The sequence below is a fragment of the Pseudomonas sp. SWRI77 genome (assembly GCF_014269105.1).
Lineage (GTDB): Bacteria > Pseudomonadota > Gammaproteobacteria > Pseudomonadales > Pseudomonadaceae > Aquipseudomonas > Aquipseudomonas capeferrum.
Genome location: NZ_JABWRV010000009.1, coordinates 1 through 56378 on the forward strand (window position 1 = coordinate 1; position 56378 = coordinate 56378).

The following is a 56378-nucleotide window of genomic DNA, read 5'->3' on the forward strand; positions in this document are numbered from 1 at the left end:
GGGCTGTCGCTTCGAGCCGTTTACTCAGCACCGCAATGCGCTCACCTAGATAGAGCCAGTCAGCCAACAGCTCATCGAGCAACTCGCGCAACAAATCAGGCAGGGGCAAGGCGGCATCCTCAAGGGCTCGCGGTACATGCGTATTGATCGCGGCATCGCCTTGGGGCATCGACACGCCATGCTCAAGCAGCAAGCCACGCATCTGATTGCCCAGTGCCGTATGCCGCTTGATGTTACCGCGCCGGACACGGTGCAGTGCTTGAATAGCCAGTGCTGTGGTGCTCTTGATCGGTATCGAGGCAATGCTGGTATCGCGACCGGCACGCAAAATGGCATAGGCGTCGTTTCGGTCGTTCTTCGCGCCGCTGCGGTGTTCAGCCACTCGCTGCGCAGGCAGGATACGAACTGGATTACCTTGGGTCTGCAGCAGCCTGGCCCAGGCTTGTGCACCTGGACCGCACTCCATCAAGACGGTCACTGTCGCTGGCAGTTTGAGCAGGAAATCATGGAAGGCCTGACGGGACTTGATGCGATCTTCGTAGATCACCCGACCGGTAGCATCCTCGCCTGCTAACTGGAAGACCTGTTTGGCCAGGTCTACGCAGATGGTTGTGCAAAGCTCCACATCAGTGGAAGACAGAGGATCGTGCTTCGAACTATGCTTTTTCATGGTCTCGCCCTCGCTGCCGTTGGCTTCTATGAACGCCACCGTGGCACTGTGATGCCTCGGCGGGGGCGAGTCCATCGATTACAAGGGCTCGCGGTTGGCGCGCGCCTGCAGCCAGTCCATCAGCTCGACCAGGCCGGCGGGCAGGTGCTTGGCCTGGCTGACCAGGTAATAGCCTTTGCCAGTCGTCACCTTCAAGCCAAAAGGCATGCACAGCCGTCCGCCGTGCAGGTCATCGCCGATCAGCGACCAATCGCCAATGGCCACCCCGGTGCCCTGCGATGCCATGGCCATTGCCATGTCCAAGGTCTCGAAGTGCTGTTTCGGCCCTTGAGCAGCAAACGTCGCGCCAGCTGCCTGCAGCCATAGCCGCCAGTCGTGCTCGTCACGCGAGGGGTGCAGGAGCATGTGGCGCATCAGGTCGTCGATCTGCGCCAGCGGCAAGGCGCCTTCCAGCAGTGAAGGCGCGCAGACAGGTGTCAGCTGCTCGTCGAACAATTTGCGAACCTGCAGGCCATGGTTCGGCAGGCTGCCGTACACCACCGCCGCATCGAAGCCTTCGCGGCGGAAGTCCACGCCATGCTGCACCGTGGTGGTCAGTTCTACCGGTACGTCGGGGCGCAGCGCCTGCCATTCCATCAGGCGTGGCAGCAGCCAACGCATGACGCAGGTCGGCGCTTTGAGCTGCAAGGTGGCGCGATGCCCACCCACTTCACGCACGCCTTGTTCGACTAGCGCAAACACCTGCTGCACCCGCGGCAACCAGTCCTGGCCTTCACGCGTCAGGCTCAGGCCGCGGGCCTGGCGCTGGAACAGGGCGTAACCGAGGTGCGCTTCCAGTGCGCCGATCTGCCGGCTGACGGCGCCTTGAGTGATGTGCAACTGCTGCCCCGCACGGGTGAAGTTGCAGTGCTGGGCTGTGACCAGGAAGGTGTACAGGGCGGGCAGGGGCGGTAGCCGTTTCATTGCATTAAGCCATGACTTGGAGACATGGCTAGTATGTGTTTTTTTGCATTGTGGCGATAGCGTTGGCTTGGGTCCAATACGGGCAGATTCCAACAAGACTCAAGGTAAAAATACATGGCAACCTGCGGCGAAGTACTGGTCAAACTCCTTGAAGGCTATGGTGTGGACCATGTCTTCGGCATTCCAGGCGTGCATACCGTCGAGCTCTATCGCGGCCTGGCGGCTTCTTCCATTCGTCATATCACCCCGCGCCACGAGCAAGGCGCCGGGTTCATGGCCGACGGATATGCCCGGACCCGGGGCAAACCAGGGGTGTGCTTCATCATCACCGGCCCTGGGATGACCAACATCACCACCGCCATGGGCCAGGCCTATGCCGACTCGATCCCGATGCTGGTGATTTCCAGCGTGCAATCGCGCGATCAACTGGGCGGCGGCCGCGGCAAGCTGCACGAGTTGCCGAACCAGGCTGCATTGGTGTCGGGCGTGGCAGCCTTCTCGCAGACCCTGATGAGCGCCAACGACCTGCCACAGGTACTGGCCCGCGCCTTTGCCGTGTTCGAGGGCGCCCGCCCGCGCCCTGTGCATATCGAGATCCCACTGGACGTGCTGGTCGAGCCAGCCGATCACTTGCTGCCAGGCCGCCCGGTGCGCAGCAGCCGCGCAGGTGCCGCCCCCCAGGCCGTCGCTTTGATGGCCGAGCGCCTGGCCAAGGCCAAGCGCCCGCTGATTCTGGCGGGTGGTGGTGCGTTGAGCGCTGGCGCCCCCTTGGCCCGCCTGGCAGAGCTGCTGCAGGCACCGGTAGCATTGACCATCAATGCCAAGGGGTTGCTGGCATCCGATCACCCGTTGCAAATCGGCTCCACCCAGTCGCTGCCGGCCACGCGGGCGCTGGTGGCCGAGGCGGACGTGGTGCTGGCCATCGGTACCGAACTTGCCGAAACCGACTATGACGTGACCTTCAAGGGCGGCTTCGAGATCCCGGGCAGTCTGCTGCGGATCGACATCGACCCGGACCAGACAGTGCGCAACTACCTGCCCGAGCTGGCGTTGGTCGCCGATGCCGAACTGGCCGCCGAGGCGCTGTGCGCGGCCTTGCAGGGGCAGCCGCTGCCAGCGCGTGACGGTGGCTGGGGGCAGCCGCGCGTGCAGCAGCTGCGCCAGGCCCTGGCGAGCGGCTGGGACCAGCCGACCCTGAGCCAGACCCGCCTGCTGAGCAGTATCCTAGAGCGCCTGCCCAACGCCATTCTGGTCGGCGATTCGACCCAGCCGGTGTACTCCGGCAACCTCACGCTGGACATGGACCAGCCGCGCCGTTGGTTCAATGCCTCGACCGGTTACGGCACACTGGGCTATGCATTGCCAGCGGCGATGGGCGCCTGGCTGGGGAGCGCCGCGCAAATCGCCGAGCGTGCGCCGTCGGTTTGCCTGATCGGCGATGGTGGCTTGCAGTTCACCCTGCCGGAGCTGGCCAGTGCGGTGGAGGCCCAGGTACCGCTGATCGTGCTGTTGTGGAACAACCAAGGGTACGAGGAAATCAAGAAGTACATGGTCAATCGCGACATCGAACCGGTCGGCGTGGATATCCATACCCCAGACTTCATCGGCGTAGCACGGGCCTTGGGCGCCGAAGCGGAGCATGTGGTTGATGTCGCGCAGTTGCAGGCGGCGTTGGGGCGTGCGGTGGAGCGCAAGGGGCCGACCTTGATTCAGGTTGACCAGAATCAGTGGCAGGCGGCGGTGGTCGCGTAAAAAGCTGCCGGCCTGTACCGACCCCTTTGCCGGTACAGGCCGTGCACAACTTACCCGGCCGGGGCCCGCAGCCGCGCCACATCGCGAATCGGCGGCGCGCCGTACAGCCTGCTGTATTCGCGGCTGAACTGCGACGGGCTTTCATACCCGACCCGATAGCCCGCCACTGCGGCTTCAAGCCCGTCATTGAGCATCAACCGCCGTGCCTCTTGCAGGCGCAATTGCTTCTGGTACTGCAGTGGGCTCATGGACGTCACGGCCTTGAACCGGTGGTGCAAGGTCGAGGTGCTGAGGTTGACCTCCCGGGCCAGGTCCTCGATGCGCAACGGCTGCTGGAAGTTCTGGTTGAGCCAGGTAATGGCCTGGCAGACTCGGTGGGTCTGGCTGTTGGCCAAGGCGATCTCATACAGCCGATAGCCCTGCGGGCCACGCAGCAGGCGGTAGAGAATTTCTCGGCGGAACAGCGGCGCCAGCATGGCAATGTCTCGGGGCGTATCCAGCAGGCGGATCAGCCGCAGCAGCGCGTCGAGCAACTGTGCGTCGGTCCTCTCCACATACAGCCCACGGCCGGACGGCAGGTTGGGCACCAACATCGGCCCACTTTCGGCGATCAGCTGGCTGATTTCGGCCGGGTCCAGGTCCAGTCGCAAGCCCAGGCTGGGGTTTTCGGGGCTGGCATCGAGTTTGGCTGCGCTGATCGGCAAGGTCACCGACACCACCATGTAGTGCAGCGGGTCATAGGCGTACTGCTCGTCACCGAGGAACAGGCTTTTGCTGCCCTGTGCCAGGATGCACAACGCCGGCAACGCCAAGGTAGGCATGGCGCGGATGTTTTCCGTGTAGCGCACCAGATACAGGTCGTCGATGGCCGACACCGTGCCTTGGGGCTCGCCGGCATGGCGGCGGATCAGCTCGGCCAGCTCCTGGCGTTGCACTTCCAGGGACGGCTCGATGGGCGTGGCGGTGGTCATGATGGCTTCCTCTACTGACTGACGCAGCATAGGTTTGGGCAATGGCGGGCGCTAGTCGAAAGCTGCACGGCGATTGCCTGATCCTGCCGTGCTGCAGGATCAGGCAATCGCCGTGCAGTAATAGCCTAACGCGTCGCGCGCGCCAGCCTCTAACCTTGGCAGCCTGGTTTTTCGTCCGCCTGCTTCAAGGAGATCGTGCAATGACCCAACGACAACCGGTCACCCACTTGGCTTTCATTCGTGCCAGCAGCGGACGTTCGGCAGAGCTGGGCGCGCGCCTGCGCGATCTGCTCGAGCCTTCTTTGCGTACACCGGGTTGCCTTAGCTTCACGGTCCAGCGCTCGCAGGCCGACGCCGACCTTTGGTTGCTCAGCGGCAGCTGGCGCGACCAGCAGGCGATGAGCGGCTACTTCGCGTCACCGACCCTGGAGGTGTTCGGTGAGCTGGTGCAGGCTCAGGTGGTCAGCAGCCTGGATTTGCATACCTTCGATTGATCGCAGGTGTGTGCAGGTTAGAATGCCGCCCTCGATCAATGGCGCGGAGCGCAGCATGGCACGTAGAGAATTCCCGCAGTTCGAAGCGGTTTCGGCGATGGTCCCGGTGGAAGGGGGTGGCTACAACGCGGCCATTGCGGTGAAAGCGCTGGGCCTGGGCGGCGCCCCGCGCTTTCACAAGGTACTGGACGGCCAGGTGTTCAAGGGCGCCATGGCGGCCGACGAGGCCGCCTGCGCCGAACTCGAACGCCTGCAGGGCGTCAGTGATGAGGGCGAGCTGATCTGGTGATCAGTTGCCCGCCTGCGGCCTGGCCATCTTGAACAGGTTGCCCAGTTCGAAGTAATCCGCCGGGCCGCCACCACGCAGGATCGGCTCGGCGGCAGCGGTATCGTAGATGCCGTCCTTGAGCAGGTGCTCGGCAATGTGCACCGCCACCACTTCACCCAGGATCAGCCAGCTGGGCACCAGCGCCTGGTCCGCCCGCTGCAGCTGGACGATCTGGCTGACCTTGCACTCGAACGCCACCGGCGTTTCGCTTACGCGGGGCACCTGCACCACACGCGACGGTGCTGGCGTCAGGCCGCTCAACGCGAACTCATCGATGTCTGCCGCTACCGCCGCACAGCTCTGGTTCATCGCCTCGGCCAAAGGCCGGGTCGCCAGGTTCCAGACAAACTCGCCGGTCTGCTCGATGTTGTTCAGGCTGTCTTTGCGCCCGACACTGCAGAAACCGATGATCGGCGGGATGTAGTTGAAGGCGTTGAAAAAACTGTAGGGCGCCAGGTTCAGGCGGCCTTCGCGGTCGTGGGACGAGATCCAGCCAATGGGGCGGGGGCCGACGATGGCGTTGAAGGGGTCGTGGGGCAGGCCGTGGCCTTTGGCAGGTTCGTAGTAATACATCGGTGCTGGGCTTGCTTGCCCTACCTCTTGAGGACGAAGGCCTCTAGTGTGCCAAGCCTGTGCCCGCCTGAAAATGATCAAGCCCGGCCGAAGCCGGGCTGGGTGCGCGCATCAGCGATCAGCTGATGCGGTGAGCGTTGGTGCGGTCGAAGCCGTCTTCGGCGAAGCGTTGGCCGCCGGTGCGGTCGAAACCATCTTCAGCGAAGCGTTGGGCGCCAGTGCGGTCGTAGCCGTCCTCGGCGAAGCGTTGGCCGCCGGTGCGGTCGAAGCCGTCTTCGGTGAAGCGTTGGCCGCCGGTGCGGTCAAAACCGTCTTCGGCGTAAGTGGCGGCTTGGGTTTGCACCGCTGCGAAGGTATGGGCATTGGTACGATCGAAGCCGTCTTCGGCGAAGGCGCCAGCAGCGAAAACCGAAAGGGCCAGGGTGAGGATCAGTTTGTTTTTCATGGTCGTTGCTCCAGGGTGGCGAGGGGTTGTTGTTTCTATGGGTTTAATCCTACGCTGATAAAATTGATTAAAAAGCGCAAAAAATAGCGTCTAAATATCGTTTTTATCGATTGGTTAGCCCGTGCTGACGGTGAATCAGGCAGTGGACCTGAGGTGTATTGTCAGGGCGCGGATCATCGCTTCGTCAGCCCTTGCAGAATGACGGCGTGAAATTAATGGGGCGTTAAGATCGAAAATCAGTCTTTATGGCCACCTATTACCAGCGGCGTGAACCCCGTCAGGCGCTTGGGATGTCCTGAGTATTGATGCGATAACGTGTGCTGCGCCCTCCACCTGGCAGGCGGGTCAGGCAAGCCTTGTCGAGCAGGTCGGTGAGGTGACGGGTTGCGGTGGCCTTGGAGACTTTCGCCACGGCCTGGTACTGCGCGGCATTGATACCGTCTTCGAAGCCGCGTGGGCCTCCGTCGAGCAGCCTGTTAAGTACCTTGACCTGTTCGGGCAACAGGCCGTCCGCGCGGTGTGTTTGCCAGAACCTGGCTTTGCTGAGTATCCGGTCGATATTCAGCAAAGCCTGTTCGAGACTGCGTAGCAGGGTTTCGAGAAACCAGGTCAGCCAGCGGGTGATATCAAGGTCGCCTTTCTGACTGCTCTCCAATATCTGGTAATAGCCATTCCGGTCTTCGAGGATGCTTGCAGACATGGCATAGAAACGAATCGCCTGCCGCTCTGCCTGAGCCAGCGCCAAGTCGGTGATGGCCCGGGTCAGGCGGCCATTGCCATCGTCGAAAGGGTGCAGCGTGACGAACCAGAAATGCGCGATGCCTGCACGTAACAGCGGGTCCAGGTTGGTTGCTTGGCGGCTGCTGGCAAACCAGTCGAGAAAAGCATCGACCTGTCCTTCCAGGCTGTCACAGGGCGGTGCCTGGAAATGTACCGTGGGCTTGTCGAGGCGTCCTGAAATCACCTGCATCGGTGCCTCGGCACGCAGCTGGCCCACCCGTATCGCTTTGCTCAGGCTTTCTTCCACCGCAGGGAACAACCAGTGATGCCAGGTGAACAGACGCTGCAAGGTCAGCGGCTGGTCGTACCCTTGCGTCGCATCCAGCATCAGTTGCGCGAGCCCTTCGCTGCGGACAGTGGTCGGGCCTTGTTCATGGATGCCCAAGCGTCGTGCGAGCGAGGAGCGCACGGAACCCACGTTCAACTGTTCACCCTCGATCGCCGACGAAGTGACAATGTTCTGCAGGAGGGTATCCAGGATGTTCTGGCACTCACTGAGCGCGTCGATGGAGCCGATCTTGCCCAGTAAGCGTCCTTGCCTGTCGACGCAACCGCGTAGCAAGGCCCCGATTGGCTCGCTTTGCCATTGGAAATGGGGCCAGTCGGGTTGCTGCCAGATCCACATTGGGCTGTTCATGATCGTTTCACTCCACCCCTGAGCCGAATGAGCTGTCTATTCGGCTCATTATGTGAGCCGAATAATAGCGCTATTCGGCTCACGTACGGTGACCCACCGCAAAAAAGGGGCGCCCCCATGAAGGAGCGCCCCTGTTCAAGACCCGCGGACCTGAATCAGTCAGTGGTGATCCGCGAATGCTGCTTGGTGTCTTTCATGGTGGCATACACCAGCAGCGAGCAGGCGATGCAGCCGGTGACGTACCAGTAGAAGCCGGTTTCCATGCCGTTGCTCTTGAACCACAGGGCCACGTATTCGGCGGTGCCACCGAAGATCGATACGGTCAGGGCGTACGGCAGGCCAACGCCCAGGGCGCGGATTTCGGTTGGGAACAACTCGGCTTTGACCACTGCGTTGATCGAGGTGTAGCCGCTGACGATGATCAGCGCAGCCATGATCAGGAAGAACGCGCCCCACCAGCTTTGCACGGTGTGCAGGGTGCTGAGGATCGGCACGGTGAACAGGGTGCCGAGCACACCGAAGGCGATCAGGATCGGGCGTCGGCCGATCTTGTCGGACAAGCCGCCGACCAGCGGTTGCAGGCACATGAACAGGAACAGCGTGGCGGCCGAGATGGTGGTCGAGTCGGTGATGCTCATGCCCACCGTGTTGACCAGGTACTTCTGCATGTAAGTGGTGTAGGTGTAGAAGGCCAGGGTGCCGCCCATGGTCAGGCCGACCACGGTCATCAGCTCTTTGGGATGACGCATCAGGGTGCGCATCAGGCTTTCCTTGGCCTTCTCCTTCTTGGTGAAGGAGGTGGTCTCTTCCATGCCGCGACGCAGGTACAGCGCAACCACCGCGCACAGCGCGCCGATCACGAAGGGCACACGCCAGCCCCAGGCATACAGCTGCTCGGTAGTCAGCGTCTGCTGCAGGATGATCAGCACCGCCAGGGCGATGAGCTGGCCAGAGATCAGGGTCACGTACTGGAAGCTGGAGAAGAAGCCACGGCGTTCCTTGCTGGCCATCTCGCTGAGGTAGGTGGCCGAGGTGCCGTACTCACCGCCCACCGACAGGCCCTGCAGCAAGCGCGCAAGCACCAGCAGGATCGGGGCGGCGACGCCGATGGTTTCATAGCCAGGGGTCAGGGCAATGACCAGGGAGCCTGCGCACATCAGCAGCACCGAGGCCATCAGTGCGGCCTTGCGGCCTTTGCGGTCGGCGTACAGGCCCATCAGCCAGCCACCGATCGGGCGCATGAGGAAGCCCACGGCGAAGATCGCGGCGGTGTTGAGCAGTTGTGCAGTGGTGTCGCCGGCAGGGAAGAACGCTTTGGCGAAGTACAGCGAGAATGCGGCGTAGACGTACCAGTCGTACCATTCGACCATGTTGCCGATGGACCCGCTGAAGATCGACTTCAGGCGGCTGGCGGTGGTTTTTTCTGCGGTCGGCGCAATGGCCGCCCCGGTGGGCAGGGAGGTGGCGTTATCCATCAGGGATACCTTCTCGTTGTTTTTGTGGAGCGCGCCGGAGCGCTGCTTGCCACGGTGATTGCAGAAGGTGTGCCAAACGGGTGCGAAGTGATTCATTTGCGGGCACGCATGGCACCCAGCCCGCCTACCAAGGCCTGGCAAGGCGCCCGTGCAGGAGCGGCCTTGCGTCGCTAAGGGCTGCAGCGCAGCCCCAAACGAGCCGCCATAAGCAAATATCCGCTTACCCCGCATATCAGATAAGCGGAAAACCGCCTACCGCTCGATATAATCCTCACGCACCAGCCCATGCCGCTGCATCTTCTCGTTCAACGTCCTCCGCGGCAGTTGCAAAGCCTCCATCACCCCCTTGATCTCGCCCTTGCTCTGGCGCAACGCCGCCCGCAAACACTGCGCTTCGAACGCTTCCATCTGCTCGCCCAGCGACTGCCCGGCCGGCACCACTTCACTGTTCGGCGAACCCAGCCCCAGCGCGTGCCGCTCTGCCGCGTTGGCCAACTCGCGCACATTGCCCGGCCAGTCATGGCACAGCAGCTGCGCCAGCTGGCTGGCGCTGAGCACCGGCGCCGTTCGGCCCAGCTTCTCAGCGGCAGCACGGGCAAAGTGCTCGAACAGCAACGGGATATCTTCACGCCGTTCACGCAACGGCGCCAGCCGCAGCTCGGCGACGTTCAGGCGGTAGGCGAGGTCTTCACGAAAGCGCCCGGCACGGGCTTCTTCCAGCAGGTCGGGTTTGGTCGCGGCGATGATGCGCAAGTCGACGCTGATGCTCTGGTTGGCGCCCAGGCGTTCGAGCTTTTGTTCCTGGATCACGCGCAACAGTTTTGCCTGCTGGGCCAGGGGCATGCTCTCGATCTCATCGAGGAACACCGTGCCACCATTGGCATATTCCAACTTGCCGATCCGTTTGCCCTGGGCGCCAGTGAAGGCACCGCTCTCATGGCCGAACAGCTCGGCCTCGAACAGCGATTCGGGGATTGCCGCGCAGTTGAGGGCAACGAAGGGCTTAGCCGCCCGCGGGCCGAAATCGTGCAGGCAGCGGGCCACGCGCTCCTTGCCACTGCCCGTTTCGCCGCGGATCAGCACATTGACCGGCAAGCCGGCCAGGTCCAGTACCTGCCGGCGCAGTTGCTGCAGGCCTTGGGACATGCCCAGCAGGGTGCCTTCGAGGCGCGACTTGAAGTCTGCCTGTTCGTGCAGCCGGCGGTTTTCCAGCACCAGCTGGCGCTTTTCCAGGGCTCGGCGCAGGCTGCCCAGCAGGTGTTGCGGGGTGAAGGGCTTTTCGAGGAAGTCGTAGGCACCGTTGCGCATGGCCTCCACCGCCATCGGTACGTCACCGTGGCCGGTCAGCAGGATCACCGGCAGGTCGGGGTCAGCCGTTTGCAGGCGTTCGAGCAACTGCAGGCCATCGATGCCCGGCATGCGCACATCGCTGATGATCACCCCGGCAAAGTGCTCTGGCAGTTGCGCCAGGCACGCTTCGGCGTGGGCGAACAGTTGCACGCTGAAGCCGGACAGGCTCAGCCATTGCTCGACGGCGGTACGGATACTGGCTTCATCGTCGACAACGATCACTGAATTCAACATACAGGCTCCAGGTCGCGGGGCAGGGTAAGGCTCAGGCGTGCGCCGCCAGGCAGGTTGTCGGCCTGCAACTGGCCGCCCGCCTCATGCACGATGCCATAGGAAATGGCCAGGCCCAGGCCTAGCCCTTCACCCACCGGCTTGGTGGTGAAAAACGGGTCGAAGACCTTGGCCAAGTGCTCATCACCAATACCGCCCCCAGAATCGAGCACGCTCAGGCGCCACTGGTCGTTATCCCGCTCGATGCGGACCTCCAGGCGCTTGTAGCGTTTGTCGGCCATGGCGTCGAGGGCATTGCGCAGCAGGTTGATCAGCACTTGCTCCAGGCGGATCGCATCACCGCGGACCCAGGCGGGGCGCGCCAGGTACAGCGCCACCTCGACGCCTTCGGTGCGGATGCGCGTGTCCAGCAGGTGCAGTGCCTGGTCGACTACAGAGGCCAGGTCCAGCCGCTCGCGCAGCCCGACCGGGCTGTTGCGGGCAAAGGTTTTCAGGTGGCTGGTGAGCGCGGCCATGCGCGTGAGCATCTGCTCCAGCGGCTCCAGGGCTTGGCGGGCCTCGTCGTAGCGGCCATGGTCGAGCAGCAGGCGCAGGGTCTCCAGTTGCATGCGTTGGGTGGTCAGGGGCTGATTGATCTCGTGGGCCATGGCGGCTGACATCTGCCCCAGTGCAGCCAGCTTGGCCGATTGCACCAGGCCTTCCTGTGCGGTGCGCAGCTCACGGGTGCGCTCCTCGACCTGGCGTTTGAGGGCTTCGCGGCTGCGCTGGCGCAAGCGTGCCAGGCGCAGCCGCTGGCTGACGAACAGCGCCGCGAAGACCAGGCTCAGCCACACGGCGGCGGCCCCCAGGGCGGCATTGCGGCCGTCGGCCGCGACCTGCGGTTTGCGCAGCAGGTGCAAGGTCCAGTCCTCACCGTGCAACGGCAGGCTTTCCCACAGGTATTCGGCGACCCCCTGCGGGCCATGCACGCGGCTCAGGTGGCTGTTGTCGGCAAACTGGGTCAGCACCTGGTGCTGCAAAGGCACCAGAGGCTGTTTGTCGTATTGCCGGGTCTCGGCCAGTTCGGCACGGTCAGCGCCGCTGAGCGGCTGCAGCTCGCGGTAGCGCCAACCATCCTGGTTGGCGATGAAGGTGATACCGCGGGCATCACTGACCAGCAGGATGTCGCTGCCTTGGCGCCATTCGCGTTCCAGCTCGGGGAATTCGAGCTTGACCACCATGGCACCGAGGAAGCGGCCATGCTCGTCGGTTACCGCGCTGGCGAGGAAATAGCCCGGCACGCCGCTGGTCACACCGACGGCGTAGAACTGCCCGCTGCCCTGGCTGCGGGTCTGCTTGAAGTAGGGGCGAAAGCCGTAGTTGGAGCCGACGTAGCTGCTCGGCAGTCGCCAGTTGCTGGCCGCGATGGCCAACCCGGTGTGGTCGAGCAGTTCGAGGGTGGACGAGTTGGCGGCACCGTTGATGCGTTCGAGCTTACGGTTCAGGGCGTCCTGTACCGGCTCGCTGACCGGGCCGCGCAAAGCTTCGATCAGCTCCGGGTCGAGCGCCAGCACCGCAGGCAGGGCGCGGTAGCGTTCGATCAGGGTGTGCAGTGCGTTGGCATAGAGGCCGAGCTGCTGGCTGGCGCGCTGGGCGTCGTCCTCCATGGCCTGGCGCTTGGCCTGGTGCATGGCCCAGCCCGCGCTGAGGGCGGTGCCGAGCAGGATGAACAGGATGATCAGCCCCAGACGCAGGGCGCGAAAGGAAAAAGCCATGGGGCAGATCCGCATGAAAGGGATAGCAGGGCCGGCCTGTTCGCGGGTAAACCCGCGAAGGGCCGGTACTGTTCACAGGCGTGTCACAGCAACTCGAAACGTTGCTGTTGCACCGACTCGGAATCCAACCCTACCTGAACGTTGAACTCGCCAGGTTCGGCAACCCGCTGCAGTTGGCTATTGTAGAACTTCAGGTCTTCTTCGCTGATGCGGAAGGTCAATGTCCGTGACTCGCCGGCCTTGAGCGGCAGTTTCTGGAAGTTCTTCAGCTCCTTGACCGGGCGGCTCATGGACGCCGAAACGTCCTGCAGATACAGCTGCACCACGGTTTCGCCGTCGCGTTGGCCGGTGTTCTTCACCGTGACCTTGGCCTCCAGCGTATCGCCACGCTTGAGGTCCTTGGCCGACAGGGTCAGGCCCGACAGTTCGAAGCTGCTGTAGCTCAAACCATAACCAAACGGATACAACGGGCCGTTGGGCTCTTCGAAGTACTGCGAGGTGTAGTTGCCAGGCTTGCCGGGGGTGAACGGCCGGCCAATGCGTGTGTGGTTGTAGTACATCGGAATCTGCCCGACCGAACGCGGGAAGGTGATGGCCAGTTTGCCGGACGGGTTGTAATCGCCGAACAGCACGTCGGCGATGGCATTGCCGCCCTCGGTGCCGCTGAACCAGGTTTCGAGCAGGGCGTCGGCCTGCTCACGCTCCCAGGCGATCGACAGCGGCCGGCCATTCATCAGCACCAGTACCAGCGGTTTGCCGGTGGCTTTCAGGGCCTTGATCAGCTCGCGCTGGCTGGCCGGGATCTCCAGGGTGGTGCGGCTCGACGACTCGTGGGACATGCCGCGCGACTCGCCGACCACTGCCACTACTACGTCGGCCTGCTGGGCGGCCTTGACCGCTTCATCGATCAGCACGGCGGCTGGGCGCAGGTCATCGACGATTTCCGGGGCATCGAAGTTGAGGAAGTTCAGGTAGTCGAAGATCGCCTTGTCGCCGGTGATGTTGGAGCCTTTGGCGTAGACCAGCTTGGCCTTGCCATCCACGGCGCGGCGCAGGCCTTCGCGCACGGTCACCGAATGCACCGGTTTGCCGTCGGCGGCCCAGCTGCCCATCATGTCGATCGGTGCATCGGCCAGCGGGCCGACCAGGGCGATGGTGCCGGCCTTCTTCAGGGGCAGGGTCTGGTTGCGGTTTTCCAGCAGGACCAGGCTGCGGCGGGCCACGTCACGCGCGGCGTCGCGGTGCAGGCGGTCGTTGCCGTAGTAGTCCTTGAGGTCGGTTTCGGCCTTGCCGATTCGCACGTACGGGTCTTTGAACAGGCCCATGTCGTACTTGGCGCCCAGCACTTCGCGCACCGCCTGGTCCAGCTCGCCCTGGGTCACTTCGCCGGCCTTCAGCAGCCCTGGCAGCTCTTCGCCGTACAGGGTGTCGTTCATGCTCATGTCGATGCCGGCCTTGATCGCAAGCTTCGCGGCTTCTCGGCCGTCGCGGGCGACGCCGTGGCGAATCAGCTCCTGGATGGCGCCGTGGTCGCTGATGGTCACGCCCTTGAAGCCCCACTCCTTGCGCAGCAGGTCGTTCATCAACCAGGTATTGGAGGTGGCTGGCACGCCATTGATCGAGTTGAGCGCCACCATCACTCCGCCAGCACCTGCGTCGAGCGCGGCGCGGTAGGGCGGCAGGTAGTCGTTGTACATCTTCGGCAGGCTCATATCCACCGTGTTGTAGTCGCGGCCGCCTTCCACCGCGCCGTACAGGGCGAAGTGCTTGACGATGGCCATGATGCTGTCGGGGTTGGCCGGGCTGCTGCCCTGGAACGAGCGGACCATCACCTGGCCGATTCTGGAGGTCAGGTAGGTGTCTTCACCGAAACCTTCACTGGTGCGGCCCCAGCGCGGGTCGCGGGCGATATCGACCATCGGGGCGAAGGTCATGTCCAGGGCGTCGGCCGCGGCTTCGATGGCTGCGGTGCGGCCGACCTTGGCAATGGCGTCCATGTCCCAGGTGGCGGCCATGCCCAGGCCGATCGGGAAAATGGTGCGTTCGCCGTGCACGGTGTCGTAGGCGAAGAACATCGGAATCTTCAGACGGCTGCGCATGGCCGCGTCCTGCATCGGCCGGTTCTCGGGCGCGGTGCGCGAGTTGAAGGTACCGCCGATACGCCCTGCGGCGATTTCTTCGCGGATCTTCTCGTGCGGCATCTCCGGGCCGATGCTGATCAGGCGCAACTGGCCGATCTTCTCGGACTCGGTCATCTGGCTGATCAGGTGATTGATGAACGCCTGCTTGTCTTGCAGGGGCGGGGCGGTTTGGGCGGCGAGGGCCGCCTGACTGGCAAGGCCCATGGCCAGGCCCAGCAAAGACAGTTTCATCATGGATTCCGTTGTGGGGCCTCTACCGTATCCACAGTGATACGCGCGCGGCCGAAGTTATCAGGCGACTATTGTTGTACAGTTCGGGGGCAATGCTGCCAGCGGCGGATTATGCCTGAATATATCGGCTGCCGATGGCGCCCTGCGTGCCTGGACAACAACAATAAGAACGATCGAGAGACCGCTGGCATGACCCCTTTCAATGAATACGATCAACGCCAGATCGCCGAAGCCATTGCCCGCGCCGAACGGCGCACCGATGCCGAACTGGTCACGGTGCTGGCCAGGCGTGCCGACGATTACGCCTACCTGCCGCTGTTCTGGGCTGCCGTGCTGGCCCTGGTCGTGCCTGGCCTGCTGCAGTTAGTGCTTGGCTGGCCCGGTATGCGTGGCCTGCTAGTGGCCAATGTGCTGGTGTTCATCGGTTTGTGCCTGCTGTTGCGCAACCCGCGCCTGGCGGGCTGGTTGATCCCCCGTGCCTTGCGCCGCTGGCGTGCGTCGAGCCTGGCCCGTCAGCAGTTTCGCGAGCAGAACCTGCAGCGCACCACGGCTGCCACGGGGGTGCTGATTTTCGTCAGCGAGGCGGAGCGGCATGTGGAGATCCTGGTCGACCAAGGGGTCGAGCGTTACCTCGATGCCAGCGCCCGCGCGGCCATCGTCGGCCGTTTTACCGAACAGGTCCGCCAGGGCCGGACTGTGCAGGGTTTTGTCGAATGCATCGAGGCCTGTGGCGAGGCACTCAGCCAGCATGTACCCCCCACCCATACGCGCAACGAGCTGCCTAATCGCCTGGTCATTCTGGACTGAACGCGGCTGGCGAGTGAGGGGGCGGCAAGCTCGCCGCCACACCTGTAGAATACGGGGCATTGCGCAACGCGCCCCCTGCTACCCGAGGCACCGTTTTTCATGTCCGCCAGTTCTTCTGCTTCAACCGCGCCCGATGCGCGTGCCCAGTTCCTCGCGCTGTTGAGCACCGCCCTGCACGGTAATACCTTGGTCAAACTGGTGCTGGCGCGCCACGTCGGTGCCGACTCGACCTTGCAGCGGATCATCGCCAAACCGTTGCAGGTCAAGGGCCAGCCCTGCCTGTCGCTGGTGTATCGCCACCAGACCCGGGACATCACCCGCAACCTGCCGCTGGAGCAGGCCGAAGTGCTGGTGGCTGAATTGCTGCCTGAGAGTTTTCGCAACGCCCACCTGTTCGATGCCGACGGCGAAGTGCAGTTGACGTTCAGCAAGAAGGGCAAGCCCATGCTCCAGCGCCACGGCGCCCAGGCCCCGCGTGAAGCGGCTGCGAGCAGTGCCCATGACCGCGAGAAGAAGCGCTACCTGGAATTGTCGCGGCCCTTCCTGCGTGACCTGGGTGTGACCGATGCACAAGGGGCGTTGATCCCGTCGATGTCGCGCAAGTGGAAGCAGATCAACAAGTTCATCGAGGTGTTCGAGCACGCCTTGGCCAGCGCGCCGGTGCCAGCCGAACAGGCCCTGCGGGTGGCCGACTTCGGCTCGGGCAAGGGCTACCTGACCTTTGCCATGCACGACTACCTGCGCAATACCCTGGGCCGCGAAGCCCAGGTGACGGGTGTCGAGCTGCGCCAGGAAATGGTCGACCTGTGCAACGCCGCCGCTGCACGGCTTGAGCACCCTGGCCTTGAGTTCCAGTGCGGTGATGTGCGCAGTGTGGTGCCCGAAGCGATCGAGGTGATGATCGCCTTGCACGCCTGCGACATCGCCACCGACTACGCCATCCACACCGGCATCCGTTGCAACGCCGCGATCATCATGTGTTCGCCGTGCTGTCACAAACAGATCCGCCCGCAGTTGCACAGCCCGGGGTTGCTGCAGCCGATGCTGCAGTACGGCCTGCACCTGGGGCAGCAGGCCGAGATGCTCACCGACAGCCTGCGCGCGCTGTACCTGGAAGCCTGTGGTTATGAGACCAAGGTGTTCGAGTTCATCTCGCTGGAGCACACCAACAAGAACAAGATGATTCTGGCGGTCAAGCGCAGGCAGGCGGTGGATAACGGGGCGCTGCTGGAGAAGATTGCGCAGCTCAAGGCGTTTTATGGGGTGCAGGAGCATTGCCTGGAGACACTGTTGCGCGGGGATGGGTTGATTGCGGGTTGAGGGGTGGGGTTTTGTGCGCATGCCTTGATTGATGCAGTGCCTGTGAGATCGAGCGCCGCCGGGCATGCCTTGGGAGGTTTAGCGCCTATGAGATCGAGCGCCGCCGGGCATGCCTTGGGAGGTTCAGCGCCTATAAGATCGAGCGCCGCCCGCGCGGCGCATCGCGACGCAAGGCCGCTCCTACATCTGTTTCGGGCCAATTATGCCTGAGGGATTGGCGCGCGGCCCCTTGGTGCCCGCCTCAATATCGCGTCGTACAAACAAGGCGGTCGCGCGCAAATGCCACTGGCCTCACTGGCCCGAAACAAATGTAGGAGCGGCCTTGCGTCGCGATGCGCCGCGCGGGCGGCGCTCGGTCTCAAAGGCGCTAAAAATGTGATGGCGAACAAACACCCGCCTCAACGGCGAGCAGTCGGCACCTCGATCGCCAGTTCCGCCAACCCCAACGGATGCGTGCTCGCATCGAAAAAGTGCAGCGCAGTCGCCGGCAGATCCCCGAACCGATCAATGTAGTGCTGCTGCTGATTGATCACCGAAGCCTCCCCCAACGGCCGGATGGCAATCGACAAATGGCGGGGGCGAGCTTGGCGAACAGCCTCGACCAAGTGCTGGTCACTGCTGTCCAGATGCTGCCCGAACAGGCACAGCCCCTGGCTTTCCTGCGCGAGTTGCCCCAGGCACCAGTTCAGGTAGTCCGAGTGACGAATAGCGCGAAGCTTCTCGTCGCTGCGGTCTTCGTTGACGAACAACGGCACTTCACCCGGAATGTTCACGGCAAAGCCATCGAGCAGTTCGGCGCTTTCGGCGCTGCGCTGGCGGGTAGTGCCATCCGGCAGCTTCAGCAGGTGCAGGCCGCCATGCAGGTGCAGTACGCGGGTGCCTTCGCTGCGGGTGCGGCGTACGTCGAAAAAACCCTGCTCATCGAACAGCTCGGCAAAACCTTGCGGGGCGTGCTGCACGGCCCATGGCAGGATCAGGTCGTAGTTGCTGGTGTAGATGTTGCGATAGCCGCGCAGGGCCTGGTTCAGCGTGGCCAGCGTGGTGGCCGGCATCAGCGGCCAGGGCAGGTGCAGCGTGCGCACAGCATGGATCAGCGCTTCCTTGATCGAGTAATAGCGGTTCAGCGGCGCGGTGGAGTTGATGGCCAGGGCGGCATTGGCCCGTACGGTGGTGTTCAGCGCGCTGAGCACCGGCTCGAACAGTTCTGTGGCAAGCGACTTGAACAGGGCCTGGTCACTGATCGCCAAACCCTTCTTACGGCCCGCACGTTGCGCTTCCTCGAACAGCGAGAAATAGCCAAACGGCTTCCACAGTGCGCGGCTGGCGCCGTTGCCCAGCAGCAGGGCGTCGCAAGGGTGGCGTTGGTCGAGTGCTGGCCAGGTGGCGAGGAGAGTGTCAGGTGCGGGCATGCGGGGTCCGTTGGGCGGCGCGGGAAACGGGGGCGACTTTAACATGCCAGGCAAGCCCCTGGTGATTGAGGCTGGCGATGGCCAGAAGGTTTGCATGATAATGATATTGATTCATATTAACGCCGCGGCGTTCAATGACCTCCTTCCTTTATTCAGCCGCTGGCGCACGGCTCCTGTTGCGCCATATCCGGTAAGCGCGGATCCCGGCCCGTACCGAGCCGAACAGCAGTTTGTCCTCCATCTCCCGGGCCATCCCTGAGCGCACCAGCATGCGCAGGAAGGTGCCACGGGCGCGGGCGATGGCGAAGAAGATGCCTTGGGCGGCCAGGGTGTCGCGCACCTCGCGCAGTGCGGCGATGCCGCTGACGTCGATGCTGGTCACCGCTTCGGCATCGAACAGCACGGCCTTGGGCTGGGCCTGGCTCTGCACGGCTTCCAGCAGGCGCATCTTGAAGTAGTCGGCGTTGAAGAACAGGATCGCGTCGTCGAAGCGGTACACCACCAGGCCCGGCACGGTGCGGGCGTCCTTGAACTTGCGGATGTCGACCTGGCCCTCGGTGCCTGGCAGCCAGCCCAGCACCGCGTCGGTGGGTTGGTAGATGCTGTACAGCAAGCGCAGGATCGCCAGGGTCACGGCAAATACGATACCCGGCAGCACGCCCAGGCCCAGTACGCCAACCGTGGTCAGCAGGCACAGCCAGAACTCGAAGCGGCTCAGGCGCCTTATGGTCTTCAGCGACTTGATGTCGATCAGCCCCCAGCCTGCCATCAACAGCACGGCGCCCAGCGCCGCCTGGGGGATCCAGGCCATGGGGGCGGTGAAAAACAGCAAAATCAGGGCGATCACCAGCGCGGCGATGATCCCCACCAGTTGGCTCTTGCCGCCGACCATGTCGTTGACTGCGGTGCGTGAATCGGCGCCACTGATGGCAAACCCTTGGGACATCCCTGCAGCCAGGTTGCTTACGCCCAGCGCCACGAACTCATGGTTGGCATTGATGGCATAGCCATGGCGTGCAGCAAAGCTGCGGGCGGTGAGCATCGCGCTGCAGAAACTGACGGTGGCGATACCCAAGGCATCGCGCAACAGGCTCTTCATTTCTGCCAGGTTGCTTTGCGGCCAGGCCAGTTGCGGCATGCCGGCCGGTACCGGGCCGAGGATGGCGACACCCAAGCGGTCCAGGCCGAACAGGCCGACCAGTACGGTGAACAGTGCCACGGCCACCAGCGCCGCAGGCAGCCGTGGGTAGCGCGTTGGCAACCAGATCAGCAGGGCCAGCGCGCACAGGCCGATGGCCAGGGTAGGCAGGTGAATCTCGCCCAGGCGCTGCAGGAAGTTGACCAGGCTGAGGATGAACCCATCGCCCTCGATCTTGAACCCCACCACCTTGGACAACTGCCCGGCGATCAGGCTCAGGCCGATGCCGTTGAGGTAGCCGATCAGGATCGGCCGCGAGAAGAAACTGGCGATGAAGCCCGCTCGGGCCAGCCCCGCCGCGATCAGCATCACGCCAACCAGCACGGTGACGATCACCGACAGTTCGGCGATGCGCTGTGGGTCGCCCAGTGCCAGGGGCGCCACGGCGCCGGCGATCATTGCGCAAGTGGCGGCGTCCGGGCCGACCATCAGCTGGCGCGAACTACCGATCAGGGCGTACACCATCATGGGCAGTACGCACGCATACAGGCCATATTGCGGTGGCAGGCCGACGATCTGGGCGTAGGCGATGGCGATGGGGATCTGGATGGCGGCAACCGACAACCCGGCCTGCAGGTCAGCGTGGAACCACGCGCGGCGGTAGTGCAGCAGGTTGGCGAGGCCAGGTAGCCAGCGGGACAGAAACATGCGGGGTCCTTTCTGAATGTTTCACGAATCCCTGAAGCATATGCGCTTCAAGCCGTTTCGCTTGCAAGCGGATTCGTCGGTCGCGCATTCAAGCGGATCGGCAACAAAGTGGCCATGGGCCAGGTCAAGGAAAGGGCTTGGAGATGGAAAGGCGGGGACCAGAAACGAAAAAAGGAGCCAAGGCTCCTTTAAACAGCGATGACGTTGCTGGAACGTCATGCGGGAATGCGTGGTGGAGCGGGTAGAGGGAATCGAACCCTCAACTAAAGCTTGGGAAGCTTTCGTTTTGCCACTAAACTATACCCGCGTCTGCGTTCGACTTTTTACCAGAACCCTTCACGAATTAGAAGCCCAAGTTATAAAAAAGCTTGTCGGCGGCCCATAGCCTGCGGGTAATCACTACAGGACGCCGATGCGCTCAGATGGCCAGTGCATGCTGCCCCTGTACGTGCTGGTAGCGTTGACGTGGCTCACGCTCGGTCGGCTTGAGGAAACCGAGCAGTACGCTGCGGGTGTCTTCGCAGGCTGCCTTGGTCTCCATGTCGAGGAAGTGCCCGGCATCGCGGATGACACTGAAGTGGCTCTTGCCTACATGGCGGCCAAACTCGCGGGCATCTTCGGCCGTGGTGTATTCGTCACGTTCGCCGTTGATGAACAGCACCGGGATGTCGATGTTGCGCGCCCCACTCAATGCCCGTTCCAGGTCGTGTTGCAGCACCTCGTTGATGTGAAAGTGCATCTGCGCGTACTCGTGGCTGTCCAGGCTGCTGACGTGGCGGTAGTTGAAGCGCTTGAACAGTGACGGCAGGTGCTTGCCGATGGTGTCGTTGACCAGGTTGCCGACCTGGTAGCGATCACAGGCGGCCAAGTACTGGCAGCCACGGTCCAGGTAGTCGCGCATCGGTTCATTGATCACCGGCGAGAACGAACTCACCACCGCCTTCTTCACCCGCCGCGGCTGGTGCGCCAGCGCCAGCAGCGTGCTTGCACCGCCCCACGAGAACGACATCACGTGGTCGGCCTGGAAGTGCTCGATCAGCTCAAGAAGGATATGCGCCTCGGCCTCCTTGGTAATCAGCCGCTCCTGGCGGTTGTGCGGCTTGGACTTGCCGGCGTACGGCTGGTCGAACAGCACGACGTTGAATTGCGGGTGCAGGTTACGCACCGTCTGGGCGAACGAGGCCGTAGTGGCCAGCGAGCCGTTGATCAAAATGATCGTCTTCTCGGCTGCATCCGCGCGATGGAACTCCGTGTAAACCCGATACTGACCTTGGATATCAAGTACAGCGATTTCTGGCCTCATGTCATCGACTCCTGGCGCAAAAAGGGTATTCGCGTCACCTAGGGTGCACGTTCTTTATGACAGGTAGGCATTTGCCTTGAAGAGTAACGGGGGGCCCAGTGTCGATCCTTGGCACACGTGTCGACGGTATTGTTTTTGGCGGGCAATTTGCCGTGCCCCAAGGCATCTAGGCCTTGGGTGGCCGGCAAAAAGTGTCTTCGGCTGCGGGCGTGACTCACGAGTCACATGCAGACTGACGATTTGGATTCAAGCAGTGGCCTGGGAATCCTGCAAGTGCCGTTCGGGTAAAAATGTGACCTGAACCGCTGGGCGGTCGTATTGGACCAGGCAGAGGCCTAGACGCCGGCAACTTCCTCGTCGGTCAACGCCCTGTAGGCGCCTGGCGCCAACCCTGGGTCCAGGCGAATCGCGCCCATGCTCTCACGGTGCAACCCCACCACCTTGTTGTCGAAATGGCCGAACATGCGTTTGACCTGATGGTACCGCCCCTCGACGATCGCCAGCCGGGCCCGGCGCGGGCCGAGGATGTCGAGCTGGGCGGGCAGGGTGGTGAGGTCTTCGAATGCAAAGTACAGGCCTTGCTGGAACGTGGCGGCATAGTGCGGGCCAATGTCGTCCTCGGTCTCGACCAGGTAATGCTTGGGCAGCTTGGTGGTTGGCTGGGTCAGGCGCCGTGACCATTGGCCGTCGTTGGTCAGGATCAGCAGGCCGGTGGTGTTGAAGTCCAGGCGCCCGGCAATGTGCAGGTCGTCGCGCATCTCGGCGGGCAGTAGCTCAAGCACCGTGCGGTGCTGCGGGTCGAGCGTGGCACTGACGTACCCGGCTGGCTTGTTGAGCATCAGGTAGCGCGCCGGCCGCCCGGCCTGCAGCAGTTGCTCATCCACTTCGACGCGGCTGAACTCACGCACCGGGGTCAACGGGTCGGCCGCGACGATGCCATCGACCCGCACACGGCGCTGCACCAGCAGCAGGCGAACTTGCTGGCGGTTGTAACAGGGCAGGTTGGCAAGGAAACGGTCAAGGCGCATGGCGAACAGGGCAGAAGAAGCGGGCGCGCAGTCTAGCGCTTTGTGCCGGGCGCTGCTGCCTGCAGTTGCGTTTCGACTGCTGCACAGCGTGGGCACAGGCAGGCCTTGTCCCGTAATTCGGCGGGCAGGGCCTGGAGCACGGCGGGGTCGATGGTCACGCTGTAGCACCAACAGGCCTGGGTGGCGCTGCGGGGGTCGGCGAGGCTGCACTGGTTGAGGGCGCCGCAGGCGGGGCAGTGCTGGCTGTCATTCATGGCTGGGTCCGGGGGCTTCACTGCAGACGCGGTTGCGGCCGGCCTGCTTGGCACGATAGAGCGCACGGTCGGCGCGGGTCAGCAGGGCATGCAAGGTATCACCCGGCTGCAGGCTGCTAAGGCCGATGCTGGTGGTCAGGCGCAAGGGTTGGTCGTCATAGCTGAAGGTCAGTTGCTCGGTGCGGCGACGGATTTTCTCCGCCACTTCGATGGCTTGCCGGCCTTGTGCTTCACGCAGCAGCACGATGAACTCCTCACCGCCCCACCGGCACAGTATATCCGACTGGCGCAGGCTGCCCTGCAGCACATTGGCGAACTGGCGCAGCACTTCGTCGCCTGCCAGGTGGCCGTGGGTGTCGTTGAGGGCCTTGAAGTGGTCAAGGTCGATCAACAGTGCCACCAGTGGGCCGCTGTCACGCTGGGCTTCATGCAAGGCCTGGGCGGCCAGCAGGTCGAAGCTGCGCCGGTTGGGCAGGCCGGTAAGGCTGTCGAGGGTGGCCAGCGCCTCGGTGCTGGCCTGGTGGCGCTTGACCATGGCATGCACCAGCGCCAGCACCACCAGGGTGATCATCGCGCAGATCGCCAGGTTCAGGTACAGCGAGTGGCGGATGCGGTCCAGAGCTCCGGTCTCGCGCTTGTCCACCAGCAGGTACCAGTCCAGCTCGGGAAGGTGGCGCACATTCAGGAAGTGGCTGTGGTTGTCGCTGTCGCGGTATTCGTGGCTGCCTTCACCGGGTATCGGTTGCTGGGCCAGCAGGTCGCTCAGTTCGGGGTTGTCGCTTAGCGGCTGGCCGACCCGCAGGCCATGCGGGCCACCGTCGGAGCCGGTCAGCAGGACCTTGCCCTTGGCGTCGGTGAACAGCACCGAGCGCTGGTAGCGCCGCTGGTACTGGTCGATCAGCTTGACCACCGACGACACGCTCAGGCCTACGCCGGCGGCGCCGATAAAGCGCTGTTGGTAATCCAGCACCTGGTAGTTGATGAATACCGTCAGGCTGTCCTGGTTGGCCATGTCCAGGTCGACGTTGATCTCGTAGGGTGCCTTGAGGTCGCGCAGGCGGAAGTACCAGGCATCGCGCCAGTTGCCTGGCTTGATCTGCTTGAGCACACCCTTGGCCTGGTAGTAGGTGAGGCTGCGCTCAGAAACGAAAAACGAGGTGAAGGTGTCCTGCTTGCCCATGATCTCGCCCAGGTAGCGGGTGATGCGCTGGGTGTCCTGCTCACCGGACAGCACCCAGTCCCGCAGGAAGGTGTCCTGGGCCATCATCGAGGCGATCAGCACGGGGCGGATCAGGTCTTTCTGGATTTCCGAATAGACCGTGTCGGCGGTCAGTGGCAGTTCGGTATTGACGATGCCATCGCGGATGGCGCTGCGCGAGGCGAAGTAGCTGAGCAGTGAGGTGGCAAGGAAGCCGCTGGCCAGCAACATCAGCAGGGTAATGATCAGCGAGCGCTGCGAAAACAGAGCGGAACGTACAGGCATGATCTTCCCGTGATGTGTGCCAAGGCGCTCATTCTAGTGAGATGGCCGGCAAATGACTGCAAGTTTTTCAGGGTTATCCGAGCTGTTTCAATTTATTGCAAAAATGGCACTGCACCCGGGTGTGGCGGTCTTATTCAGTATCGATGAACGCCTTACGCATCGATGCTCGTCAGCGCCGCTGTGCGGGCACTCCAGCGGTCCAGGAGGCCGCCATGTCCTATCGAATTCTGTTGATCGCCCTGCTGGGTCTGATGACGTCCGCCTGCGCCCCTTACTACGGTGGCGGGGGCTACTACCGTTCCGATTACTACACCAGCGACCGCTACGTGTCGCCGGGGTATTACCGCCACGACCGCTACTATGTAGCGCCGCAACCGCGCTACTACTACCAGCCAGCACCGCGCTACTACCGCCCGGCGCCGGTGCCGCAATACAGGCCACACCCCCAGCCAGGGATGAGCCAGTGGCACGGTAAGCCGCGGTATGACTATGGCAATCGCCAGCGCTATGACTATGGGCGCGACCGCGATCGTCACGACTATCGCGATGGCAGCCAGCGTTACCAGAACGATCGCTGGCACTCCAATGGGCGTGGGGATCGTGACCGCAGGCCGGAGGGCGGCCGGGGGCAGGGCCGCAACTGGCAACGGTGATGCAATGGGGGCGCTTTGCGCCCCTTTCCATGACCCGGTCATACCTGATCAGCGAGATCCGCCAACGGGTGGCGCCCTTCCCAGACCTTGGCAAAGTGCGCCTCGACCACCGCCGCCGGTACCTGGGCTACATCCGGCCAGTGCCAGCGCGGCTGATTGTCTTTGTCCAGCAGGCGTGCGCGCACCCCTTCGCTGAAGTCCGGGTGTCGGCAGCAGTTCAGGCTCATGCTGTATTCCATCTGGAAGACCTGCGCCAGCGACAGGTGCCGCGCCCTGCGTATCTGTTCCCAGACCAGGTGCGCCGTCAGCGGGCAGCCTTCGTGCAGCCGTTTGCCGGCTTCGGCCAGCAGCGGGTCATCATGGTATTTCAGGCCCTCCAGTGCTCGCCACGCGGCGGCAGGGTCGGCAACGTCGAGCAACCGATCGATCTCGTCGCGGCGGGGCAGCCACTGCGCTTCGGGCAGCTCGGCGCAGGCGCGGTGCTGTTCGGCCTTGAGCAGGCTGTTCAATTGCAGGGCGGTCTGTTCCTGCCAGTTCAGTTGCAGCAACTCTTCGATCAACGCCTCTTGCTGGTACTCACCCAGGAACCGGTCGGCCAGGCCCAGGTCGAGGGCATCATGGGCGTTGATCGGGGCGCCGGTGAGCCCCAGGAACAACCCGAGCTTGCCTGGCAGGCGGGCCAGGAACCAACTGGCGCCGACGTCGGGGTACAAACCAATGCTGATCTCTGGCATGGCCAGGCGGCTACTGGGGGTGACGATGCGCACGCTGGCGCCTTGCAACAAGCCCATGCCCCCGCCCAGCACATGCCCATGCCCCCAGCACAGCAAGGGTTTGGGGTACGTGTGCAGGGCGAAATCGAGGCGGTATTCTGCGGCGAAGAAGGCGGCGGCCAACGGCGGCACGCTGCCCGGGTGTGCCCGGCAGGCCTGGGCCAGCGCACGCACATCGCCCCCCGCGCAGAACGCCTTGGTGCCGTTGCCGCGCAACAGCACGCAGACGATTTCGGGGTCGCGGGCCCAGGCGTGCAGTTGTTCGCCGAGCACTTCGATCATCCGCAGGTTCAGCGCATTCAGCGCTTTGGGTGCATCCAGGGTGGCGATGCCGATGCCGGCGCCGTCGGCACCGGTGAGTACCTCGCAATGAATGGACATGGACTACCTCTCGCAGGTCATGGCTCAAGTATGGCCTGCCTGGGCGATCATGCCGGTCGTCGGTCGGATCGTTTGACAAGCGGGAGTGGCTTACCTAGTGTCGCGCCATTGTTTACGGATGGCCCCATGACTGACGACGATCGCATCAAACTCGAACCCAGCTGGAAAGCCGCATTGCGCGACGAATTCGACCAGCCCTACATGCATCAGCTGCGTGACTTCCTGCGTCAGGAGCACGCGGCCGGCAAGGAAATCTACCCACCGGGCCCGCTGATCTTCAATGCGCTCAATTCGACGCCGCTGCCGCAGGTCAAGGTGGTGATCCTCGGCCAGGACCCTTATCACGGCCCCGGGCAGGCCCATGGCCTGTGCTTCTCGGTGCAGCCCGGCATTGCCACGCCGCCGTCGCTGGTCAATATCTACAAGGAGCTGCAGCGCGACCTGAGCATCCCGATCGCCAGCCACGGCTATTTGCAGAGCTGGGCCGAGCAGGGCGTGCTGCTGCTCAACACGACCATGACCGTGGAGCGTGCCAATGCGGCTTCGCATGCCAAGAAAGGCTGGGAGTTCTTTACCGACCGCGTCATACAGGTGGTCAGCGAGCAGTGCCCGAACGTGGTGTTCCTGCTGTGGGGCGCGCATGCCCAGGGCAAGCAGAAACTGATCGACGGCACCAAGCACCTGGTGCTCAAGTCGGTGCATCCGTCGCCGTTGTCGGCGTACCGTGGGTTCCTCGGCTGCGGGCATTTCAGCCGGGCTAATGGCTTCCTTGAACAGCGCGGGTTGGCACCGATCAACTGGGCCTTGCCGCCGCTGTGACAGACCGCATCACCTCCCTCGCGAGGTGATGCGTATTTCAGCGTTGCCCAGCATTCCAGAGCCGGAACAACGGCTCTGCCAGAAACAGCACGAACAGCAAGCGCATCACCTGCAATGCCGTCACCAGCGGCACCGACAACTGCAGGGTCTCGGCTGTCAGGCTCATCTCGGCAATCCCGCCCGGCATCATCCCCAGCGTCAACGAGCGCAGGTCCAGTGCGGTCATCACGCTCAATGCCCAGGCGGCACTGGCGGCGATCAGCATGCACAAGGCCGTGGCCACCAGGGTACGCCCCAGGAACGACGGTGCCCGGCGGAAGAACGCACGGTTGAAGTGACATGCCAGCCCGCTGCCGATCAACCACTGGCCGACTTGGCTGGCACCCTCGGGCAGGGCGATCTGCAGGTTGCCGGCAAGGCTTAACGTGGCCGCCACCAGCAAGGGGCCGAACAGCCAGGGGTTGGGCTGGCGCAGGCGTTGCCAGAGCAGCGCCACGGCAATGCCCAGCGGTGCGATCAAGGTCAGCCAGCCCCAGCTGACGCTGCCCGCGTGGTTCAGCGCCACTCCGTCACCCAGCAGCAACTTGAACAGCGCCGGCACGCACAGCACCACTGCCAGTACCCGCAAGCTCTGCGCTGCGGCGACCTGGCTGAGCACTGCACCGTTGCGCGCCCCCAGGTTGACCATCTCCCCCGACCCACCCGGCATGCTGGCGAAGAAGGCGGTCGCGCGGTCCTCGCCGGTGCGGCGCAGCAACCACACGCTGATGACGCTGGACAGGGTAGTGAACAGCGCGCCAAAGAAGATCAGCGCAAAGTGGCTGGCCACCTGCTCGATAACCGCCGGGGTGAAGTGCAGGCCGATGCCGATGCCGATGATCCATTGCCCGCATTTGCGGCCATGGGGGATTTCCGAAAGTTGCCAGGGCGTCAGGCAGCGCACCAGGATGATCGCCAGCAACGAGCCGACCATCCAGGGCAAAGGCCAGCCGACCCGGCTGGCGAGATACCCGCCAGCAAGGCCGACCAGCCCGGTAGCCCAGTACAGCGGCAACGACCGATCAGGCATCAGCCATGGCCCGGCGTTGCTGGCTGCGCTTGCGCCAGATACGCAGCAGCGGCAGGCAGAGCATGCAGCCCACCAATATCCAGCCACCCAGGCTGATCGGGCTCGACCAGAGGATGCCCAGCTCACCGTTGGAGATCGACAGCGCACGGCGCAGGTTCTGTTCCATCAGCCCGCCGAGGATGAAACCGAGCAGGATCGGCGACAGCGGGAAGTCCAGCTTGCGCAGGATATAGCCCATGATGCCGATGCCGACCATCAGGAACAGGTCGAAGGTGGTGGCATGCACGGCGTACACGCCGATCGCGGTGATGATCGCGATGACCGGCACCAGCGCCCAGTTCGGTACCGCAAGGATGCGGGTGAAGATGCGGATCATCGGGATGTTGAGGATCACCAGCATGATGTTGGCGATGAACAACGAGGCGATCAGGCCCCAGACGATGTCGGGCTGCTGCTCGAACAGCAGTGGGCCGGGGGTGATGTTGTACAGGGTCAGTGCACCGATCATCACTGCCGTGGTACCTGAGCCTGGCACACCCAGGGTCAGCATCGGTACCAGGGCGCCGCAGCAGGATGCACCGATGGCGGTTTCCGGGGCGGCCAGGCCGCGGGCATCGCCCTTGCCGAACGTGCCGCTTTCGCCGGCGATACGCTTCTCGGTCATGTAGGCCACGGCACTGGCCAGGGTGGCGCCAGCGCCCGGCAGCACGCCCATGATGAAGCCGAGCAGGCCGCAGCGGATGTTGACCACGAACACCGAGGCGGCTTCCTTGAAGTTGAACAGCATGCGCCCGGTGGCCTTGACTGCCTGGTGGCCATGGTGGGTCTTTTCCAGCAGCAGGAGGATTTCGCTGACCGAGAACAGCCCCAGCACCAGCACCACGAACTGGATGCCGTCGGCCAGGTGCACGCTGTCACCGGTGAAGCGGTACACGCCGCTGTTGGCATCGATGCCGACTGCCGACAGGAACAGGCCGATCAGTGCGGCGATGAAGGTTTTCAATGGCTTGTCGCCGGCCATGCCGCCCAGGGCGACGATGGCGAACACCATCAGCACGAAGTACTCCGCCGGGCCGAAAGCGATGGCCCATTTTGCCAACAGCGGGGCGAACAGCACCATGCCGCAGGTGGCGATGAAGGCGCCGATGAACGAACTCCAGGCAGACAGCGACAGCGCCACGCCGGCCAGGCCCTGACGGGCCATCGGGTAGCCGTCGAGGGTGGTCATCACGGTCGAAGCTTCGCCCGGGATGTTCAGCAGGATCGAGCTGATGCGCCCGCCGTATTCACAGCCCAGGTAAACCGCGGCCAGCAGGATCAGTGCCGACTCAGGGGGCAGGCCCAAGGCAAAGGCGATGGGGATCAGCAGCGCCACGCCGTTGATCGGGCCCAGGCCCGGCAACAGCCCGACCACGGTGCCGATCAGGGTGCCACAGAGGGCGGTGACCAGGTTGTACGGGCTCAGGGCGACGCCAAAGCCCTGGCCCAGATAGCTCAAGGTATCCATGTGTCAGTTCTCCAGTACGCTCAGCAGGCCAAGGGGCAGGGGCACGTCCATGACGCGGTCGAACAGCCAGTAGAGGAACAGGCTCATGCCGACCACTACGATGGCGCTGTGCAACCAGCGCCCGCCGTACAGCCGGGCCATCGGCAGGCCGATCAGGATCGCGCTGAGGATGAAGCCCAGGGCTTCGAAGGTGGCAGCGAAGACGACCAGCAGGCCGACACAGGCGGCGATCTTGATCAGGGTTTCGCGGTCCAGTTCGGGTTCGTCGTCCTTGCGCACGATCGGCGTGGGGCGGATCACCAGGTACAGCAGGCCCAGGCCCATCAGGCCGAGCATCAACAGCGGGTAGGCGCGCGGGCCAACCGGCTCGTAGGAAAACGCAGCCTGGTACGGCCAGGCCATCACGGCCAGGGCGGCGCAGACGGCCAGCAAGGCCAGGGCGAAGAGACGTTGCAGGATCATCGGGGAATCCTCGTTTTTATTCTGAACAGCGCGGCCCTTGTGGGAGCGGGTTTGCCCCGCGAACACCGGCAAAGCCGGTGCCATGCATCGCGGTGTTGGCTTCGCGGGGCACGCCCGCTCCCACGCGGGCGGTGACAGGTCGTCAGGCCTTACTGGATCAGGCCGAATTCCTTGGCCAGTGCCTTGTAGTCAGCCACCTGCTTCTTCACATAGCCGTCCAGCTCTTCACCGGTCATGGCGAACGGGAACAGCTCGCGCTGGTCACGCAACGTGGCGAAGTCTTCGGAGGCCAGCATCTTGTCGAACGAGGCTTTCCACCAGGCGTAGTCTTCGTCGCTCACCTTCGGCCCGAGGTAGAAGCCGCGTACTACCGGCCAGACGATGTCGTAGCCCTGCTCCTTGGCGGTGGGGATGTCTTTCATCTCCGGCTCGTCCAGGCGGTTCTCGGAGAACACCGCGAGGATGCGCATGTTGCCGCTCTGGATGTGCGGCATGGAGTCGGAGATGTCGGTGGAGCCCACCTGGATATGCCCGCCCAGCAGCGCGGTGGCAATTTCGCCGCCGCCTTCCAGGGCCACGTAGCGCAGGTCACGCGGGTTGATACCGGCGGCCTTGGCGATCAGTGCGGTCTGCATCCAGTCCTGGCTGCCGACGGTGCCGCCAGAGCCGATCACCACCTTGCCCGGGTCTTTTTTCAGCGCGGCGACCAGGTCGTCGAGGGTCTTGTAGGGCGAATCGCTTTTCACGGCGATGGCCCCGTAGCTGGTGCCGACCGCTGCCAGCCATTTCACCGCGCTCTCGTCGAAGCGGCCGAACTTGCCCTGGGCCAGGTTCAACAGCGAGCCGCTCGACCAGGCCACCAGGGTGCCGGCATCACCTGGGCGCTGGGCCACCACGGCGTTGTAGGCCACAGCCCCGACACCGCCGGGCATGTAGGTGACGCGCATGGGCTTGCTGAGGATTTTCTCCTGCACCAGCGCGCTTTGCACCAGCTTGCAGGTCAGGTCGAAGCCACCACCCGGCGAGGCGGGGGCGATGCATTCGGGGCGTTTCGGTTCGGCGGCGAGGGCATTGCCGGCCAGCAGCAGGCAGCCGGTAGCGAGGACGAGGCGGCGCAGTGAAAAGGTCATCGTCAATCTCCGTGAGCGTTGTTGTTATTGGGTTACCACAGGGCCACGCTGTAGCTCACCAGCAGCCGCACTTCGTCGGCGTCGCGGGCAAAATTCGAGCGGAAGGTGGCATTGCGCAAGCGCACGGCGACGTTTTTCAACGGGCCGCTTTGTACCACGTACTTGAACTCGGTGTTGCGCTCCCACTCCTTGCCCTCGCTGCCATCGGCGCGGCTGACGTTGTCGCCGCTGATGTAACGGGTCATGAAGGTCAGGCCGGGGATGCCCAGGGCGGCGAAGTTGTAGTCGTAGCGCATCTGCCAGGAATGCTCGTCGGCCCCGGCGAAGTCGTTGATCTGCACGAAGTTGACCAGGTACGGGTCGGCGCCGTCGATGTAGGGGAAGGCGCTGTCACCGGACAGGTGCTGGTAGGCGGCGCTGACCTTGTGCCCGCCCAGGGCGTAGCTGAGCATGCCGTTGACGGTGGTGTTGTCGATATTGCCGGCCTTGGCCTGGCCTTGGTCATCACTCACCGCCAGGCGCAGGTCGGCGCCGAAGGTGCCTGGGCCCCACGGCTGGGTGGCGACCATGCCCAGGAAGTGCTGGCGGTAGATGTCGTCGAGCTGGGCGAAGTGGTAGCTACCGGTGATGCGATCGGTGAACTGGTAATCCAGGCCTGCAAGGTCCAGGTTGTCGGCCGAGAAGGTGCCACCGAAGCGGCCGTTCTTGTTGTTGAGCGCCAGGTCTTCCCAGTTGGTGTCGTTGCGGTCCTTGGCCTTTTCCAGGCGCCCACCGGTGAAGGTCAGGTGGCTGATTTCTTTCGAGGTCAGCAGGCCGCCTTCGAAGGTTTGCGGCAGAATGCGCCCGTCGTTGGGCTGCAGGGTTGGCAGTTCCGGGATCAGCGTGCCGACTTTCAGTTCGGTCTTGGACACCTTGATCTTGCCGGTCAGGCCGAGCTTGGAGTACTCGTCGGCAGCCTTGCCGTCGTCATGGGTCGGCAGCAGGCCGGTGTCGGTGCGGTCGGGGCTGGAGTCGAGCTTGATGCCGAGCATGCCCAGCGCATCCAGGCCAAAGCCCACGGTGCCATCGGTGTAGCCGGACTCGAAGTTGAGGATGAAGCCCTGGGCCCATTCGTCGCGCTTGGATTGCTGCGCGCTGGTGCCGTCGCGAAAGTCGCGGTTGAAGTACATGTTGCGGGTTTCGAAGGTCGCCGTGCTGTCTTCGAAGAAGGCGGCCTGGCTCAGCGGTGCGACACCGGCAAGCGCAACGGCGCTGGCGATGGCGGAGGGGCGTGCGGCAAAGGAACGAGTAGGCGCGAACGCCTGCGGCTGCGATGACAGCATCGAGATGGCTCCGTTTATTGTTCTTATTGGTTGCACCTTGCTGGTGCTTTTTTCGGCGCGTGGGGCGACCGTGGTGCGATGCTAGGTCGCCAACCTTTCGCTAACCTTTCAACGAGAAAGGTTTGTTACAAGGGGCTTCACAGGCGGGTCTACAGCGGTACACTCCGCGCCACCGCCCCACCCGAGCAGGGAGAAACCGATGCGTGTGCTGTTGGTCGAAGACCACCTGCAACTGGCCGAAAGCGTGGCCCAGGCCTTGAAAAGCCACGGCTTGACCGTGGATGTACTGCATGACGGCGTGGCTGCCGACCTGGCCCTGGCCAGTGAGGAATATGCGGTTGCCGTGCTCGATGTCGGCTTGCCGCGCATGGATGGCTTCGAGGTGCTGGCGCGCCTGCGCGGGCGCGGCAAGACCCTGCCGGTGCTGATGCTGACCGCGCGCAGTGACGTCAAGGACCGGGTTCACGGGCTGAACCTGGGCGCTGACGATTACCTCGCCAAGCCCTTCGAACTGACCGAGCTGGAAGCTCGGGTCAAGGCCTTGCTGCGCCGTAGCGTGCTCGGTGGCGAGCGCCAGCAGCGCTGCGGGCCGCTGGTGTACGACCTGGACACCCGGCGCTTCAGCCTCGGCGAAGACAACCTGACCCTGACCTCACGAGAGCAGAGCGTGCTTGAAGCGCTGATCGCACGCCCAGGCCGGGTCATGAGCAAGGAGCAACTGGCCGCCCAGGTGTTTGGCCTGGACGAGGAGGCCAGCCCCGATGCCATCGAAATCTATATCCACCGCCTGCGCAAGAAACTCGACGGCCACCCGGTGGCCATCGTCACCTTCCGTGGCCTGGGCTACCTGCTCGAGCATCGCGATGCGTGACAACGGCAGCCTGCGTGGGCGGCTGCTGGGCAACTTGGCACTGCTGCTGGTGGTGCTGATGCTGGCCAGCGGCCTGAGCGCCTACTGGAACGGCCGCGAAGCCGCCGACACGGCGTACGACCGGACCTTGCTGGCCTCGGCGCGGACCATCGCCGCAGGCTTGTCGCAACGCGATGGCTCGTTGAGCGCGGATGTGCCCTACGTGGCCCTGGACACGTTCGCGTACGACAGTGCCGGGCGCATCTACTACCAGGTACTGGACATCAAGCAGCGGTTGATTTCCGGCTACGAGAACCTGCCAGCACCGCCGCCGGGCACGCCGCGCACGGATGACTACCCGGCGCTGGCGCGTTTCTACAATGCGACCTACCTCGGCCAGGACGTGCGTGTGGTCAGCCTGCTCAAGCCGGTCAGCGAGCCGAACATGAACGGCATGGCGGAAATTCGCGTGGCCGAGACCGAGGAGGCGCGCGTGCGCATGGCGCGGGGGTTGATGGCCGACACCCTGCTGCGCCTGGGCATGCTGGCGCTGGGCGCCTTGGTGATGGTGTGGTTTGCCATCAGTGCGGCGCTACGCCCGCTGGAGCGCCTGCGCACCGCCGTGGAAGAGCGTCAGCCCGACGACCTGCGGGCCTTGCCTGTGGTCCAGGTGCAACGCGAACTGGGCCCGCTGGTGCGTGCCTTGAACCATTTCACCGAGCGCTTGCGCGGTCAGTTCGAACGACAGGCGCAGTTCATCGCCGACGCCGCCCACGAATTGCGTACCCCCCTGGCGGCGCTCAAGGCACGGGTCGAGTTGGGCTTGCGCGCGTCCGAGCCCGAGCAATGGCGCCAGACCCTGGAGTCCGCAGCCCAGGGCACCGACCGCCTGACGCACCTGGCCAACCAGTTGTTGTCTCTGGCGCGGGTCGAGAATGGTGCCAGGGCGATCGCCGAAGGTGGCGCGCAGCGCCTGGACCTTAGCCAACTGGCCCGCGAACTGGGCATGGCCATGGCGCCGCTGGCCCACAAACGCGGGGTGGCGCTGGCCCTGGAGGCCGAGGCGCCGGTCTGGCTCAAGGGCGAGCCGACCTTGCTCAACGAGCTGTTGAGCAACCTGGTGGATAACGCCCTGGCGCATACCCCGGCCGGTGGCAACGTGATCTTGCGGGTGGTGGCGCCAGCGGTGCTGGAAGTCGAGGATGATGGCCCGGGTATTCCCGAGGAGGAGCGCGAACGGGTGTTCGAGCGCTTCTACCGCCGCAGTGCCCAGGGCAGTGGGCTTGGGCTGGCCATTGTCGGCGAGATCTGCCGCGCGCACTTGGCGCAGATCAGCCTGCACGATGGGCAAAAGGGCGGCTTGCGGGTGCGCGTGAGCTTTATCGCCGATTGAGTCTGCAACCGCTGGGCCTCAAGGAGGCCCCGGCGCCATCAGCGCAACAGGCTCCGCGCCTCAAGCAACTCTTCCACCTCAAGCTCGGTGCCGAACGGCAGCCCCAGGTGGCGGTACGCCGGCAGTGCCGCCAACGGCCGGCTGCGCCCCCGCTGGCTGATGCAACGGGCGATCTGCACGACGTCGATGTAATCGACCTTGTCGGTCTGCCGGTCAAGGTCCTGAACCTGGCTTGGCAGGTTGACCAACTGCTCGGGAAACTCCCATGCCTTGAGGATCTTGTCGCCCAGCGCCGGTTGGATCTGCTCGATCACGTAATGCAGGCAGACCGGGTCGGAGAGCAGCTCGTTGTGTTCCTCGGCGTAAATCAGTACGGGCAGCGCACCGATCTGGTTGACCAGCCCGCCGAGGGTGGCCTGGTCTGGTTTCAGGTGGGTGTAGCGGCGGCTTATTTCATAGCTGATACCTGCAACTTCCAGGCTGTTTACCCAGATATCGCGCAGTTTTTGCTCAACGGCTGGCGAGCGGGCATGGAAGATCTGCTCGATCACCAAGCCGATGGCCAGGTTGCAGCTGTAGTTGATGCCCAGGCGGGTGATTGCAGTGTGCAGGTCGGTGACCTCTACCGCGGCACGCAGCAGCGGGCTGTTGACCACTTTGATCAGCCGCGCCGAGAGGGCTGCGTCGCGGCCGATCACCTTGCTCAAGGCCGACACACTGATCTCGCTGTCCTCGGCCGCCTCGCGGATGCTCAAGGCAACCTCGGGGAGGGTGGGCAGGACCAGGTCATCCTTTTCGATGGCTTCAAGCAGTTGTGCTTGAACCATCTCGGCCAGCTTGTTCATGGACTTCTCTACCGCAGTGGTGGTGCGGCCCCGTCACGCGGACGGGGCAGGCTGGTCAGCGCTGGATTTCCCGGTCGCGGTCCAGTTCGTAGGGCAGGCTCAGCACGTGCAGGCGTGGCCCTTCCAGGCTGCCCAGGTGCAGGTTGTCATCGTTCACCGCATCGGCGCTGAGCACCGCGAGCAACTCACAACCTACACCGGTGCTGGCAGCAATCACCACTTCACCGACCGACGAGCCATGGGTTGGCGAGAAGATCTCGGCACCGGGCGCGGGGATGGCCTGCTGGTCGAGCGCCAGGCGGTACTGACGGCGCTTGAGCTTGCCCAGGTACTGCATGCGGGCGACGATTTCCTGGCCGGTGTAGCAGCCCTTCTTGAAGCTGACACCGTCGACGGCCTGCAGGTTGATCATCTGCGGGATGAACAGTTCACGGGTAGGGCCCATGACCTGGCCGATGCCGGCGCGAACCTGGCCCAGCAGCCAGTCATTGAGGCTGCCTTCGGGCAAGCTTGCGGCAAGTGTTGCGGACACTGCGCTGGATTGCTCGGCCGGTGCCCACAGTTCAACCCGGCCCGCCGACACGGCAATGGCGATCAGGCCCGCGTGGCGCACGGTGGCGCCCGCCTCGGTGGGTGGCGTCACACCCAGTGCCAGCAGCGCTGCATCGCCGCCCTGCAGGCCAAAGCGTGCCCAGGCGGCGCTTTCGTCGCTGAGGGTGGCTTTGGAGAACACGGCGTACTTCTTCAGGTCGGCCAACTGCGCGTCGAGCAGTTCGCTGGCCATGGCCAGCAGGTAGCCGTTGCCTTCCGGCACGATGCGAAAACTCGACTGCATGCGCCCCTTGACCATGCAGCGGGCGCCGAGGCTGGCATGTTCCTGGCTGAGGTAGTTGATGTTGCAGGTCAGCTGGCCCTGCAGGAACTTGCCTGCGTCGGAGCCGCGGACGGCGAGGATGCCCTCGTGGGACAGAGGGCTGAAGAAAGCGGAATCGGCCATGGGTCATCGCGGTGGCTTAAAGACTGGCGGCCATCATAGAACGCCAGTAACAAAATAGGTAGGTGACTAGACCAACGCCCTGTGCCGCTTCGCTCGCCTGGCTGTATACTGGCGGGCCATTCGAGGAGGGCCCCATGGTCGAACAAACTGAACTCAACCGGCTTTTCTGGCACAGCCGTCGCGGCATGCTGGAACTGGACGTACTGCTGGTGCCTTTCACCCAGGAAGTCTACGCCACCCTCAACGAAGCCGACCGTGAGCTCTATGTGCGCCTGTTGAGCTGCGAGGATCAGGACATGTTCGGCTGGTTCATGGAGCGCACCGAGTCTGAAGACCCGGAGTTGCAGCGCATGGTCCGCATCATCCTGGACCGTGTCCAGCCCAAGTGAGTTTTTCCAGAGCCGTTGGCAGGGCTCGCGCCTGCTGCTGACGGCCTACCTGAGTTGCCAGGCGCTGGCGCTGCTTACCGTGTGGGTGAGTGCGTTGCCCTGGTGGCTGTCCCTTGCTGTTGCTGCCGCCTGCATTGCCCACGCCAGTTGGGCCATCCCCCGACGTATTCTGTTGACGCATGATCATGCCGTTGTGGGCGTGCGCCGTGATGCGCGTGGTTGGCAGGTACTGAGCCGTGCCCGAGGCTGGCAGCCGGTGCGCTTGTGCCGCGATAGCGTGGTGGTGCCGGGGCTGGTGGTGCTGCGCTTTGTGCGGGCGGGGGGCTGGCTGGGGGAAAGCCAATGCATACCGCCGGATGCGCTGGGGGCTGATGAGCACCGGCGGTTGCGGGTACGGCTGAAATTCAGCCGGCGCAGGTGGGGGCAGGCAAGCCAGGTATAGATCGAAACGGCGCAGGCCTTTTCGCAGGGTTACCCGCGAAAAGGCCGGCATGGTTTTCAGAACGGGCTGAGGATGGTGTCCTTCGCCTCGTCCAGCATCCCTGGATAATCCAGCGTGTAATGCAAACCACGGCTTTCCTTGCGCTGCATCGCCGAACGAATCATCAGCTCCGCCACCTGGGCCAGGTTGCGCAACTCGATCAGGTCGCGGCTGACCTTGTAGTTGCTGTAGAACTCGTCGATTTCATCAAGCAGCAGGCGGACGCGGTGTTCGGCACGCTGCAGGCGTTTGCTGGTGCGCACGATGCCCACATAGTCCCACATGAAGCGGCGCAGCTCGTCCCAGTTGTGCGCGATGATCACGTCCTCGTCCGAGTCGGTGACCTGGCTTGCATCCCAGCCGGGCAGGGCTTTGGGCATTTCGATCTGGTCCAGGTGCGCCTGGATGTCTGCGGCAGCCGCGCGGCCATAGACGAAGCACTCGAGCAGCGAATTGCTGGCCATCCGGTTGGCGCCATGCAAACCGGTGAAGCTGGTCTCGCCGATGGCATACAGCCCCGGCACGTCGGTATGGCCGCGGTCGTCGACCACCACCCCGCCGCACGTATAGTGAGCCGCCGGTACCACAGGGATCGGCTGGCGGGTGATGTCGATGCCGAACGTCAGGCAGCGCTCGTACACGGTGGGGAAGTGGCCCTTGATGAACTCGGCCGGCTTGTGGGTGATGTCCAGGTACACGCAGTCCACGCCCAGGCGCTTCATCTCGTGGTCGATGGCGCGGGCCACGATGTCGCGGGGGGCCAGTTCTTCGCGTGGGTCGAAACGCGGCATGAACCGCTCGCCGTTGGGCAGGCGCAGCAGGGCGCCTTCGCCGCGCAGGGCTTCGGTGACCAAAAAACTCTTGGCCTGGGGGTGGTACAGGCAGGTCGGGTGGAACTGGTTGAATTCAAGGTTGGCCACCCGGCAGCCGGCCCGCCAGGCCATGGCGATACCGTCGCCGCAGGCGCCGTCCGGGTTGCTGGTATACAGGTAGACCTTGGCCGCACCACCGGTGGCCAGCACGGTGAAGCGCGCACCAAAGGTATCCACTTCGCCGCTGTTGCGGTTAAGCACATACGCACCCAGGCAGCGCTCGCCGGGCAGGCCCAGGCGGCGCTCAGTAATCAGGTCGACCGCCACGCGCTGCTCCAGCAACTCGATATTCGGGCGTTTTCGGGCCTGGGCCAGTAGGGTGGTGAAGATCGCGGCGCCGGTGGCATCGGCGGCGTGGATGATGCGCCGATGACTGTGGCCGCCTTCGCGGGTCAGGTGGAACTCGAAGCCCCCATCGTCGACGCCGTGCTGCTCGTCCCGGGTAAAGGGCACGCCTTGCTCGATCAGCCATTGGATGGCTTCGCGGCTGTGCTCGACGGTGAAGCGCACGGCGTCTTCATGGCACAGGCCGCCGCCGGCATTGAGGGTATCCTCGACATGCGACTGGACGGTGTCGGTGTCGTCCAGCACTGCGGCGACGCCACCTTGGGCCCAGAACGTCGAGCCATTTGACAGGTCGCCCTTGCTGAGCACGGCGACGCGCAGGTGGCTGGGAAGGTTCAGTGCCAGGCTGAGACCGGCGGCACCGCTGCCGATCACCAGGACATCATGTTGGAATTGTTGGCTCATGTCGGGACACTAGTAATCTACGGAAGGGGCGCGGCACAATAGTCACGCGCCGATGGCATTGTGAAACTATCGTTAAACCAGGCCGGGTTGCCTTTATAGCAGCCCCGGGTGGCCAATTTCCATGCCACTTGCCAGCTTGCGGTAACCTTTGTGGGAACTTTCCGACATTGCCGGAAATCCTATGAAGGCTGCCCGCACGCCACATATTGCCGCGGCGACGCAGGGCGGCAGCTCTATCCGGGCTGACACCTGCGTATTCGAAACCTGATTATCGACGTTGCCGGCCGTGTCCGCGCCGCGTCTTCCGTGCGAGCCGACCAAGGGCTGCAGGAAACTTGCTTGGAGGGGAGAACTTTTGCGCAAAGCCCGAGTCTATGTTTGCAAGCCTGAACGATGGCTGTTGCAACGCTCCTTCGAGTTCACTGAGGAGTGTTCATGCTAACCCAGGAAGAGGATCAGCAGCTTGTCGAGCGCGTACAGCGTGGAGACAGGCGAGCGTTCGATCTGTTGGTGCTGAAGTATCAGCACAAGATTCTCGGGTTGATCGTGCGGTTCGTTCACGATACCCACGAGGCCCAGGATGTAGCGCAGGAAGCCTTTATCAAGGCCTACCGTGCGCTTGGCAATTTCCGCGGAGACAGTGCGTTTTATACCTGGCTGTACCGCATCGCCATCAACACGGCGAAGAACTACCTGGTGTCCCGTGGAAGACGGCCACCAGACAGCGATGTCAGCTCCGAGGATGCGGAGTTTTACGACGGCGATCATGGTCTCAAGGATCTCGAGTCCCCAGAGCGCTCGTTGTTGCGGGATGAAATCGAAGGCACTGTCCATCGCACCATCCAGCAGCTGCCCGAAGACCTGCGCACGGCGTTGACCCTGCGTGAGTTCGACGGACTGAGTTACGAAGACATTGCCAGTGTCATGCAATGTCCGGTGGGTACCGTGCGCTCTCGAATCTTCCGCGCTCGGGAGGCCATAGATAAAGCCCTGCAGCCGTTGTTGCAGGAAACCTGAGACAGCGGCTACAGCCAAGAGAGGAACCGCCATGAGTCGTGAAGCGTTGCAGGAATCGCTGTCCGCGGTAATGGATAACGAAGCGGACGAACTGGAATTACGTCGGGTACTGAGTGCCGTCGACGATGCCGAAACCCGTGCCACCTGGTCGCGTTACCAAGTAGCCCGCGCAGCGATGCACAAGGAACTGCTGCTGCCAAACCTCGATATCGCCTCGGCGGTGTCTGCAGCATTGGCCGACGAAGCGGTACCGGCCAAGGTCAAGAAAGGCCCATTGCGCAGCATCGGCCGGCTGGCAGTTGCTGCCTCGGTGACGATCGCAGTGCTGGCGGGTGTACGCATGTACAACCAGGATGAGATCACCGGTGCCGAGCTGGCTTCCCAGCAACCTGCACAGCAGGGGCTGAGCGTGCCACAAACTCAAGGCCCGGCTGTATTGGCAGGCTATAGTGAAAGCAGTGAGCAACCGACCGGGCCGATGGCCAACGGTGTGCTGCAGAACCAGGCCGGCTGGGATCAGCGTCTGCCAGGCTACCTGCGCCAGCATGCCCAGGAATCTGCGCTCAAGGGCAATGAAACGGCTCTGCCTTATGCCCGCGCCGCCAGCCTGGATAACCCCGTTAAGTAAGGAGGATCATGCGCGCGCTACCTCTCTTGTCGCTGCTGATAGGCAGTTGCATGACGGTGCCAGCGTTGGCGGCCAACTCTTCGCCCGAGGCGAGTGAGTGGCTGAACAAGCTGGCACAGGCCGAGCAAAAGCAGAGCTACCAAGGCTCTTTCATCTACGAACGCAACGGCAGCTTTTCTTCCCACGATATCTGGCACAAGGTTCAGGACGGCAAGGTCAGTGAGCGGCTTCTGCAGCTCGACGGCGCCGCCCAGGAAATCGTGCGCGTGGACGGCAAGGTGGCGTGCGTCAGTGGTGCCTTGGTCAGCGGCGTGAAGACGCCGCCCGATGCCGCGCCGCGTGTGCTCGATCCACTCAAGTTGATGGGCTGGTACGACCTCAGCTTGGCGGGCAAGTCTCGTGTCGCCGGGCGCGATGCGGTGATCGTTACGCTCACCCCGCGCGACCAGCACCGTTACGCTTTCGAATTGCATCTGGACCGCCGTACCGGTTTGCCGCTGCGCTCGTTGATGCTCAACGACAAAGGGCAGTTGCTCGAGCGCTTCCAGATGACCCGCCTGGATACCGATGACCTGCCTACCGATGAAGACTTGCGCGCCAGTGCCGCCTGCAAGCCGGTGGAGCATCGCGCCACTACGACGCAAGAAGCGGTCTCTGGCTGGCGTTCGGACTGGCTGCCGCCGGGTTTCGAGTTGGTCAACAGCTCGGTACGCCGCGACGCGGCTCGCAACAGCTCGGTCACCAGCTTGATGTATGACGATGGCCTGGCTCGCGTATCGGTATTCGTCGAACCGGTCAACGACAACTCAGGCATCGACACGCGCGTTCAGTTGGGCCCGACCGTAGCGGTATCGCGCCGCCTCAATACCCCCAAAGGCAAGGTCCTGGTCACCGTGGTCGGTGAAATACCCTTGGGTACCGCAGAGCGCATTGCGCTGTCGATGCGGGCTCAGGATGCCCAGGCGCGGCAATGATGGCGTGCTTTTTCAGGCGGTTTACGGCGTGAGAGACCTGCCTCTGAAATGAAATTTAAGCATTGTCATTTGCATTCTTTCGGTAAATTTTCTATAGGTCAGGCTTCTTGGAGCCTGGCCTTTCCTGCTTGTGCAGGGGCCTTACGCTAACCACGCTCGTTGTGACGGGAGCCGTATGTCAATTCCACGCTTGAAACCCTACCTATCGATGTTCGCCGCCGTGCTGATGCTCGGCCAGGTGCTCACCGCCCAGGCCGAAGAAGCCCTGCCGGACTTCACCACGCTGGTCGAGCAGGCCTCGCCGGCCGTGGTCAATATCAGTACCAAGCAGAAGCTGCCGGACCGCCGCATCGCCGCAGGGCAGATGCCGGACCTCGAAGGCTTGCCGCCGATGTTCCGTGAGTTCTTCGAGCGCAACATGCCGCAGCAGCCCCGCTCGCCGCGTGGTGATCGCCAGCGCGAAGCGCAGTCGCTGGGCTCGGGCTTCATCATTTCCAGCGATGGCTACGTACTGACCAACAACCATGTGGTGGCCGATGCCGACGAGATCATCGTCCGCCTGTCGGACCGCAGCGAACTGCAGGCCAAGCTGGTCGGCACCGACCCGCGCACCGACGTGGCGCTGCTCAAGGTCGAAGGCAAGAACCTGCCGACCGTCAAGCTGGGTGACTCCGAGAAGCTCAAGGTAGGCGAGTGGGTACTGGCCATCGGTTCGCCGTTTGGCTTCGACCACTCGGTGACCAAAGGCATCGTCAGCGCCAAGGGGCGCACGTTGCCAAACGATACCTATGTGCCGTTCATCCAGACTGACGTGGCCATCAACCCGGGTAACTCCGGTGGCCCGCTGTTCAACATGAATGGCGAGGTCGTGGGTATCAACTCGCAGATCTTCACCCGCTCTGGCGGTTTCATGGGCCTGTCGTTTGCTATCCCGATCGATGTGGCCATCGACGTGTCCAACCAGCTGAAAAAAGACGGCAAGGTCAGCCGTGGCTGGCTGGGCGTGGTCATTCAGGAGGTCAACAAGGACCTGGCTGAATCCTTTGGCCTCGACAAGCCGGCCGGTGCCCTGGTAGCCCAGGTGCTGGAAGACGGCCCGGCAGCCAAGGGTGGCCTGCAGGTGGGTGATGTGATTCTGAGCATGAACGGCCAGCCGATCATCATGTCGGCCGACCTGCCGCACCTGGTCGGCAGCCTCAAGGATGGTGACAAGGCCAAGCTCGAGATTATCCGTAACGGCAAGCGTCAGAACCTGGACGTCAGCGTCGGCGCACTGCCGGACGATGACGCCGACATCGGTACAGGCGCTGAAGGCAGTGCCGAGCGCAGCAGCAACCGTCTGGGTGTTTCCGTTGCCGATCTGAGCGCCGAGCAGAAGAAAGCTCTGGAACTCAAGGGCGGCGTGGTGATCAAGGAAGTTCAGGATGGCCCGGCAGCGTTGATCGGCCTGCGCCCGGGTGATGTCATCAGCCACCTGAACAACCAGGCAATCGGCTCGGCCAAGGAGTTCACCGAGATTGCCAAGGACCTGCCGAAGAACCGTTCGGTGTCCATGCGCGTGCTGCGTCAGGGGCGTGCAAGCTTCATTACCTTCAAGCTGGCTGAATAAGCTGGTCATCGGGTAGGAAAAGGGCAGCCATGGCTGCCCTTTTTCATGAAAATAGACATCGGTCATGTGCTGTACCTACCGCCGGCAAGCCGGCCTTCACCGGTACTACGCCGGTTTCAGGCGGGTTGCTGTCGCTATGGGTGCCGGCTTGCCGGCGACAGGGTCCATACAGACAGCCGATCAGGAATCTCCCATATCCCTGCTGCTTGAGGTACAATTCCCGGCTATTTTTCGGCGGGCGTCCCGGCTCGCAGCCTTTTCGAGTGTTGACCCGTGAGTGATTTGAGTCATATCCGCAATTTCTCCATCATCGCCCACATCGACCATGGCAAGTCGACGCTGGCCGACCGTTTCATTCAGATGTGCGGTGGCCTGTCTGCGCGCGAAATGGAAGCTCAAGTCCTTGACTCCATGGACCTGGAGCGCGAACGCGGGATCACCATCAAGGCCCACAGCGTCACGCTTCACTACAAGGCGCAAGACGGCAAGACCTACCAGCTGAACTTCATCGACACCCCCGGCCACGTCGACTTCACCTATGAAGTCTCGCGCTCGCTGGCCGCCTGTGAAGGCGCGCTGCTGGTGGTGGACGCCGGCCAGGGCGTCGAAGCCCAGTCCGTGGCCAACTGCTACACCGCCATCGAGCAAGGCCTCGAGGTCATGCCGGTGTTGAACAAGATGGACCTGCCCCAGGCTGACCCGGACCGCGTCAAGGACGAGATCGAGAAGATCATCGGCATCGACGCCACCGACGCCGTGGCCTGCAGTGCCAAGAGCGGCATGGGCGTCGACGAGGTACTCGAGCGCCTGGTGCACACCATCCCCGCGCCTGTGGGTGAGATCGACGCGCCGCTGCAGGCGCTGATCATCGACTCCTGGTTCGACAACTACCTGGGCGTGGTCTCGCTGGTGCGCGTGCGCCAGGGCCGGGTCAAGAAGGGCGACAAGATCCTGGTCAAGTCCACCGGCAAGGTGCACCTGGTCGACAGCGTCGGCGTCTTTACCCCGAAACACACCCAGACCGCCGACCTCAAGGCCGGTGAAGTGGGCTTCATCATCGCCAGCATCAAAGACATTCACGGTGCACCGGTCGGTGACACCCTGACCCTGTCCTCGACCCCGGAAGTCGAAGTGCTCGCAGGCTTCAAGAAGATCCAGCCACAGGTCTATGCCGGCCTGTTCCCGGTCAGCTCCGAGGATTTCGAAGATTTCCGTGACGCCCTGCAAAAGCTGACCCTCAACGATTCGTCGTTGCAGTACATGCCGGAAAGCTCCGACGCCCTGGGCTTCGGTTTCCGCTGCGGCTTCCTGGGCATGCTGCACATGGAGATCATCCAGGAGCGCCTGGAGCGCGAGTACGACCTGGACCTGATCACCACCGCTCCTAGCGTGATCTACGAGCTCGAACTCAAGACCGGCGAAACCATCATCGTCGACAACCCGTCGAAGCTGCCGGACGTCTCGGCTGTCACCGACTTCCGCGAGCCGATCGTTACCGCGACCATCCTGGTGCCGCAAGAGCACCTGGGCAACGTCATCACCCTGTGCATCGAGAAGCGTGGCGTACAGCGCGACATGCAGTTCCTTGGCAGCCAGGTGCAGGTGCGTTACGACATGCCGATGAACGAGGTGGTGCTGGACTTCTTCGACCGCCTCAAGTCGACCAGTCGCGGATACGCTTCGCTGGACTATCATTTCGATCGCTACCAGTCGGCCAACCTGGTCAAGCTGGATGTACTGATCAACGGCGACAAGGTCGATGCCCTGGCCCTGATCGTGCACCGCGACAACGCGGCGTACAAAGGCCGTGCGTTGACCGAGAAGATGAAGGAACTGATCCCTCGGCAGATGTTCGATGTGGCGATCCAGGCAGCCATTGGCGGCCAGATCATCGCGCGGACAACCGTCAAGGCGCTCAGAAAGAACGTACTGGCCAAGTGCTACGGTGGTGACGTCAGCCGTAAGAAGAAACTGCTGGAGAAGCAGAAGGCCGGTAAGAAACGCATGAAGCAGGTCGGTAACGTGGAAATTCCACAAGAAGCCTTCCTCGCCGTGCTCAGGTTGGATAGCTAGGTCCTATGTCGCTAAATTTCCCGCTGTTGCTAGTCATCGCCGTAGCCGTCTGCGGCCTGTTGGGCTTGATCGACCTGCTGTTCCTGGCCCCGCGCCGGCGAACGGCAATCGCCAACTATCAGGGTAGCGTCAGCCAGCCCGAGATGGCGGTGGTCGAGCGCCTGAACAAGGAGCCGCTGCTGGTCGAGTACGGCAAGTCGTTCTTCCCGGTGCTGTTCATCGTGCTGGTGCTGCGCTCGTTTCTGGTCGAGCCGTTCCAGATCCCTTCGGGGTCGATGAAACCGACCCTGGAAGTGGGCGACTTCATCCTGGTGAACAAGTTCTCCTATGGCATTCGCCTGCCGGTGATCGACAAGAAGGTCATCGAGGTGGGTGACCCGCAACGCGGTGATGTGATGGTGTTCCGCTACCCGAGCGACCCGAACGTCAACTACATCAAGCGTGTGGTCGGCCTGCCGGGCGACCAGATCCGCTACACCAATGACAAGCGGTTGTACGTCAATGGTCAGCCGATTGCCGAGCAACTGGTGGGCACCGAGCCGGGCACCTTGGGCAGCGCCGAGCTGTACAAGGAGAAGCTGGGCGAGGCCGAGCACCTGATCCGCAAGGAGATGAGCCGTTATCGCATGCCGCCGGACCAGCAATGGACCGTACCGGCCGGCCACTACTTCATGATGGGCGACAACCGCGACAACTCCAACGATAGCCGCTACTGGGATGATCCGAACATTCCCAAGGAACTGCACGGCATGGTTCCGGACCGGAACATTGTCGGCAAGGCCTTCGCGGTCTGGATGAGCTGGCCAGAGCCCAAGCTCAGCCACCTGCCTAACCTGTCGCGGGTCGGCCTGATCCATTGATACCCTTCGGCGCTGTCCAGCAGACAGCGCCGAATGCATTTCTGACATAGGCTGTGTTCTCAGGGATCGAGAGATTCGTCGTGTGCAGCGGCGGACCACAGCCAAACAGTCTTTCAGGATGTTGATTTGAACAACGCGTTGAACAACCAACGGGTGGCCGCATGACTGCTTCCCTTGCCACTCTGGAGCGAAAGCTCGGATACACTTTCAAGGATCAGGACCAGATGCTTCTGGCCCTGACCCATCGCAGCTACGCCGGGCGCAATAACGAGCGCCTGGAGTTTCTTGGCGACGCCATTCTCAACTTCGTGGCGGGCGAGGCGCTGTTCGAGCGCTTTCCGCAGGCCCGCGAAGGCCAGCTGTCGCGCTTGCGTGCCCGCCTGGTCAAGGGTGAAACCCTGGCCCGTCTGGCCCGGGGTTTTGACTTGGGTGAATACCTGCGCCTGGGTTCTGGTGAGCTTAAAAGCGGCGGTTTCCGCCGTGAATCGATCCTGGCCGATGCCCTGGAGGCGCTGATTGGCGCCATCTACCTGGACGCGGACATGCAGACCGCTCGCGAGCGTGTGCTGGCCTGGCTGGCCGATGAGTTCGAAAGCCTGACCCTGGTCGACACCAACAAGGACCCCAAGACCCGCCTGCAAGAGTTTCTGCAGTCGCGCAGCTGTGAGCTGCCGCGTTACGAGGTGGTGGACATCCAAGGCGAACCGCACTGCCGCACCTTCTTCGTCGAATGCGAAGTGGTTCTGCTGAACAACAAGAGCCGTGGTCAGGGTGTAAGCCGGCGTATCGCCGAGCAAGTCGCCGCCGCGGCTGCACTGATCGCCTTGGGCGTGGAGAATGGCAATGACTGATAACAATCCGACCCGCTGCGGCTACGTGGCCATTGTCGGCCGCCCCAACGTGGGCAAGTCGACCTTGCTCAACCACATCCTCGGCCAGAAGCTGGCGATCACCTCGCGCAAGCCACAGACCACCCGCCACAACATGCTCGGCATCAAGACCGAAGGTGATGTGCAGGCGATCTACGTCGATACGCCGGGTATGCACAAGGCCAACGACAAGGCCCTGAACCGTTACATGAACCGTAACGCTTCGGCTGCCTTGAAAGACGTCGATGTGGTGATCTTCGTGGTCGACCGCACCCGCTGGACCGACGAGGACCAGCTGGTGCTCGAGCGCGTGCAGTACGTCAGTGGCCCGGTCATCCTGGCGGTCAACAAGACCGACCGTCTGGAAGAAAAAGCCGATCTGATCCCGCACCTGCAATGGCTCCAGGAGCAACTGCCGAACGCGGAAGTGGTGCCGATCTCCGCCCAGCAGGGGCATAACCTCGAGGCACTGGAAGGGCTGATCGCCAAGCACCTGCCAGAGAACGAGCATTTCTTCCCGGAAGACCAGATCACCGACCGCAGCAGCCGTTTCCTGGCGGCCGAGCTGGTGCGCGAGAAGATCATGCGTCAGTTGGGTGCGGAGCTGCCGTACCAGATCACCGTAGAGATCGAAGAGTTCAAGCAGCAGGGGCATGTGTTGCACATCCATGCGCTGATCCTGGTCGAACGTGATGGCCAGAAGAAGATCATCATCGGTGACAAGGGCGAGCGTATCAAGCGCATTGGTTCCGATGCGCGCAAGGACATGGAAGTGCTGTTCGACGCCAAGGTCATGCTCAACCTCTGGGTCAAGGTCAAGGGCGGCTGGTCCGACGATGAGCGCGCCCTGCGCTCGCTGGGCTACGGCGACCTGTAACCCCTCCAGCGGCCCGGATCTCTCCGGGCCGCTCTGCTTTCGGGCCACTCCCCATGGAACAACCAGTCGGCCAGCCGGCCTATGTGCTGCACAGTCGTGCCTACAAGGAAACCAGCGCACTGGTGGACTTCCTCACGCCGCAAGGTCGAGTGCGGGCCGTGCTGCGCCGGGCGCGGGGCAAAGGGGGCAGCCTGGTACGGCCGTTCGTGCCGCTGGAGGTGGAGCTGCGCGGGCGCGGTGAGCTGAAGAATGTCGGCCGCCTGGATGCCCTCGGTATCGCCGCCTGGCTGCATGGCGATGCACTGTTCAGCGGGCTGTACCTCAACGAGCTACTCATGCGTTTGCTCCCGGCCGAAGCCCCACACCCGGCGCTGTTCGAACACTACACCCTGACCTTGCAGGCCTTGGCCGCCGGGCGCCCTCTGGAGCCGCTGCTGCGTTCCTTCGAATGGCGCCTGCTGGACGAACTCGGCTATGCGTTTTCGTTGCAGCATGACGTCAACGGGACGCCGATCGATGCCGATGGCCGTTATCGTTTGCGCGTGGATGCCGGGCTTGAGCGGGTCGAGTTAGTGCAGCCAGGCCTGTTCCAGGGTGCCGAGCTGCTGGCCCTGGCTGAAGCAGACTGGGAAGCCCCAGGTGCCTTGCTTGCCGCCAAACGGCTGATGCGCCAGGCACTGGCTGTTCACCTGGGCCCTAAGCCCCTGGTCAGTCGGGAACTGTTTCGCAAGCGCTGATCCCGTCGTATGCTGTGTGGCTAAATCTTCAGGAGAGCCTTTCGTGACTCACAGCAACCGCATGCTTCTCGGCGTAAACATCGACCACGTGGCGACGCTGCGCCAGGCCCGGGGCACGCGTTACCCTGACCCGGTCAAGGCTGCCCTGGACGCCGAAGAGGCGGGTGCCGACGGCATCACCGTGCACCTGCGCGAAGACCGCCGGCATATTCAGGAACGCGACGTGGTGGTGCTCAAGGATGTGCTGCAGACGCGCATGAACTTCGAGATGGGCGTTACCGAAGAGATGATGGCGTTTGCCGAGAAGATTCGCCCGGCACACATCTGCCTGGTGCCCGAGACCCGTCAGGAGCTGACCACCGAAGGCGGCCTGGACGTGGCGGGGCAAGAGGCGCGGATCAAGGCTGCCGTCGAGCGCCTGGCGCGCACCGGTGCCGAAGTGTCGCTGTTCATCGACGCCGACGAGCGCCAGATCGAAGCTTCACGCCGCGTGGGCGCCCCGGCCATCGAACTGCACACCGGCCGTTACGCCGATGCCCAGACCCCCACCGAAGTGGCTGAAGAGCTCAAGCGCATCGCTGACGGTGTGGCCTTTGGCGTGGCCCAGGGGCTGATCGTCAATGCCGGCCACGGCCTGCATTATCACAACGTCGAGGCGGTTGCGGCGATCAAGGGCATCAATGAGCTGAACATCGGCCATGCGCTGGTGGCCCATGCGCTGTTCGTCGGCTTCAAGGCGGCGGTGGCGGAGATGAAGGCGTTGATCGTGGCGGCGTCGCGCTGATCATAGGGCCTTTGTACGCGCGGTCTTGCGTCCCTTTCGTGACGCAAGGCCGCTCCTGCACGCGGCGACATTGCCAGGGCCATCGCTAACCCGGAAATATCAGACTAAACCGGGTCGGCCCTGCCGGGCTGCTCATGACCTCAATCCGCCCCCCATGCAATTGCATGATCGATTTCACAATTGCCAGCCCCAGGCCAGTGCCACCCTCCTGCCGTGAGCGCCCAGCGCCCACGCGGTAAAAACGCTCGAACAACTGCGGCTGATGCTCTGCGGCAATGCCCACCCCCTGGTTCTCAACCCATACCCTGACATCGCCACCCTGGCGCTCGATACCTAGGTCTATGGGTTTGCCTGGCGGCGCATGCCGAAGGGCATTGCTCAACAGGTTCGACAAGGCACGCTGGAACATCAACCGATCACCCGATGCCGTGCCCCAACCGCGAATGCGCAGTTCGATATCCTTGAACTCGGCGCTTATGGCGAACAGCTCGACCACCTGTGCCGTCTCATCGGCCAGTGCCAGGGGCTTGAGCGCCACCTGGGCCTGCGGCTGGCTGACCTGGGCGAGAAACAGCATATCGTTGATGATGCGGTTGAGCCGGGTCAGCTCTTCGATACTGTCTTCCAGCACTTCCCGGTAATTGGCATTGTCGCGCTCACGGCTCAGGGTAACCTGAGCCTTGCCCATCAGGTTGCTCAAGGGCGTGCGCAGCTCATGGGCCAGGTCGTCGGAAAATTGCGACAGCTGGCTCACGCCCTGGTCGAGGCGGTCGAGCATCACGTTGATGCTTGTGGCCAGCGCTGCCAACTCCTGCGGCAGGCCGGTAGCGGGCAAGCGGTGTTGCAGGTCCTGGGCCGATACCTGCCCGGCAATGCGCCGGAAGTGCTGCAGGGGGGCCAACCCGCGCTGCACCAGCCACCATGCCGCAGCGCCGATCAATATCAGCAGTAAAGGCAAGACCAGCACGGTAGAACGCAGGTAAGCCTGAAGCAGTGCGTTGTCGTCGGCCCGGTCGAGCGACATCATCACCCGTACCGGGGTGTCGTCGCGCAAGCGCATCTGACGTGTCGCAGTCAGCATCTGCTTGCCACGGCTGTCGCGCCATGCGTGGAACGCCAACTGGGCACCGGTCTGCAATTCGCCCACGCGCGACTCCAGCGCCGGCCCCAGGCTGAGCAGATGCGGGTGGCGGCCTTCGAGGGCCAGCACGCTGAGGCTGAGGTTGTCGTGCCCCATCACCAGGTCAAGCAGAGGGTGGGCGCGGCTGCCCAGGTCTTCGCTGCGCAGGTCGACCCGCAGGTTGTGCTCGACCTGCAGCATCTTGCGCGCCAGGTCCTTGCGCGCGCGGCTGTCCAGTTCGTGGTCCAGGGCAACTACGGCCAGGCAGGCCAACAGCAGCACCAGCACCGCCCCCATCAGCGTGACGCCCAAGCCCAGGCGTAGCGACAGGCTGGCGTTGTTCAAAACCGTGCCTCGAGTACATAGCCGACGCCGCGCAGGGTGTGGATCAGCTTGTCATCGAAGGGGTCGTCGATCTTTGCCCGCAGGCGGCGGATCGAGACCTCGACCACATTGGTGTCACAGTCGAAGTTCATGTCCCACACCAACGAGATGATTTGCGTGCGTGACAGCACCTCGCCGGTCTGGCGCATCAGCAGGTGCAGCAAGGCGAACTCCTTGGCGGTCAGGTCGATGCGTTGCCCTGCGCGGTAAGCACGATGGCGGCCAGGGTCTAGCTCCAGGTCGGCCACGCGCAGGGTGCTGGGCTGCAGTTGCTGGTCGTTGCGGCGCAGCAGGCTACGGATTCGCGCCAGCAGCTCGGGAAACTCGAACGGCTTGAGCAAGTAGTCGTCGGCGCCCAGGTCCAGCCCTTTGACCCGGTCGGCCAGTCGGCCGTGGGCGGTCAGCATCATGATGCGCGTGGCGGATTCGGCGCGCAGTCGCTGCAGTACTGTCCAGCCATCGAGCTCGGGCAAATTGACGTCGAGGATGACCAGGTCATAGGCCTGCTGGCGGGCCAGGTGCAGGCCGTCGGTGCCGGTATGGGCGCAGTCGACCACGTAGCCGTTCTCGCGCAGGCCTTGCAGTAGGTAATCGGCGGTACGCAGCTCGTCCTCGATGATCAGTAGGCGCATAAGGGGGCTCGCAGAGGTGAAAAGGGGGCGATTCTCGACCCTGTAGTGACATCAGGGTCAAGCGGCAGGATGTTACGGCATGAGAGGGGAAGATTTGCCTGGATAACGGATTTGTAATCCGTGCGTCATGCCGCTGCCTGGTAGCGGGCACCTGGCCACATTGCAGGACTGTAATGCCCGCCTCACCTTGGCGTTAGCTACGCCTCGCTAGGATGGCCCCATCTGAACGGTTATCACGAGGCAAGCACGATGAACCTGATCAAATACCTGCTGCTGGCAACCCTGGCCTTTGGCAGCGTCAGCGCCTATGCCGAAGGTGGCGCCGAGCGGTCCCGGCAGTTCTGGGAAGCCTTCCGTCAGGACCAGCAGCGCCTGCACGGTGAAAAGCAACAGGCCGGGGTGGAACGGGAGCGCACAGCGCAGCAGAAGGCCCGCGAGGTGGCCAAGGACTGACTTTACCCACCTGCGGCGCCATCGCTCCTCGTCGCAGGGTTGTTCGGGCGCCCGTTGGGCGCCTTTTTTATTTGCGCGCTACCAATGTCGCCCGGCGCGGCGCTGGCAGGCCTTCGATGGTGCGGCTGTGGTCGTTCGGGTCGAGGAAGTCGCTCAACGACTGGTAGCGCATCCAATCGGTACTGCGCTGTTCGTCGATGCTGGTGACGCTGACGTCGACGCAGCGCACATCACTGAACCCGGCACGGCGCAACCAGCGCTCCAGGGCCGGCACCGAGGGCAGGTACCAGACGTTGCGCATCTGCGCGTAGCGGTCTTCTGGGACCAGAACCTGTTGCTCATCGCCTTCGACCACCAGTGTCTCCAGCACCAGTTCACCCCCTTTGACCAGGCAGTCCTTGAGCGCCAGCAAGTGCTCGATAGGGGAGCGGCGGTGGTAGAAAACGCCCATGGAAAACACGGTGTCGAAACCTTCCAGGTTGGCGGGTAGCTCTTCCAGGGCGAACGGCAAATGCCAGGCTGGCAGATCGGGCAAATACTGCTGCACCGCCTGGAACTGGCAGAAGAACAGCCAGTTGGGGTCGACCCCAACCACCATGTCGGCACCGACGCCGAGCATGCGCCACTGGTAATAACCATTGCCGCAACCGACATCGAGTACGCGCTTGCCCTTGAGGTCCAGGTGCGGGCTGACCCGCGACCATTTCCAGTCCGAACGCCATTCGGTGTCCACATGCACGCCGAACAGATCGAACGGCCCTTTGCGCCAGGGCGACAGGCCCATCAGCGCCTCACGCATCCGCGCGCGGGTGGCATCGTCGCAGTCGCAGTCCAGGCGCAGCCCGTTGACCAGGTCGATTTCGCTCGGTTGCACGGCGGGCAGGGCGTCGAGCGCGCCGCGCCAGCGGTCGAGGTCGCCGTGGCCTTTTTCCAGTTTGGCTTCCAGCTGTGCTTGCAGGCCTTGCGACCAGGAAGCCAGGGGCGTACCCGCCAGGCGGCGGACAAGGGGGGATAGATCGATCATGGCAGGGCTATCAGCGAGGCGAAATTAAGGCATTGGAACCACGGCACCACTTTCGAGAACCCGGCAGCGCGCAGGCGCGCCTTGTGGGTCTCCAGGGTGTCTGGCTTCATCACGTTTTCGATGGCGCTGCGCTTCTGGGCAATTTCCAGTTCGCTGTAGCCGTTGGCCCGCTTGAAGTCCAGGTGCAGTTCATTGAGCAGGGTCTGTTCGTCGTCGTCGGCGAAGTGCAATTTTTCCGAGAGGATCAACGCGCCACCCGGCAACAGCGCCTGCCGAATACGGCCAAGCAGTTCGAGGCGCTGATCGGGGGCGATGAACTGCAGGGTGAAGTTCATCGCCACCACCGAGGCCGGCTCGAAGGGCAGGGCGAGGATGTCGGCTTCCAGCACGTTCACTGGCAGCAACTCCTGGAACATCGAGTCCTGGGCCGTGAGGTACTGGCGGCAGCGTTCGACCATGGCCGCAGAGTTGTCGACGGCGATGACCCGGCAACCATCATTGCGCACATGACGGCGCAGTGACTGAGTGACGGCGCCCAGCGAAGCACCCAGGTCATACAGCGTGCTGTTCGGCTGAGCGAAGCGTGCGGCCAGCACGCCGAGGTTCTCGACGATGGTCGGGTAGCCCGGCACCGAACGCTTGATCATGTCTGGGAATACGCGCACCACGTCTTCGTTGAAGGCGAAATCGGGTACCTGCTCCAGGGGGTGGGCGAAGAGGCGGTCGGGGGATTGGCTCACGGCAGACTCAGGCGTGGGTAATGAGGGGGCAATATTCTAGCGAAAAGAGTCTGCGGCTGCCTATTTATCGGACCGAAGTGGCAGAGGGGAGGGGGGGAGCGTGTTCCCCCATTCATTGATCCGTCCGCGCATGGCGACTTTTCCGGCAAGTTATCGACAATACCCTGACTTCAGTAATCAGCTGCCAGCGCTACTTTGTTTGGGTGGTTAGATCTTGCTTGGAATACTTCATATCCGCCGTGGAGCTTTTGTATGGGAAACAGTAGCGTAGACAATGTGCCTTTTGTTAAAGGTAGTGGCGCGCAGCATGAACGGAAGCCATTTGAAGAGCTGACTGAAGAGCAGCGGGCAATACTGATACCCAGTCAGATATTTGAATTAAAGGCGAAAGAGCCTGCCTTTATTTTTAGTCGAGAGAATTTGATAGCGATCAAGCGTTATGGGGATAAGGTTCGCCAGCTGCCGACGCCTGACCAAGTTTCAGAAATCGAGGTGCTGTCCGATCTCGGTCTTGAGGCAGAGGACATCAACGCGTTTTTCAATAACCTGCGCGCGCACGTAGCCACCTGGGATGGCATTGAAGATTCATGCAAAAGAATGGGGGCTGATCTGCAGATATTTGCTGAGAACCTGATCCTGGATGGCGTCAACCTTTTAAAAATCATCAAGAGCCTCGACGCGTGGGATTCCTTGCCAGAAGATTCCGCTGTTCTTGCGACTCTCACGCTTACTGCGTTCGAATCTAAAACATTTAATGAAGGTGTGGATGCTCATCTGGCGGGCATTACTCAGGATATAGCCGACAAGCTAGAGAGTATTCGGCAGGTCAAAAAGCTCATTGATCGTTTTGGTGATACGATTACCAATAACTTGGTGCCTACGGCCAGAAGTTTGTTAGATAATTTTAAGCATCACGATGCTGCTGACAGGCTGAAATCGATCGAAGATCAACTCGTCCAACTCGATGGCGACATTAAGCGGAAACTTGACGAGTACAATGGCCTTGTCGGTGCCGCGTTCTACGGCTTGGTTTTTGGGCCGCTCGGGCTGTTAGTAACAGGCGGAATCTATGGCGCTCAAGCTGAAACCGTCAGGGCGCAGAAAAACGAGCTGATCAAACAGCATGAGAAACTGTCCGTTAATAAGGATGTATTGTTGGGGGGAGGAGTCAAAGAGTTCGAAGGTATCAAGGCTATTTTGAATGATATGCAATTCAGGTTGGTGGATGTGAGCACGGCGACCAAAAATCTCGAAGATGTTTGGGTGTTGTTGGAGGCCTACGCAACTAACTCGCTGAAAAAAGTGAAGCGTGTGTCGACCCAGTTAGAGCTTAAGCAGTTTGCCGCTGGTTTTGAGCGGGTTATCACACCGTGGCGTGACATTCTAGGTATTACCAAGAAACTCTCTGAGCTGTTCAATGAGACCCTGCTGGGTGATTAAGGAGCTTTGCTGTTATGAAAATAATAATGGATGACCTTCCTGATGTAAAAGTTATGCTGCAGGTTGAGACTCGGATGAAAGGTCTTTACTACAGTGAGTCCACTGCAATGCTGCCCGCCGTGCGTGAGCGCTTGCTGGATCTGATCACCTTGGTTGGAGCCGGCAATGATGCTCTGCGGGAAAAAGCGGTGGTAAGCTTGATCGCATTGAACCTCGCCCTTGATGACACGCTGCCCCAGCAGGATGAACAAGAATTGCTGCGTATCCGCCAAGACCTGCGTGCAGAAGTCAGCGATATTGTCGAGGCTATAGGGCGGGTAGGTGGCTATCGCTCACCGAGTGTTATAGAACTTAAGCAAGCGCATGAGGCTGTTGTCGTGAAGCAGCGAGAGGGCATTGCAGAGGTCGAAAAAATGCTCGCCGACAAGCTTTCAAAGCTGGAAGAAGTGGATGCTCTGTTCGAGACACTCGATCGGCCTTCTGTACGCAAGGCGTTGCGCAACACCGTTCCAGAGGAACGTGATATAGATCGCGTGCTGACAACGATTAAAGATCCCACGGTTAGCCCAGAACTGGTCAAGGCGGCCTTGAGCAACCTCAACAAGCACCTGGATCTGCTGGAGCAAGGCCGAAGGTTCGCCGATGTCGTTACGGCCAGAAAGAAACTTAGCGATGCTCAGGTCGAACAAAAAAGAACGTTGGATCATCTTCGACAGCAACTGAAAAAGGCAGAGTATGAAGCCGGTCAATTTGCCAGTGTGGAGGCGTTGCTTGAGAACCGTACACCCTGGTTGGAACAAGCGGGCAAGTTCACCGATGCATGGCAGGTTCATTGCGATGCATTGAGTGCTTCCACTACACCAGAAGCACTTGGGGCTGCGTTAGGGCAAGCACGTGATTACCTGCTAGCCTTGCGCCGCCGTTTCGAAACGGTCTGAAGTGCGTTCAATTCACGTTGATTGAACAATCAAACGTCTGCACGGGGCGCACTTCCGGCGCCCACGGCTGCTGATAGACCAACACCAAATGCCCTTCCCCAACAGCGCGGGCTTCGAAGCGCCAGGAGGAAATGCCCGCGCTGCCAACGATACCGGCATCCTCGGGGGCGCTGTAAACCTCGGGGCCGAGGCTACGCAGTACATTCGAGGCGGGGTTCTGCACCAACCAGCGGTATCCGGTGGTGGGGTTGCTGGGCAGGGTCAGGGTCAGCGCCTGACCG

General features: G+C 62.8%; 54 protein-coding genes and 1 tRNA gene (1 of these 55 running past the window's edge). 24 read left to right on the forward strand and 31 right to left on the reverse strand.

Annotation, left to right across the window (positions count from 1 at the left end; all coding sequences use genetic code 11):
- Both HU766_RS11105 and HU766_RS11110 read right to left on the reverse strand, forming a co-directional pair.
- On the reverse strand, positions 1–625 hold a 625-nt coding region (locus HU766_RS11105; protein ID WP_186656886.1), incomplete at its 3' end, for an IS110 family transposase.
- Positions 626–748: 123 nt separating this feature from the next.
- On the reverse strand, positions 749–1633 hold the full coding sequence (locus tag HU766_RS11110; RefSeq protein ID WP_186656539.1) for a LysR substrate-binding domain-containing protein: 885 nt from the start codon (positions 1631–1633) through the stop codon (positions 749–751).
- Between the two features lie 114 nt (positions 1634–1747).
- On the opposite strand from HU766_RS11110, the gene HU766_RS11115 reads away from it, so the two are divergent.
- Entirely contained in the window at positions 1748–3385 is a 1638-nt protein-coding gene (locus tag HU766_RS11115) for a 5-guanidino-2-oxopentanoate decarboxylase (RefSeq protein ID WP_033702745.1), read from the forward strand.
- Positions 3386–3435: 50 nt separating this feature from the next.
- Here the strand turns inward: HU766_RS11115 and HU766_RS11120 are convergent, their stop codons facing one another.
- Positions 3436–4356 carry an AraC family transcriptional regulator gene (locus HU766_RS11120; RefSeq protein WP_186656543.1) on the reverse strand — a complete coding sequence of 307 codons (921 nt, stop codon included), beginning with the start codon at positions 4354–4356 and terminating at the stop codon, positions 3436–3438.
- A 200-nt stretch (positions 4357–4556) separates the two neighbouring features.
- Between HU766_RS11120 and HU766_RS11125 the strand changes: the two genes are divergently transcribed.
- Positions 4557–4850 (forward strand): antibiotic biosynthesis monooxygenase family protein, encoded by a 294-nt coding sequence (locus HU766_RS11125; RefSeq protein ID WP_033702743.1) that lies wholly within the window; start codon positions 4557–4559, stop codon positions 4848–4850.
- 22 nt (positions 4851–4872) lie between these two features.
- Positions 4873–5139, forward strand: coding sequence for a hypothetical protein (locus HU766_RS11130; protein ID WP_186656546.1), 267 nt, complete (start codon positions 4873–4875; stop codon positions 5137–5139).
- Here the strand turns inward: HU766_RS11130 and HU766_RS11135 are convergent, their stop codons facing one another.
- The 7 genes from HU766_RS11135 to bglX form a co-directional block, all read right to left on the reverse strand.
- A complete protein-coding gene (locus tag HU766_RS11135) occupies positions 5140–5751 on the reverse strand; it encodes a flavin reductase family protein (protein WP_186656548.1) in 612 nt (203 codons plus the stop codon). It lies immediately after the preceding gene.
- Positions 5752–5869: 118 nt separating this feature from the next.
- Positions 5870–6196, reverse strand: a complete 327-nt coding sequence (locus HU766_RS11140; RefSeq protein ID WP_047583608.1) for a hypothetical protein — start codon at positions 6194–6196, stop codon at positions 5870–5872.
- 277 nt (positions 6197–6473) lie between these two features.
- Positions 6474–7613, reverse strand: a complete 1140-nt coding sequence (locus tag HU766_RS11145) for a Fic family protein (protein WP_186656550.1) — start codon at positions 7611–7613, stop codon at positions 6474–6476.
- A gap of 155 nt (positions 7614–7768) precedes the next feature.
- Positions 7769–9070 (reverse strand): MFS transporter, encoded by a 1302-nt coding sequence (locus HU766_RS11150; RefSeq protein ID WP_167334471.1) that lies wholly within the window; start codon positions 9068–9070, stop codon positions 7769–7771.
- Positions 9071–9340: 270 nt separating this feature from the next.
- Positions 9341–10672 carry a sigma-54 dependent transcriptional regulator gene (locus tag HU766_RS11155; RefSeq protein ID WP_047583609.1) on the reverse strand — a complete coding sequence of 444 codons (1332 nt, stop codon included), beginning with the start codon at positions 10670–10672 and terminating at the stop codon, positions 9341–9343.
- The gene (locus HU766_RS11160) at positions 10666–12423 is read right to left on the reverse strand and encodes an ATP-binding protein (protein WP_186656552.1); all 1758 of its coding nucleotides are present in this window, start codon (positions 12421–12423) and stop codon (positions 10666–10668) included. Before HU766_RS11160 ends, HU766_RS11155 begins: the two co-directional genes overlap by 7 nt.
- An 83-nt stretch (positions 12424–12506) precedes the next feature.
- Positions 12507–14798: a beta-glucosidase BglX gene (gene bglX, locus HU766_RS11165; protein ID WP_186656555.1), complete on the reverse strand. Its 2292-nt coding sequence runs from the start codon at positions 14796–14798 to the stop codon at positions 12507–12509.
- A 186-nt stretch (positions 14799–14984) separates the two neighbouring features.
- On the opposite strand from bglX, the gene HU766_RS11170 reads away from it, so the two are divergent.
- On the forward strand, positions 14985–15602 hold the full coding sequence (locus HU766_RS11170; protein ID WP_186656571.1) for a TPM domain-containing protein: 618 nt from the start codon (positions 14985–14987) through the stop codon (positions 15600–15602).
- Positions 15603–15701: 99 nt separating this feature from the next.
- Complete coding sequence (locus HU766_RS11175) at positions 15702–16922, forward strand: SAM-dependent methyltransferase (RefSeq protein ID WP_033702735.1); 1221 nt, start codon at positions 15702–15704, stop codon at positions 16920–16922.
- 398 nt (positions 16923–17320) lie between these two features.
- Here HU766_RS11175 and HU766_RS11180 read toward each other — a convergent pair whose 3' ends face one another.
- The 7 genes from HU766_RS11180 to HU766_RS11210 form a co-directional block, all read right to left on the reverse strand.
- Positions 17321–18331, reverse strand: a complete 1011-nt coding sequence (locus HU766_RS11180; protein WP_186656574.1) for a DUF4917 family protein — start codon at positions 18329–18331, stop codon at positions 17321–17323.
- 148 nt (positions 18332–18479) lie between these two features.
- Positions 18480–20177 carry a SulP family inorganic anion transporter gene (locus tag HU766_RS11185; protein ID WP_186656577.1) on the reverse strand — a complete coding sequence of 566 codons (1698 nt, stop codon included), beginning with the start codon at positions 20175–20177 and terminating at the stop codon, positions 18480–18482.
- A 233-nt stretch (positions 20178–20410) separates the two neighbouring features.
- Positions 20411–20484, reverse strand: a tRNA-Gly gene (locus HU766_RS11190).
- A 111-nt stretch (positions 20485–20595) separates the two neighbouring features.
- Positions 20596–21480 (reverse strand): alpha/beta hydrolase, encoded by an 885-nt coding sequence (locus tag HU766_RS11195; protein ID WP_186656580.1) that lies wholly within the window; start codon positions 21478–21480, stop codon positions 20596–20598.
- Positions 21481–21815: 335 nt separating this feature from the next.
- Positions 21816–22508, reverse strand: coding sequence for a 16S rRNA pseudouridine(516) synthase (locus tag HU766_RS11200; protein WP_186656583.1), 693 nt, complete (start codon positions 22506–22508; stop codon positions 21816–21818).
- Between the two features lie 32 nt (positions 22509–22540).
- Complete coding sequence (locus HU766_RS11205) at positions 22541–22762, reverse strand: cysteine-rich CWC family protein (protein WP_033702730.1); 222 nt, start codon at positions 22760–22762, stop codon at positions 22541–22543.
- Positions 22755–24245, reverse strand: a complete 1491-nt coding sequence (locus HU766_RS11210; RefSeq protein WP_186656593.1) for a sensor domain-containing diguanylate cyclase — start codon at positions 24243–24245, stop codon at positions 22755–22757. The genes HU766_RS11205 and HU766_RS11210 overlap by 8 nt, the downstream gene beginning before the upstream one ends.
- Before the next feature lie 212 nt (positions 24246–24457).
- Here HU766_RS11210 and HU766_RS11215 point away from each other — a divergent pair, with 212 nt between their 5' ends.
- Positions 24458–24898 carry a hypothetical protein gene (locus HU766_RS11215; RefSeq protein ID WP_186656595.1) on the forward strand — a complete coding sequence of 147 codons (441 nt, stop codon included), beginning with the start codon at positions 24458–24460 and terminating at the stop codon, positions 24896–24898.
- A gap of 38 nt (positions 24899–24936) precedes the next feature.
- Here the strand turns inward: HU766_RS11215 and HU766_RS11220 are convergent, their stop codons facing one another.
- Entirely contained in the window at positions 24937–26052 is a 1116-nt protein-coding gene (locus tag HU766_RS11220) for an enoyl-CoA hydratase/isomerase family protein (RefSeq protein WP_156310221.1), read from the reverse strand.
- Between the two features lie 126 nt (positions 26053–26178).
- On the opposite strand from HU766_RS11220, the gene ung reads away from it, so the two are divergent.
- Positions 26179–26871, forward strand: a complete 693-nt coding sequence (gene ung, locus HU766_RS11225; protein WP_186656599.1) for a uracil-DNA glycosylase — start codon at positions 26179–26181, stop codon at positions 26869–26871.
- A 37-nt stretch (positions 26872–26908) separates the two neighbouring features.
- On the opposite strand, the gene HU766_RS11230 is transcribed toward ung, so the two are convergent.
- The 5 genes from HU766_RS11230 to HU766_RS11250 form a co-directional block, all read right to left on the reverse strand.
- Complete coding sequence (locus tag HU766_RS11230) at positions 26909–27940, reverse strand: AbrB family transcriptional regulator (RefSeq protein WP_186656602.1); 1032 nt, start codon at positions 27938–27940, stop codon at positions 26909–26911.
- The gene (locus HU766_RS11235; protein ID WP_186656606.1) at positions 27933–29447 is read right to left on the reverse strand and encodes a tripartite tricarboxylate transporter permease; all 1515 of its coding nucleotides are present in this window, start codon (positions 29445–29447) and stop codon (positions 27933–27935) included. The genes HU766_RS11230 and HU766_RS11235 overlap by 8 nt, the downstream gene beginning before the upstream one ends.
- 3 nt (positions 29448–29450) lie before the next feature.
- Positions 29451–29909: a tripartite tricarboxylate transporter TctB family protein gene (locus HU766_RS11240; RefSeq protein ID WP_186656609.1), complete on the reverse strand. Its 459-nt coding sequence runs from the start codon at positions 29907–29909 to the stop codon at positions 29451–29453.
- Positions 29910–30058: 149 nt separating this feature from the next.
- Complete coding sequence (locus HU766_RS11245) at positions 30059–31039, reverse strand: tripartite tricarboxylate transporter substrate binding protein (RefSeq protein ID WP_033702722.1); 981 nt, start codon at positions 31037–31039, stop codon at positions 30059–30061.
- Between the two features lie 32 nt (positions 31040–31071).
- Positions 31072–32361, reverse strand: a complete 1290-nt coding sequence (locus tag HU766_RS11250) for an OprD family porin (RefSeq protein ID WP_047583619.1) — start codon at positions 32359–32361, stop codon at positions 31072–31074.
- Between the two features lie 199 nt (positions 32362–32560).
- Here HU766_RS11250 and HU766_RS11255 point away from each other — a divergent pair, with 199 nt between their 5' ends.
- Both HU766_RS11255 and HU766_RS11260 read left to right on the forward strand, forming a co-directional pair.
- A complete protein-coding gene (locus tag HU766_RS11255; RefSeq protein ID WP_027594137.1) occupies positions 32561–33232 on the forward strand; it encodes a response regulator in 672 nt (223 codons plus the stop codon).
- Positions 33225–34604, forward strand: coding sequence for a sensor histidine kinase (locus HU766_RS11260; protein ID WP_033702720.1), 1380 nt, complete (start codon positions 33225–33227; stop codon positions 34602–34604). Before HU766_RS11255 ends, HU766_RS11260 begins: the two co-directional genes overlap by 8 nt.
- Positions 34605–34642: 38 nt before the next feature.
- Here HU766_RS11260 and HU766_RS11265 read toward each other — a convergent pair whose 3' ends face one another.
- Together HU766_RS11265 and HU766_RS11270 are read right to left on the reverse strand one after the other, a co-directional pair.
- Positions 34643–35449, reverse strand: a complete 807-nt coding sequence (locus HU766_RS11265; protein ID WP_186656611.1) for an HDOD domain-containing protein — start codon at positions 35447–35449, stop codon at positions 34643–34645.
- Positions 35450–35504: 55 nt separating this feature from the next.
- Positions 35505–36446 carry a folate-binding protein YgfZ gene (locus tag HU766_RS11270; RefSeq protein WP_033702718.1) on the reverse strand — a complete coding sequence of 314 codons (942 nt, stop codon included), beginning with the start codon at positions 36444–36446 and terminating at the stop codon, positions 35505–35507.
- A gap of 134 nt (positions 36447–36580) precedes the next feature.
- Between HU766_RS11270 and HU766_RS11275 the strand changes: the two genes are divergently transcribed.
- On the forward strand, positions 36581–36835 hold the full coding sequence (locus tag HU766_RS11275; RefSeq protein ID WP_027594141.1) for a succinate dehydrogenase assembly factor 2: 255 nt from the start codon (positions 36581–36583) through the stop codon (positions 36833–36835).
- Complete coding sequence (locus HU766_RS11280) at positions 36819–37277, forward strand: protein YgfX (protein ID WP_186656614.1); 459 nt, start codon at positions 36819–36821, stop codon at positions 37275–37277. Before HU766_RS11275 ends, HU766_RS11280 begins: the two co-directional genes overlap by 17 nt.
- A 56-nt stretch (positions 37278–37333) precedes the next feature.
- Here HU766_RS11280 and nadB read toward each other — a convergent pair whose 3' ends face one another.
- A complete protein-coding gene (nadB, locus tag HU766_RS11285; protein ID WP_033702716.1) occupies positions 37334–38938 on the reverse strand; it encodes an L-aspartate oxidase in 1605 nt (534 codons plus the stop codon).
- A 435-nt stretch (positions 38939–39373) separates the two neighbouring features.
- Between nadB and rpoE the strand changes: the two genes are divergently transcribed.
- The 10 genes from rpoE (at position 39374) to pdxJ (ending at position 49366) form a co-directional block, all read left to right on the forward strand.
- Positions 39374–39955, forward strand: a complete 582-nt coding sequence (gene rpoE, locus HU766_RS11290; RefSeq protein ID WP_003252049.1) for an RNA polymerase sigma factor RpoE — start codon at positions 39374–39376, stop codon at positions 39953–39955.
- 31 nt (positions 39956–39986) lie between these two features.
- Complete coding sequence (locus HU766_RS11295) at positions 39987–40583, forward strand: RseA family anti-sigma factor (protein ID WP_033702715.1); 597 nt, start codon at positions 39987–39989, stop codon at positions 40581–40583.
- 8 nt (positions 40584–40591) lie between these two features.
- The gene (locus tag HU766_RS11300) at positions 40592–41557 is read left to right on the forward strand and encodes a MucB/RseB C-terminal domain-containing protein (protein ID WP_033702714.1); all 966 of its coding nucleotides are present in this window, start codon (positions 40592–40594) and stop codon (positions 41555–41557) included.
- Between the two features lie 175 nt (positions 41558–41732).
- Positions 41733–43166, forward strand: coding sequence for a DegQ family serine endoprotease (locus HU766_RS11305; RefSeq protein WP_186656617.1), 1434 nt, complete (start codon positions 41733–41735; stop codon positions 43164–43166).
- Positions 43167–43439: 273 nt separating this feature from the next.
- Positions 43440–45239 (forward strand): translation elongation factor 4, encoded by a 1800-nt coding sequence (gene lepA, locus HU766_RS11310; RefSeq protein WP_033702712.1) that lies wholly within the window; start codon positions 43440–43442, stop codon positions 45237–45239.
- A 5-nt stretch (positions 45240–45244) separates the two neighbouring features.
- Entirely contained in the window at positions 45245–46099 is an 855-nt protein-coding gene (gene lepB / locus HU766_RS11315; protein ID WP_033702711.1) for a signal peptidase I, read from the forward strand.
- Positions 46100–46260: 161 nt separating this feature from the next.
- Positions 46261–46950 carry a ribonuclease III gene (gene rnc, locus HU766_RS11320; RefSeq protein WP_033702710.1) on the forward strand — a complete coding sequence of 230 codons (690 nt, stop codon included), beginning with the start codon at positions 46261–46263 and terminating at the stop codon, positions 46948–46950.
- Positions 46943–47845 (forward strand): GTPase Era, encoded by a 903-nt coding sequence (gene era / locus HU766_RS11325; protein ID WP_027594149.1) that lies wholly within the window; start codon positions 46943–46945, stop codon positions 47843–47845. Before rnc ends, era begins: the two co-directional genes overlap by 8 nt.
- 53 nt (positions 47846–47898) lie before the next feature.
- A complete protein-coding gene (gene recO / locus HU766_RS11330) occupies positions 47899–48582 on the forward strand; it encodes a DNA repair protein RecO (protein WP_186656619.1) in 684 nt (227 codons plus the stop codon).
- Between the two features lie 43 nt (positions 48583–48625).
- Complete coding sequence (gene pdxJ, locus HU766_RS11335; protein WP_033702708.1) at positions 48626–49366, forward strand: pyridoxine 5'-phosphate synthase; 741 nt, start codon at positions 48626–48628, stop codon at positions 49364–49366.
- Between the two features lie 85 nt (positions 49367–49451).
- Here the strand turns inward: pdxJ and HU766_RS11340 are convergent, their stop codons facing one another.
- Entirely contained in the window at positions 49452–50831 is a 1380-nt protein-coding gene (locus HU766_RS11340; protein ID WP_186656620.1) for a heavy metal sensor histidine kinase, read from the reverse strand.
- On the reverse strand, positions 50828–51502 hold the full coding sequence (locus tag HU766_RS11345; RefSeq protein WP_033702706.1) for a heavy metal response regulator transcription factor: 675 nt from the start codon (positions 51500–51502) through the stop codon (positions 50828–50830). The genes HU766_RS11340 and HU766_RS11345 overlap by 4 nt, the downstream gene beginning before the upstream one ends.
- Before the next feature lie 249 nt (positions 51503–51751).
- On the opposite strand from HU766_RS11345, the gene HU766_RS11350 reads away from it, so the two are divergent.
- On the forward strand, positions 51752–51955 hold the full coding sequence (locus HU766_RS11350) for a hypothetical protein (protein WP_186656633.1): 204 nt from the start codon (positions 51752–51754) through the stop codon (positions 51953–51955).
- A 67-nt stretch (positions 51956–52022) separates the two neighbouring features.
- Here the strand turns inward: HU766_RS11350 and cmoB are convergent, their stop codons facing one another.
- Both cmoB and cmoA read right to left on the reverse strand, forming a co-directional pair.
- Positions 52023–52979 carry a tRNA 5-methoxyuridine(34)/uridine 5-oxyacetic acid(34) synthase CmoB gene (gene cmoB / locus HU766_RS11355; protein WP_186656641.1) on the reverse strand — a complete coding sequence of 319 codons (957 nt, stop codon included), beginning with the start codon at positions 52977–52979 and terminating at the stop codon, positions 52023–52025.
- On the reverse strand, positions 52976–53719 hold the full coding sequence (gene cmoA / locus HU766_RS11360) for a carboxy-S-adenosyl-L-methionine synthase CmoA (protein WP_047583628.1): 744 nt from the start codon (positions 53717–53719) through the stop codon (positions 52976–52978). The genes cmoB and cmoA overlap by 4 nt, the downstream gene beginning before the upstream one ends.
- Positions 53720–53971: 252 nt before the next feature.
- Here cmoA and HU766_RS11365 point away from each other — a divergent pair, with 252 nt between their 5' ends.
- Together HU766_RS11365 and HU766_RS11370 are read left to right on the forward strand one after the other, a co-directional pair.
- Positions 53972–55159 (forward strand): alpha-xenorhabdolysin family binary toxin subunit A, encoded by a 1188-nt coding sequence (locus HU766_RS11365; protein WP_186656654.1) that lies wholly within the window; start codon positions 53972–53974, stop codon positions 55157–55159.
- Between the two features lie 14 nt (positions 55160–55173).
- Positions 55174–56097 (forward strand): alpha-xenorhabdolysin family binary toxin subunit B, encoded by a 924-nt coding sequence (locus HU766_RS11370; RefSeq protein WP_186656668.1) that lies wholly within the window; start codon positions 55174–55176, stop codon positions 56095–56097.
- Positions 56098–56104: 7 nt separating this feature from the next.
- On the opposite strand, the gene HU766_RS11375 is transcribed toward HU766_RS11370, so the two are convergent.
- Positions 56105–56378, reverse strand: partial view of a protease inhibitor I42 family protein gene (locus HU766_RS11375; RefSeq protein WP_186656670.1) — the 3' portion only. 119 nt of this gene lie beyond the right edge of the window; the window shows 274 of its 393 coding nt (coding positions 120–393); its start codon lies beyond the right edge, outside the window — the gene reads right to left on this strand; the stop codon is at positions 56105–56107.

Coding starts and splice junctions, on each gene's coding strand:
- HU766_RS11110 (WP_186656539.1), bottom strand. CDS start 1,633: ATGAAACGGCTACCGCCCCTGCCCGCCCTGTACACCTTCCTGGTCACA.
- HU766_RS11115 (WP_033702745.1), top strand. CDS start 1,748: ATGGCAACCTGCGGCGAAGTACTGGTCAAACTCCTTGAAGGCTATGGT.
- HU766_RS11120 (WP_186656543.1), bottom strand. CDS start 4,356: ATGACCACCGCCACGCCCATCGAGCCGTCCCTGGAAGTGCAACGCCAG.
- HU766_RS11125 (WP_033702743.1), top strand. CDS start 4,557: ATGACCCAACGACAACCGGTCACCCACTTGGCTTTCATTCGTGCCAGC.
- HU766_RS11130 (WP_186656546.1), top strand. CDS start 4,873: ATGCCGCCCTCGATCAATGGCGCGGAGCGCAGCATGGCACGTAGAGAA.
- HU766_RS11135 (WP_186656548.1), bottom strand. CDS start 5,751: ATGTATTACTACGAACCTGCCAAAGGCCACGGCCTGCCCCACGACCCC.
- HU766_RS11140 (WP_047583608.1), bottom strand. CDS start 6,196: ATGAAAAACAAACTGATCCTCACCCTGGCCCTTTCGGTTTTCGCTGCT.
- HU766_RS11145 (WP_186656550.1), bottom strand. CDS start 7,613: ATGAACAGCCCAATGTGGATCTGGCAGCAACCCGACTGGCCCCATTTC.
- HU766_RS11155 (WP_047583609.1), bottom strand. CDS start 10,672: ATGTTGAATTCAGTGATCGTTGTCGACGATGAAGCCAGTATCCGTACC.
- HU766_RS11160 (WP_186656552.1), bottom strand. CDS start 12,423: ATGGCTTTTTCCTTTCGCGCCCTGCGTCTGGGGCTGATCATCCTGTTC.
- bglX (WP_186656555.1), bottom strand. CDS start 14,798: ATGATGAAACTGTCTTTGCTGGGCCTGGCCATGGGCCTTGCCAGTCAG.
- HU766_RS11170 (WP_186656571.1), top strand. CDS start 14,985: ATGACCCCTTTCAATGAATACGATCAACGCCAGATCGCCGAAGCCATT.
- HU766_RS11175 (WP_033702735.1), top strand. CDS start 15,702: ATGTCCGCCAGTTCTTCTGCTTCAACCGCGCCCGATGCGCGTGCCCAG.
- HU766_RS11180 (WP_186656574.1), bottom strand. CDS start 18,331: ATGCCCGCACCTGACACTCTCCTCGCCACCTGGCCAGCACTCGACCAA.
- HU766_RS11185 (WP_186656577.1), bottom strand. CDS start 20,177: ATGTTTCTGTCCCGCTGGCTACCTGGCCTCGCCAACCTGCTGCACTAC.
- HU766_RS11195 (WP_186656580.1), bottom strand. CDS start 21,480: ATGAGGCCAGAAATCGCTGTACTTGATATCCAAGGTCAGTATCGGGTT.
- HU766_RS11200 (WP_186656583.1), bottom strand. CDS start 22,508: ATGCGCCTTGACCGTTTCCTTGCCAACCTGCCCTGTTACAACCGCCAG.
- HU766_RS11205 (WP_033702730.1), bottom strand. CDS start 22,762: ATGAATGACAGCCAGCACTGCCCCGCCTGCGGCGCCCTCAACCAGTGC.
- HU766_RS11210 (WP_186656593.1), bottom strand. CDS start 24,245: ATGCCTGTACGTTCCGCTCTGTTTTCGCAGCGCTCGCTGATCATTACC.
- HU766_RS11215 (WP_186656595.1), top strand. CDS start 24,458: ATGTCCTATCGAATTCTGTTGATCGCCCTGCTGGGTCTGATGACGTCC.
- HU766_RS11220 (WP_156310221.1), bottom strand. CDS start 26,052: ATGTCCATTCATTGCGAGGTACTCACCGGTGCCGACGGCGCCGGCATC.
- ung (WP_186656599.1), top strand. CDS start 26,179: ATGACTGACGACGATCGCATCAAACTCGAACCCAGCTGGAAAGCCGCA.
- HU766_RS11230 (WP_186656602.1), bottom strand. CDS start 27,940: ATGCCTGATCGGTCGTTGCCGCTGTACTGGGCTACCGGGCTGGTCGGC.
- HU766_RS11235 (WP_186656606.1), bottom strand. CDS start 29,447: ATGGATACCTTGAGCTATCTGGGCCAGGGCTTTGGCGTCGCCCTGAGC.
- HU766_RS11240 (WP_186656609.1), bottom strand. CDS start 29,909: ATGATCCTGCAACGTCTCTTCGCCCTGGCCTTGCTGGCCGTCTGCGCC.
- HU766_RS11245 (WP_033702722.1), bottom strand. CDS start 31,039: ATGACCTTTTCACTGCGCCGCCTCGTCCTCGCTACCGGCTGCCTGCTG.
- HU766_RS11250 (WP_047583619.1), bottom strand. CDS start 32,361: ATGCTGTCATCGCAGCCGCAGGCGTTCGCGCCTACTCGTTCCTTTGCC.
- HU766_RS11255 (WP_027594137.1), top strand. CDS start 32,561: ATGCGTGTGCTGTTGGTCGAAGACCACCTGCAACTGGCCGAAAGCGTG.
- HU766_RS11260 (WP_033702720.1), top strand. CDS start 33,225: ATGCGTGACAACGGCAGCCTGCGTGGGCGGCTGCTGGGCAACTTGGCA.
- HU766_RS11265 (WP_186656611.1), bottom strand. CDS start 35,449: ATGAACAAGCTGGCCGAGATGGTTCAAGCACAACTGCTTGAAGCCATC.
- HU766_RS11270 (WP_033702718.1), bottom strand. CDS start 36,446: ATGGCCGATTCCGCTTTCTTCAGCCCTCTGTCCCACGAGGGCATCCTC.
- HU766_RS11275 (WP_027594141.1), top strand. CDS start 36,581: ATGGTCGAACAAACTGAACTCAACCGGCTTTTCTGGCACAGCCGTCGC.
- nadB (WP_033702716.1), bottom strand. CDS start 38,938: ATGAGCCAACAATTCCAACATGATGTCCTGGTGATCGGCAGCGGTGCC.
- rpoE (WP_003252049.1), top strand. CDS start 39,374: ATGCTAACCCAGGAAGAGGATCAGCAGCTTGTCGAGCGCGTACAGCGT.
- HU766_RS11295 (WP_033702715.1), top strand. CDS start 39,987: ATGAGTCGTGAAGCGTTGCAGGAATCGCTGTCCGCGGTAATGGATAAC.
- HU766_RS11300 (WP_033702714.1), top strand. CDS start 40,592: ATGCGCGCGCTACCTCTCTTGTCGCTGCTGATAGGCAGTTGCATGACG.
- HU766_RS11305 (WP_186656617.1), top strand. CDS start 41,733: ATGTCAATTCCACGCTTGAAACCCTACCTATCGATGTTCGCCGCCGTG.
- lepB (WP_033702711.1), top strand. CDS start 45,245: ATGTCGCTAAATTTCCCGCTGTTGCTAGTCATCGCCGTAGCCGTCTGC.
- rnc (WP_033702710.1), top strand. CDS start 46,261: ATGACTGCTTCCCTTGCCACTCTGGAGCGAAAGCTCGGATACACTTTC.
- era (WP_027594149.1), top strand. CDS start 46,943: ATGACTGATAACAATCCGACCCGCTGCGGCTACGTGGCCATTGTCGGC.
- recO (WP_186656619.1), top strand. CDS start 47,899: ATGGAACAACCAGTCGGCCAGCCGGCCTATGTGCTGCACAGTCGTGCC.
- HU766_RS11345 (WP_033702706.1), bottom strand. CDS start 51,502: ATGCGCCTACTGATCATCGAGGACGAGCTGCGTACCGCCGATTACCTA.
- HU766_RS11350 (WP_186656633.1), top strand. CDS start 51,752: ATGAACCTGATCAAATACCTGCTGCTGGCAACCCTGGCCTTTGGCAGC.
- cmoB (WP_186656641.1), bottom strand. CDS start 52,979: ATGATCGATCTATCCCCCCTTGTCCGCCGCCTGGCGGGTACGCCCCTG.
- HU766_RS11365 (WP_186656654.1), top strand. CDS start 53,972: ATGGGAAACAGTAGCGTAGACAATGTGCCTTTTGTTAAAGGTAGTGGC.
- HU766_RS11370 (WP_186656668.1), top strand. CDS start 55,174: ATGAAAATAATAATGGATGACCTTCCTGATGTAAAAGTTATGCTGCAG.